Genomic DNA, 55678 nt, shown 5'->3' with positions numbered 1-55678 from the left:
TTGGCACTGCTCTTGAGCAGCTCGCCCCACATGTGGCCGATGGTGCCGTTGCCCGGCGAGGCATAGGCCAGCTGGCCCGGCCGCGCCTTCAGGTGCTGCATGAACTGCGCGAAATCGCGCACCGGCAGGCCGGGGTGCACCACCAGCACGCCCGGGGCCTTGACGATCTCGGTGACGGGGGTGAAGCCGTCCAGCGCGTTGTAGGTCAGGTGTTTGTAGACGGCTGGGTTCACGCCATGGGTGGACAGCGTGGCCACGCCCAGCGTGGCGCCGTCGGGCGCGGCGGCAGCGACCTCGGCCATGCAGGTGGCACCGGCCGCGCCGGGGCGGTTCTCCACGGCCACGGGTGCACCCAGCAACAGCGACAGCGGGCCGGCGAGGGCGCGCGCCGTGATGTCGGTGGCGCCGCCCGCGGCAAAGGGCACCAGCAGCCGCAGGGGCCGTGCGCTGCCCGTGGACACAGGGGCGGATTGCGCCTGGGCAGCACCTCCCAGGCAGGCAGCGGCGGTGGAGATCAGCAGCTTGCGCCGTTTCATCGTCGTCATCGTGGTCCTCTCCTCGCCTCGCGGCATGTGCGGCCCATTCTGGAGAGGCATGGCCGGGCTGGCTAACAACGTTTGGAACTCATCCCATTCCGGCGCGGAATGTGCCGCAGCGCGAAAGGCCGTGCGGCGGGGTGCACCCGGCCTGGCTCAGGACCCCGCCACCACATCCCGCGCCGCGAACCGCACGCTGAAACGCGCGCCGGGCGGGTGGTGGCCAGGGCGCGCGTCTTCCAGCGTGACCTCGGCCCCGTGCTTGCGTGCGATCTCCAGCACGATGGGCAGGCCCAGGCCCGAGCCGTCGGCCTCGCTGCCCAGCGCCCGGTAAAAGGGCTGGAACACCAGCTCGCGCTCGGCCTCGGGCACGCCGGGGCCGGAGTCTTCCACCTGCAGCAGCAGCACGTGGCCGAAGGTATCGGCCAGCACGTGGGCCGTGACCACGCCGGGCTTGGCGGGGGTGGAAGGCGTGTAGTTGATGGCGTTGTCGAGCAGGTTGCGCACCAGTTCCTTGAGCAGCGTGGGGTTGCCGTCCAGCAGCACGCCGGGTGAGCCGGGCTCGGCGCCGTCGTAGCCCAGGTCGATGTGTTTTTCGAGCGCGCGCGGCACCGAGTCGCGCACCACCTCGATCACGAGGCGCGCCAGGTCGCAGGGCTGGCGCGCGATGCCCACGCCGCTGCCTTCCGCGCGCGCCAATGCGAGCAGCTGGTTCACGGTGTGCGTGGCGCGGATGCTGGAGCGGCCGATCTGCTGCAGCGAGCGCTTGAGCTCTTCGGTGCTGGTGCCTTCGCGCTGGGCCAGGTCGGCCTGCATGCGCAGGCCCGCCAGCGGGGTCTTGAGCTGGTGCGCCGCGTCGGCCAGGAAACGCTTTTGCGTGGCCAGCGAGTCGTTCAGGCGCGTGAGCAGGTCGTTCACCGACGAGACCAGCGGCGCGACCTCGAGCGGCACGGTGCGGTCGTCCAGCGGCGAGAGGTCGTCGGGGTTGCGCGCGCGGATGCGCTGCTCCAGCTGGTTCAGCGGCTGGATGCCGCGCGCGAGCGCCAGCCACACCAGCAGCACCGCCAGCGGCAGGATGACGAACTGCGGCAGCATCACGCCCTTGATGATCTCGGTGGCCAGCACGCTGCGCTTTTCGCGCGTCTCGGCCACCTGCACCAGCGCCACGGGCGTGCCCTCCAGCGGCAGGCGCACCCAGATGTAGGCCACGCGGATCTCGATGCCGCGCATCTCGGCGTCGCGCAGGCGCACCTCGCCGGACAGGGGCACTTCGTCGCTGGCGGGCTCGGGCAGTTCCCGTTCGCCGGAGAGGAATTCGCCCCCCGGGCCGATGACTTGGTAGTAGACGATGTCGGAGTCGTCCGCGCGCAGGATTTCGCTGGCCGGCTGGGGCAGGTTGAACTGCACCTTGCCGCCCACCACGGACACGAGCTGGGCCAGCGCATGGGCGTTGTACTCCAGCGCCCGGTCGAACGGCTTGTTGGCCAGACCCTGGGCCACGAGCCAGGTGAGCGCCAGGCTCACGGGCCACAGCAGCAGCAGCGGCGTGAGCATCCAGTCAAGGATCTCGCCGAAGAGGGAGCGCTGCTCTCGCTGGAAGATTTTCAAGGTTTCAAGCCCTTTGAGCCACTGGCGCCCGTCTAGAAAGCGCAAGTAGCTATCATTTCAGGAGCTACCCTGGAATCTTTTCGAGGCAATAGCCCAGGCCGCGCACGGTGGCGATGCGGATGGGCCCGCCCTCGATCTTCTTGCGCAGGCGGTGGATGTAGACCTCGATGGCGTTGTTGCTCACCTCCTCGCCCCATTCGCACAGGCGCTCCACCAGCTGCTCCTTGCTCACCAGGCGGCCCGCGCGCTGCAGCAGCACTTCCAGCAGGCCCAGTTCGCGGGCGGACAGCTCGATCATCTTGCCGTCGATGGTGGCCACGCGGCCGGCCTGGTCGTACACGAGCGGGCCGTGCTTGATGGCGCTGCTGGTGCCGCCCATGCCCCTGCGCGTGAGGGCCCGCACGCGCGCCTCCAGCTCCTGCAGGCTGAAAGGCTTGGCCATGTAGTCGTCGGCACCGAAGTCCAGGCCCTTGACGCGCTCTTCCACGCTGTCGGCCGCGGTGAGGATGAGCACGGGCAGCGCCGAGCCCCGGCTGCGCAGCTTCTTGAGCACCTCCAGCCCGTGCATCCGGGGCAGGCCCAGGTCCAGGATCAGCAGGTCGAACTCGTTGTTGGTCAGCAGGGCCGCGTCGGCCTCGCTGCCGCTGGCCACGTGGTCCACGACGGCGCCCGACGCCCGCAGCGTGCGCAGCAGGCCATCGGCCAGCACCTGGTCGTCTTCGGCAATGAGGATGCGCATGCGGTGTCTCCTTGAGGGTTGGCTACGGTCTGGCGCCGCGCCTGCCCTCGATTCTAGGATGGCCCCGCCCTTGCGCGCCGCGTCAGCGCGGATCGTGTGCGAGCAGCAGGCGCACCAGTTTCTGCAGGTCTGCCTGCAGCCGGGCCATGCCCTCGGGGTGCTGGGCGAGCGTGCCCTCGTCCATGTAGAGCTTGCGGTTGATCTCGACCTGGATGCTGTGGCGGTGCTGCGCGGGGTTGCCGTAGCGGCGCACCAACTCCACGCCCTTGTAGGGGTGGTTGTATTCCACGCTGTAGCCACAGCCGCGCAGGTGCTCGCACACCAGCGCCGACAGCGCCGGGCTGGCGGTGGTGCCGTCGCGGTCGCCCACCACGAAGTCCGCGTGCTCCAGCCCCGGGAACTCGGTGGCGAAGCGCCCTGCCACGGCGGGCATGGAGTGGCAGTTGATGTGGATGCTGTAGCCGTGGCGCGCATGGGCGGCGTCGATGGCCTGGGCCACGGCCGCATGGTAGGGGCGCCAGCAGCGGTCGATGCGCGCGCGCACCTCGGCCACGGTGAGCTGGCGGCTGTAGATGGGCTCGCCCTCGTCGGTGAACTTCCAGATCAGGCCCTTGCCCAGGCGCACCTTGCTGAGCACCTGGGGGTCGGTGGAGATGGGGCCGGTCCACTCGCCGTCGAGCAGGGAGGTGTCGAGCTCGGTCGTGTCGCGGTTGGCGTCGAGGTAGATGCGGGGGAAGTGGGCTTCGACCCAGGCTACGCCCAGCGCGGGGGCAAAGGCGTAGATCTTCTCGACGTGCGTGTCCTCGGCGCGGCGCAGCGTGGGCAGGTCGCAGGCCGAGCCGAAGTCGGCGGGGTATTGTGTGCCGCTGTGCGGCGAATCGAGCACCAGCGCCGTGGTGCCGGGCAGGTAGGTGAAGGCCGCAGGCGCCAGCGGGGTGCCGGGGGAACCGGTGGCACCGGGCTGGGCCTGCTGGAATCGTCGGTTGATCAGTTTCAAAGCGGCATGCATAGGCAGAGTGTGCGCAAAGTGGGGCGGCCGGCCTAGCCGCCCGGGCCGGTTGGAGACCATGGTTATCCCTGAGATGGACTCCTCCAGCTGTGGCCGCCGGGCCCAGGGGCCCGGTATCGAAGAAAATGAGGCTCCCCCTGGCCGCCGGCCCGCCACCGCCCGTGGGGTGGATCGCGCGAGGCGGCTCAGCGGGGGCCCATGTCAATCCAGCGCCACCTTCGCAAAGGCCGCCACCCGTTTCATCTTGTCGATCTCGCGGGCGATCTGCGCCGTGAAGTCCCGGGACGTGGTGCCCGACGGGTACAGCCCCTGTCCCGCGAGGCGCTCGCGCACGGCGGGCTCCTTGAGCGCCTGGGCCACGGCCTGCTGGATGCGGTCCACCGCGGCCGCGGGCGTGCCCGCGGGAGCCACCAGGCCGAACCAGGACGGGTCGTTGTTGTTGGCGAAACCCAGCTGTGCGTAGGTGGGGACGTCGGGCAGCACGTCAAGCCGCTCGGGCCAGGACACCGCCAGCGCCCTGAGCTTGCCGGACTTGATGTGCGGCAGCGAGGAAGCCACCTGGTCGAAATACACCGCCACCTGGCCGGCCAGCACGTCGTTGACGGCCGGGCCCGCACCGCGGTAGGGAATGTGCACCATGGCCGTGCCGGTGCTGCTCTTGAACAGCTCGCCCCACATGTGGCCGATGGTGCCGTTGCCGGGCGTGGCATACGAAACCTTGCCGGGATGGGCCTTCAGGTACTTCACGAGGTCGGCAAAGTCCTTGACGGGCAGCACGGCCGGGTTCACCACCACGACGCCGGGGGCCTTCACCATCTCGGTCACGCCCACGAAGTCCTTGATGGGGTCGTAGGGCAGCTTGCTGTAGACGGCGGGGTTCACGCCGTGCGTGGACAGCGTGGCCACGCCCAGCGTGAGGCCGTCGGCCGGAGCGCGCGCGGCTTCGGCCATGCCGATGGAGCCCCCCGCGCCGCCGCGGTTTTCCAGCACCACAGGCTGCTTGAGGATGCGGGCCAGCGACTCCTGCAGGCTGCGCACGGTCATGTCCGTGGCGCCTCCGGGCGGAAAGGGCACGATGATGCGCAGGGGCTTGCCTTCTTGCGCCAGAGTTATTCCAGGAACGAAAGATACTGTGGCCAGGGCTGAGAGCAGATGACGGCGTTGCATGGGACATTTCTCCTATGGGGTAGGTTGAGATTAATGGAATCCACGAGCCCTACCAAGCAATGGATATGCCTGATAACATTCCCATATGGAATGATTTGATAACTTACGATGTCTTCCCTGCGCCGCCTTTCACCCCCCTTGCACCTGCTGCGGGCGTTTTCCACCGTCACGCGCTTCGGCAGCGTCTCGCGGGCCGCCGAGGCACTGCACCTCACGCAGAGCGCGGTGAGCAAGCAGGTGAAGGAGCTGGAGGCCTGGGTGGGCGTGCCGCTGTTCGAGCGCAGCCGCAAGCGCCTGGCGCTGACCCCCGCGGGCGAGCGCTACGAGAAGGCCGTGCGCGCCGTGCTGGCGCAGCTGGAGGCCGCCACCCTGGAGCTGATCACCAGCGATGACGGCGGCGGCGCGCTGCACCTGTCGAGCCTGCCCACCTTCGCCGCCAAGTGGCTCATTCCGCGCCTGCCGCAGTTCCAGCAGCAACACCCGCAGGTCACGCTGCACTTCGTGCCGTACGTGCACAGCTACAACTTCGAACGGCCCGAGCTCGACTGCGCCATCCTGTTCGGCGATGGCCACTGGCCGGGCGCCCACGCCCACTACATCACGGGCAACGACGTGGCCCTGATCGCCCCGCGCGCCAAGGTGGCGGACTGGCCCATCCACACCCCGCGCGACGTGGCGCGCTACGCGCTGCTGCGCCACGTGACCGTGCCCGAGGCCTGGCTGCGCTGGAGCGAGATGCACGGGGTACAGGGCCAGCTCGACCCGCTGGCCGGCCCGCAGTTCGACCAGTTCCAGACCATGATCCGCGCGGTGATGGCCGGCATGGGCCTGGCCCTGGTGCCGCGCTGCCTGGTGCAGGACGAGATCACCGCCGGCCTGGTGCGCGAGCCGCTGGCCGCCGCCGTCCAGCGCGGGGGCTACCAGAGCGAGGTGGGCTACTGGCTCTGCTACCCCGAAGGCCGCACGCAGCTGCATGCGCTGCAGTGCTTCCGGCAGTGGTTGCTGGCGTGCGCGGAGCCCGCAGGCGCGGCGCCCCCGCCCACGGGCGCCGCGGCTGGCACCGGGCCGGCGCCCTGAGGGCCCGCCCCCCGGGCCAGGCTCCCGGCCCTGTTGTCAACCTTTGTTGACGATACGAGTTCCGCCAACTACAGTTGACGAATGCCGACCCCACCGCCCCTGCAGCTGCCCCCGCACGACGACCCCGAAGCCGCGCTGGCCGCCGTGGTGGCCCTGCGCCTGATGGCCGACCGGCTGGAGGCGGCGGCCGTGGCCACCGCCCTGGAGCGGGGGTGGTCGTGGGCGCAGATTGCCCAGGCCCTGGGCGTCAGCAAGCAGGCGGCGCACAAGCGGCTCTCTCCCCAGGCCACGCGCCCCGCCCCCCCTGGATGATGGAAGGACTCCTCCCCATGCTGCAACACATCCGCCAGCGCCTGAACGACATGCGCACCCTGCACCGGCTGTGCACGCGCGCCGAGCACCACGCCCGCGCCCGGGGCCAGCCGCAACCGGGCGCGGAGCACTTCCTGCTGGCCGCCATCGAGCTGCCCGACGGCTCCGCGCGCCGCGCTTTCGCGCGCGTTGGCGCGAACCCGGACGCCCTGCCCGCCGCGATCGAACAGCAGTACCGCGATGCGCTGGCGCAGATCGGCATTGATGCCGAAATGCCGCCCGCCGCACCCTGTGCGCCGCAGGCCGGGATCTACCGCGCGCAGCCCTCCGGCGAGGGCCTCATCCAGGCACTGGCGGAGGCCCGCAAGGGCCAGCCCGGCCCCTTGCTGGGTGCGCACGTGGTGGCACTGATCGCGGCCACGCCGCAGGGCGTGGCGGCGCGGGCATTGCGCGCGCTGCGGCTGGACCCCCACGCGCTGAGCCACGCCGCGCGGCAGGAGAGCGCCCCGCGCGCCTGAAGGCCAGGCCCACACCCCGGGGCGCCTGGATGACCGTGCAGCGGCCTAGCCGCCCGCATAGGCCTCCAGCCCGATCGCCACCACGGTGGCCACGTCGTTGCCCACCTCCGCCCGGAACTCCGCCTCGGCCTGCGCGACGGCATCGCGAAACGCCTGCAGCCAGGCCAGGCCCGTGGGCGTGAAGCACACGCGGCGCGCACGCGCATCCAGCGGATCGGCCTCGCGCGTGACCAGGCCCCAGGCCTCGCACTGGTCCACCAGGTTGGCCATCGCCTGCTTGGTCATGCCCGCGCGCTGGGCCAGGTCGGTCAGCCGGTCGCCCTGCAGCGCCAGGTGGCGCGTGATGTGCATGTGGGCGGCGCTCACCTGGTCGCGCGCCGCGAGGTTGGACAGCGCCAGCGGCACCTCCACGTTGTGCGCCATGAGCTGCAGCACGCGCGCGTCGAAGCGCCGCATGGCGTGGCCGAACAGGCGGCCCAGGTGGGTCTGGCGCCAGCCGTCATCGGGGGGTGAAGGAAGAGGCATATCAGGCATCCGTACATTGTCAGGCAAACTGACTAAATTGTGCTTGAATGCCACGCGACGGCTCGCATAAACTACTGTTCAAGCATCCAGCCTGTGATTAACCGCAGAGAGGTGCAGGCACCCAACCCATTGTTTCTCAAGGAGTTTTCTCATGGACGTCGCAGTCAAAGGCACCAACCCCGCATTGCCCGTGAACACCGAAAAGGCCAAGGCCCTGGCCGCCGCGCTCGCCCAGATCGAGAAGCAATTCGGCAAGGGCACGATCATGCGCCTGGGCGAAGGCGAGGTGATCGAGGACATCCAGGTGGTCTCCACCGGCTCGCTGGGCCTGGACATCGCCCTGGGCGTGGGCGGCTTGCCGCGCGGCCGCGTGGTCGAGATCTACGGCCCGGAATCCTCGGGCAAGACCACGCTCACGCTGCAGGTGATTGCCGAGATGCAAAAACAGGGCGGCACCTGCGCGTTCGTGGACGCGGAACATGCCCTGGATGTGCAATACGCCCAGAAGCTCGGGGTGCAGCTGTCCGACCTGCTGATCAGCCAGCCCGATACCGGCGAGCAGGCCCTTGAAATCGTGGACAGTCTGGTGCGCTCGGGCGCCGTGGACCTGATCGTCATCGACTCGGTGGCCGCGCTCACGCCCAAGGCCGAAATCGAAGGCGAAATGGGCGACGCCCTGCCCGGCCTGCAGGCCCGTCTCATGAGCCAGGCGCTGCGCAAGCTCACGGCCACGATCAAGAAGACCAATTGCATGGTCATCTTCATCAACCAGATCCGCATGAAGATCGGCGTGATGTTCGGCTCGCCCGAAACCACCACCGGCGGCAACGCGCTCAAGTTCTACGCCTCGGTGCGCCTGGACATCCGCCGCACCGGCACCATCAAGAAGGGCGACGAGGCCATCGGCAACGAAACCAAGGTCAAGGTGGTCAAGAACAAGGTGTCGCCGCCGTTCAAGACGGCCGAGTTCGACATCCTGTTCGGCGAGGGCATCAGCCGCGAGGGCGAGATCATCGACATGGGCGTGACCGCCAAGATCGTGGAGAAGTCGGGCGCCTGGTACGCCTACAACGGCGAGAAGATCGGCCAGGGCCGCGACAACGCGCGCGAGTTCCTGCGCGAGAACCCCGACCTGGCCCGCGAGATCGAGAACAAGGTGCGCGAGGGCCTGGGCATTGCGCTGCTGCCCGACGCGCTGCAGGCCCCTGCCGCCGCGGCCGAATGACCGCCACAATTCAAGCCAGATTGCCTTCCAGCGCTTGATTGACAAGCGCTGGCAGCTATTGAATTGAAAGCAAAGAAGAGGCCATGGGGTTCACCACGCTCTCGCTCAAGGGGCGGGCGCTGCGGCTGCTGAGCCAGCGCGAGCACTCGCTCGCTGAACTGCGGCGCAAGCTCGCGCCGCATGTGCAGGAGGGCGACGACCTGCAGGCCCTGCTGGAAGACCTGCAGGCGCGCGACTTCATCAGCGAGGCCCGGGTGGTGGAATCCGTGCTGCACCAGCGCGCGGGCCGCCTGGGTTCCCAGCGCATACGGCAGGAGCTGCACGCCAAGGGCATCGGCCCCGAGGCGGTTCAGCACGCCCTCGACCAACTCAAAGGCAGCGAATGGGCACGCGCCCATGCACTGTGGCTGCGCAAATTTGGCGCCGTGGCGGACGATGCGCAGCAACGTGCGCGGCAAGTCCGCTTTCTGACCGCACGCGGGTTTTCGGGCGAGATCACCCGGCGCGTCGTGCGTGGCGAAGCGCCGGAAATCCAGGGCGAGATCTAGGGCCGGTCACGCGGGCAGGGGCGGCGCCCCAAGGCCCCGGGACCCAGAAGACAGCACAGGCGGCCACGCTCCGGAGCCGCCTGTTGTCCCCACACCTATCTCCGCCGTCAGAGGCCCAGCATCAGCTGCAGGTTCTGCACGGCCGCGCCGCTGGCGCCTTTGCCCAGGTTGTCCAGGCGCGCGATCAGCACGGCGTGCCGGTACTCTTCGTTGGCGAACACGCGCAGCTCCAGCTTGTTGGTGTCGTTCAGCGCGGTTGCATCCAGCTTGCCGTCGGCCGTGGCGGGCAGCACGCTGACCCACTGCTCGGGCGTATTGCTCCTGGCGTAATGCGCCGCCAGCGCGTCGTGCAAATCGGCCGCCTTGGGTGCGCCGGGCAGCAGGTCCAGATGCAGCGGCAGCTGCACCAGCATGCCCTGGCGGAAGTTGCCTACCGACGGCACGAAGATGGGCCGGCGGGTGATGCCCGTGTAACGCATGATTTCGGGCAGGTGCTTGTGCTGCAGCGTGAGCGCATAGGCCTCGAACAACGGCGCCGTGCCGGCCTCATAGGCCTCGATCATGGTCCGGCCGCCGCCCGAGTAGCCGCTGACCGAGGGCAGGGCGAGCGGGAAGTCCGGGGGCACCAGGCCCGCATCCACCAGCGGGCGCAGCAGCGCAATCGCACCGGTGGCATAGCAGCCGGGATTGGCCACGCGGTCCGCCTGCGCGACCGCTTCGCGCTGGCCGGCGGCCAGCTCGGGAAAGCCGAACACCCAGCCGGGCGCCGTGCGGTGGGCCGTGCTGGCGTCGATCACCTTGACCTTGCGGCCCGTGCTCCGGGCAATCTCGTCCACCATCGCCACGGTGTCACGCGCAGCATCGTCGTGCAGGCACAGGATCACCAGATCCACGCCGGCAATCAGGTCGCGTTTCGCGGCAGGGTCCTTGCGCAACTCGGGCGCGATGCTGACCAGCTCGATCTGCGGCATGGCCTGCAGGCGCTCACGGATCTGCAGGCCCGTGGTGCCGGCTTCGCCATCGATAAAGACTCTGGACATAAGGGTGCTCCTGCAAAAAATGGGCAGCAAAGTCTGCCAAGAAACCACGAGAAAAGCCAAGAAACTGCCACCCGGCAGGCGCGGCGAAGCCGTCAGCCACGCACAAGGATGGTGCATTGCAACATGATACAGTCGCTGGTTGCCATGTCCCCAGCCCGCGGCCAGACATTTTGTTGTTCATGGCAAACGGGTAACCACCATCCTTCCCTGAGAGAGACCTCATGAAGATTCACGAATACCAAGGCAAGGAAATCTTGCGCAATTTTGGTGTGCCCGTTCCGCGCGGCATTCCCGCATTCACGGTGCAAGAAGCCGTGGAAGCAGCCCAGAAACTGGGCGGCCCCGTGTGGGTCGTCAAGGCCCAGATCCACGCCGGTGGCCGTGGCAAGGGCGGCGGCGTGAAGGTTGCCAAGACCATCGACGACGTCAAGCGCATCGCTGGCGAGATCCTGGGCATGCAGCTCAAGACGCACCAGACCGGCCCCGAAGGCCAGAAGGTCCGCCGCCTGTACATCGAAGACGGCGCCGACATCAAGAACGAACTGTACGTCTCGCTGGTCACCGACCGCGCCACGCAGAAGGTGGCCCTGATCGCTTCGAGCGAAGGCGGCATGGACATCGAGGAAGTGGCGCACTCCACGCCCGAGAAGATCATCACCGAGATGATCGATCCGATTGCCGGTATCACCACCGAGCAGAGCAAGAAGGTCGCAGCCGCCATCGGCCTGACCGGCGCTTCCGTCGACCAGGCCGTGGACATCTTCGCCAAGATCTACAAGTGCTACATGGACACCGACGCGTCGCTGGTGGAAATCAACCCGCTGAATTGCGACTCCAAGGGCAATCTGATGGCCCTGGACGCGAAGTTCAACTTCGACGCCAATGCGCTGTTCCGCCACCCTGACATCGTGGCTTTCCGCGATCTGGACGAAGAAGATCCAGCCGAAGTGGAAGCATCCAAGTTCGACCTGGCCTACATCAGCCTGGACGGCAACATCGGCTGCCTGGTGAACGGTGCCGGCCTGGCCATGGCGACCATGGACACCATCAAGCTGTTCGGCGGCGAGCCGGCCAACTTCCTGGACGTGGGCGGCGGCGCCACCCCCGAGAAGGTGACCGAAGCCTTCAAGATCATGCTCAAGAACCCCAAGGTCGAGGGCATCCTGGTCAACATCTTCGGCGGCATCATGAAGTGCGACACCATCGCCACCGGCGTGATCACCGCCTGCAAGGCCGTGAACCTGAACGTGCCGCTGGTCGTGCGCATGAAGGGCACGAACGAAGAGCTGGGCAAGAAGATGCTGGCCGAGTCCGGCCTGCCCATCATCGCCGCAGACACCATGGCCGAAGCTGCGACCAAGATCGTTGCTGCCGTCAAGTAAGCCCGGAGAACACACATGTCGATCTACATCAACAAAGACACCAAGGTCATCACCCAGGGCATCACGGGCAAGACCGGCCAGTTCCACACCGAGAAGTGCCAGGAATACGCGAACGGCAAGAACTGCTTCGTGGCAGGCGTGAACCCCAAGAAGGCCGGCGAGTCGATCTTCAACATCCCGATCTACGCCTCCGTCAAGGAAGCCGCATCGCAGACCGGCGCCACCGTGTCGGTGATCTACGTGCCGCCCGCAGGCGCTGCTGATGCGATCTGGGAAGCTGTGGAAGCCGACCTGGACATGGCCATCTGCATCACCGAGGGCATTCCGGTCAAGGACATGCTGATGGTGCGCAACAAGATGAAGGCCAAGGAAGCCGCCGGGGGCAAGAAGACACTGCTGCTGGGCCCGAACTGCCCCGGCCTCATCACGCCCGACGAAATCAAGATCGGCATCATGCCCGGCCACATCCACCGCAAGGGCCGCATCGGCGTCGTGAGCCGCTCCGGCACGCTGACGTACGAAGCCGTGGCCATGTTGACCGAAGTGGGCCTGGGCCAGTCGAGCGCCGTGGGCATTGGTGGCGACCCCATCAATGGCTTGAAGCACATCGACGTGATGAAGGCGTTCAACGACGATCCGGACACCGACGCCGTGATCATGATCGGCGAAATCGGCGGCCCTGACGAAGCCGAAGCCGCCCAGTGGTGCAAGGCCAACATGAAGAAGCCTATCGTGGGCTTCATCGCTGGCGTGACCGCGCCTCCCGGCAAGCGCATGGGCCATGCCGGCGCGCTGATCTCCGGCGGCGCCGACACGGCCGATGCCAAGCTCGCCATCATGGAAGAGTCGGGCTTCATCATCACCCGCAACCCGTCGGAGCTGGGCAAGCTGCTCAAGGCCCAGCTCAAGTAAGCTGCCGGCCCTACACCGGCACGGGCATTCGTAAGCACAATTACGGACGCCCGCAGCCGCAAGGCCCGATAAACTGGCCGCTCCAATAAAAAGAGAAGCGCTCGGAACCCTGGTTCCCGGCGCTTCTTGCATTCATAACAGTGGAGTTCAGTATGGAGTTTGTGCAAAGTGCCGATTTCTGGATCGGCCTGATGAAGATCGTCTGGATCAACATCATTCTTTCGGGCGACAACGCCGTCGTCATCGCCCTGGCGGCCCGGTCCCTCCCTCCCCATCAGCAGCGCAAGGCCGTTTTCTGGGGGTCTGGCGCGGCAGTGGTGCTGCGCATCCTGCTCACCGTGGTGGCAGCCAAGCTGCTGGAGCTCTCGTTCCTGCAGATCGTCGGCGGCTGCCTGCTGCTGTGGATCGGCTTCCAGCTGCTCAGTGACGATGAGGAAGAGGAAGGCGAGTCGAAGGCCTATGGCAGCCTCATGGCGGCGGTGCGCACCATTCTCATTGCGGACCTCGTGATGAGCCTGGACAACGTGATCGCCGTTGCCGCTGCGGCGCACGGCAACGTGCTGCTGCTGGTGCTCGGCCTGGCCATCAGCATTCCGCTCGTGATCTTTGGCAGCACGCTGATGATCAAGCTCATGGAGCGCTTCCCCGCCATCGTGCTGCTGGGGGCCGCCCTGATCGGATGGGTGGGGGGGGAAACCATTGCCAATGACGCAGCGCTGCATGGCTATGTGGTGGCGCATCCTTCGCTGCACTATGTGGCCGCGGCGCTTGGCGCGCTGCTGGTGGTGGGCGCCGGGAAATTCTGGCCCCACAGGGCCCGGCGGGAATCGGCGGCCTGATTACGCCCATCACATGGTGCAACAAATTGTTGCACCATGTGACAAAAGTGGCACCCCCACAGCGTGGCGGCCGCCTCGCCACGACAAGAAGGGCATCCGTGCCTGCAGGGGCCCAGCGGCGCTGCGGTAACGGCGACGGCCGCGCACCCTGCCCGCCCGGGCGCAGATATTGCTTTTACCCACACAAATACAGTGTGGAACCAATAGCAAGTGGGACGAACAACCTCGGGTCGGTGGCTGGGCATGTGGCGGACCGATGGGTTTCGGGGCGCAGTGGCCTCGGCGGTGGTCATTGCGCTGTGTGCGGCCGCTGGTGTCTTCCAGTCCCTGGAATACCGCGTGTATGACGCAGCGAGCAGTGTCGCCACGCCACCCCCCTTGCCTGAAATTGTCATCGTCGGCATGGACGATGCCAGCCTGGCAGCGCTGGGAAGCGCACCCTGGTCCCGCGATGTCTACGCCCGGCTCGTCGACCAGCTGGCGGCCGCGGGCGCCAAGACCATTGTCTTGACCCCTTCCTTCGCCACCCCTGAATCCGACCGCGGCCTTGCCTACGTCCGCACGGTGCGGGAGACGCTTGCGCGCGCCGGGGAAACATCTCCGCTGGCCGCCGAGTTGGGCCGTGCCACCGCCGAGGCGGAGCAGGCGCTCGACACCGATGGCCGCCTCGCGGCCAGCATCCAGCGCGCCGGCAATGTGTTCCTGGCCTCAAGCTATGCCCTGGCCGGAGGAAAGGCGACGCCGCTGCCCCCCTATGCGCACCGCAGCGTCCTGCCCGACTCTGGGTCCTTCGCCACACCCGCCACGTCGGCCCGGCACCCCATCGCGGAACTCGGCTCCGTGGCGGCAGGCGTCGGCCACCTGTCCATGGAAGCGGATGACGACGGCCGCGTGCGCCGCATCCCACTGCTGCTGCGGTATGACGGAGTCGCGGTGCCCTCGCTGGCATTGCTGGCAACGCGGCACAGCCTGCATCTGGGCCCGAACGAGATCCGCACCCAGGACGAGCCGCGCGGTGTGCGTGTGGGCGGACTGCACATTGCCACGGACGAGGCCGCCGCCATGCACCCGCGCTCTCATGCCGCGCAGGATGGCGCGACACCGTTTCCCACGGTGTCCTTTGCCCAGGCGCTCAGCGGCAAGGTGCCCCTTCACACCTTCAAGGACAAGGTCGTCTTGGTGGGGGACACCAGCGAGGCACTGGCGGCGCCCTGGGTTCAGCCGGGCGCACGGACGATGTACCCGGTCGAGATGCTCGCGCACACCGTCTCCGCCATGCGGCAGGGCCTCGGTGTGCAAAGGCCCTCCTGGGCGCCCGCGGCTGCATGGGGGGCGGTGCTGGGGGCCTGGCTCTTCGTGGCCTTGGTTCTTCCCCGGCTTTCGCGTGCCGCGGGATGGGCGCTGAGCGCAGTGCTGCTGTTGCTCCTGGCAGGCACCGAATGGGGCTTGCTGCGCCATGCCGGGCAGTGGATATCGTTGGCACCCGGCACCCTGGCCTTGCTCGTGGGGGTGGTGGCATTCACCGCGCTGCGCATGGGGGGAGGCAGCACCCAGGAATCGTCCGGGGAAGCCGCCGAAACCGACCGCATGATGGGGCTGGCCCTGCAAGGGCAGGGGCAGCTCGACATGGCATTCGAGCGCCTGCGCAAGGTACCTCCCAGTGATGCCTTGATGGACAACCTGTACCACCTGGCGCAGGACTTCGAGCGCAAGCGCAACTTTGCCAAGGCCAAGTCCGTCTACAAGCACATCCTGCAGCACAACCGCGCCTACAAGGATGCATATGCCCGCTACAAGCGCGTGCGGGCCCAGCTGCAGAAGGACGCGGATGGCCCGCCCTCCAGCACGCCCGCGTCGGTCCCGCCGGCCTCGCCGCGCCTGCCGGGCGATGCCACAGCCGGTATCCCGATGCTCGGTCGCTACCGGATCGACAAGGAGATCGGCAAAGGAGCGATGGGCGTCGTCTACCTGGGACGGGATCCGAAGATCGGACGCGTGGTCGCCATCAAGACGCTGGCCCTGGGAGAAGAATTCGAAGGGGACGCGCTGATCGACGCGAGGGCCCGCTTCTTCCGCGAGGCGGAAACCGCGGGACGCCTGCAGCATCCCTACATCGTGACGATATTCGATGCCGGCGAAGAACACGACCTCGCCTACATCGCCATGGAATTCCTCAAGGGCTCCGACCTGACGCAGGCATGCCGGGCCGGGCAGCTCCTGCCCGTGGACACCGTGCTGTCCATTGCGGCCCGCGTCGCCGAGGCACTGGACTATGCCCATGCGCACAACGTGGTGCACCGCGATATCAAGCCGGCCAACATCATGTTCGACGCCGCCACGGACGCCGTGAAGGTGACGGACTTTGGCATCGCGCGCATCACGGACTCCAGCAAGACGCGCACGGGGATGGTCCTGGGCACCCCCAGCTTCATGTCGCCCGAGCAGCTCGCGGGCAAGAAGGTGGATGGCCGATCGGACCTGTATTCCTTGGGCGTCACGCTGTTCCAGCTGCTGACCGGGTCCTTGCCGCTGCGCGGCGAGTCGATGACCGAGCTCATGCACAAGATCGCCAGCGTGGACGCACCCGACATCCGCCAGCTGCGGCCGGAGCTTTCATCCGCGGTGGCCCGCGTGGTGGCCCTGGCCCTCCAGAAGCGCCCGCAGGCGCGCTACCAGACGGGGCGGCAATTCGCTTCCGACCTTCGCCAGGCAGGCGCAGCATCCTCGGCGCCGGAAGTGTTACCGGGCCCGGAAGCAGTCGTCTATGATGCGGACCGCGATGCAACAGGGCATGAAATGGCGGATTTTCAGGAAACCGTGATGGAGCCACCCGCCGGGCGGGGTGCGGCATCCCCGCCGATTCCAGGCGCCCGATGACGCACGCCTCCACATCCATGACCTACGAATTTTTCGCGCGGACCGACAAAGGCCGCGTGCGCACCAACAATGAAGACGCGGTGGCGGTCGACCGGGATGCGCAGGTCGCCATCCTGGCCGATGGCATGGGCGGATACAACGCCGGCGAAGTGGCAAGCGGCATGGCCACCACCTTCATCCGCACCGAGATGGCCCGCTGGCTGGGGCAGGCAGGCGGCACGCCGCAATCCACCGACGTACGCCGCGCCCTGGAAATCTGCGTGGAGAACGCCAACCACGCGATCCTTGGAGCGTCGCTGTCCAACCCCCAGTACGCAGGGATGGGCACCACGCTGGTGGTGGGGGTCTTCCACGGCAGCCGCCTCATCCTCGGGCACATCGGCGACTCCCGCTGCTACCGCGTGCGGGACGGCGTCCTGCAGCAGATCACGCGCGACCACTCCTGGCTTCAGGAACAGGTGGATGCCGGCTTGCTCACCGCACAGCAAGCGGCCCTGTCGTCCAACCGCAACCTGGTCACCCGCGCGCTGGGCGTGGAGCCCAACGTCATGATGGAAGTCAACGAATTCCAGGTCGCGCCGAATGACTTGTTCCTGATGTGTTCGGACGGGCTCACGGACATGGTCGCGGACGCGGACCTGGCGGAACTGGTGCGGGCACCTGTTCCCCTGGAGGAAAAAGCCACACTGCTCATCGACACCGCCAATGCGAATGGTGGCCGTGATAACGTGAGCGTACTGCTGGTGCAAGCGGCCGCGGGAGGCAAGAAGCGCGGCCTTATGTCCCGATTGCTAGGGGCCGCGTGAGTGGCCACTACTACAACAATTACTCATCACATCAGGAGTGGATCATGCCCAGAATGATCGTTTCAATCGACGGGGTTGTCATCAAGGAAGTGCAACTGACCAAGGAGCGGACCACGCTGGGCCGGCGCCCCTACAACGACATCGTGATCGACAACCTCGCGGTGAGCGGCGAGCATGCCGTCATCCACATGGCGGGCCAGGATGTGGAGATTGAAGACCTGGGCAGCACCAACGGCACCTACGTCAATGCCAAGGCCGTCAAGCGGCAGGAACTGCGCAACGGCGACACGGTCGAGGTGGGCAAGTACAAGATCCGCTTCCTGCACGAGGCCGAGGGGCAGAACTTCGAGAAGACCATGATCTTCAAGCCCGGCATGGTCCCGCCCGTCGGCGCAGCCGCGCGCCCCGCAGTTCCGGCGCCGGCTCCTGTTCCCATTTCCGCGGTCATCCGGGTCATGTCGGGAGCCGCCGCCGGGCGTGAAGTGTCGCTGCAGAAGGTGGTCACCACCATTGGCAAGCCCGGCGTGGCGGTTGCATCCATCACCAAGCGCCATCAAGGATTCGTGCTGGCCCACGTGGAAGGTCCCGACATGCCGTTGCTCAACGGCGCCTCCATCGGAACATCGCCCGTGCCGCTCAAGAACGGTGACCGGCTCGAACTGGCCGGCACGGAAATGCAGTTCGAACAGAGCTGACCGCCACCGCCGGACTGCAGCAGCCCCATAGGCGGCTCATTCCGGCCCACTGCCCCTGGAATTCGTGCGCAATCCCGTCTTGCACCTGTTCTGGCGCCATGGGCGGCGCATGGCGGTCACGTTGATTCCGCTGGTATTTGCGCTGCTGCACATTGCAGGCGTTCTTCATCTCCAGGTCCTGGAGCGGCTGGAAAACATCATCTACGACACCCGGCTGCGCGCCACCATGCCGCGCACGCTGGACGAGCGCATCGTCATCGTCGACATCGACGAGAAAAGCCTGGAGCGGGTGGGGCATTGGCCCTGGGGGCGAGACAAGCTCGCCACCCTAAGCCGTGAATTGTTCGAGCGCCAGCAGGTGGCAGTCGTGGGCTTCGACGTCCTCTTTGCGGAAGCCGACGGAAGCTCGGGACTCTCGAGCCTCGAGCAGCTGGCCCGGGGCCCCTTGCGGGCCCAGGCAGGGTTCAAGGAACAACTCGTGCGCCTGGCCCCGGCGCTCGACTATGACGCGCTCTTCGCCCGGTCGCTCCAGGGGCGGCCGGCGGTTCTGGGCTACTACCTCACCAGCGACCGGGACGGAAGGACAAAAGGCGTGTTGCCCGCGCCAGCGCTCTCCCCGGAGCGGCTGCGCGGGCTGCCGCTGAAAACCACTTCCTGGGGCGGTTATGGCAGCAACATCGAAGAGCTTGCCAGCGCCGTGCCCGCCGCAGGCTTTTTCAACTCCATCACCGATGACGATGGCGTCGTCCGCTCCCTCCCCCTGCTTGCGGAGCACCAGGGGAAGTACTACGAATCCCTCGCGCTGGCGATGTTTCGCACGGTGCTTGGCATGCCGGAAGTGCACCCCGGCTTTGCCAGCCCCCTTCCTGAAGGCGGATATGACACGCTGCAGAGCGTCGTGCTGCGCCAGGATGGCCGCGCGCTGGCATTGCCCGTGGACGCCCAGCTCGCAACCCTCATCCCCTTTCGCGGCCCCGGGGATGTCGGCGGTGGGTCGTTCCGGTACATCTCCGCGTCCGACGTCCTGGAGGGCAAGCTCCCTTCCCATAGCCTTCAGAACCAGCTGGTGCTGGTGGGCTCGACCACGCCCGGCTTGCTGGACCTGCGCGTGACCCCGGTGGGCCGCACCTACCCAGGCGTGGAGACGCACGCCAACATGCTCTCGGCCTTTCTGGACGGGAAAAGCATCGTGCGGCCAGACTACGCCGTGGGCTTTGATGCCGTGCAGCTGCTCATCGCAGGCCTTTTGCTGGCGGTGGCGCTGCCAGCGCTTTCGGCGACCTCCGCGGTCTTGCTCAGCCTTGGGACCGTCTCAGTCCTTGCCGTGCTCAATCTCTGGCTCTACCTCGCCCATGGCCTGGCCATGCCATTGGCTACCGTGGTGGTGATGGCGGTGTTCGCATTCGCCCTGAACATGGTCTACGGCTACTTTGTGGAAAGCCGCTCCAAGCGGGAACTGGCTGCGCTGTTTGGCACGTATGTGCCGCCGGAACTGGTGGACGAGATGGTCAAGCAGCCCGACAAATACAGCATGCAGGCCAGCAACCAGGAACTGACCGTCATGTTCTGCGATATGCGGGGGTTTACGGCCATGTCGGAACAGATGGAACCGCTGCAACTCCAAGCCCTGCTCAACGAGGTGTTCAGCCGGCTCACCCACATCATTCGCAGTCATCGCGGCACCATCGACAAGTACATGGGGGACTGCGTGATGGCGTTCTGGGGAGCGCCGGTGGCTACGCCAGACCATGCGCAACTGGCGGTGCGGGCAGCGCTGGACATGGAGCAGACAGTGGAACAGATCAATCTGTCGCATCGGGAGCGCAAGCTACCGGAGATTGGTATCGGCATAGGACTCAACACCGGCACCATGTGTGTGGGCGACATGGGCTCGGAAATGAGGCGCAGTTACACGGTCATCGGCGACGCGGTCAACTTGGGATCTCGCCTAGAGGGCCTGTCCAAGCACTATGGCGTTCGCACCGTGGCGAGTGAATCCACCCAAGCCCAGGCACCAGGTTTTGTCTGGCAAGAGTTGGATCGGGTGCGCGTCAAGGGCAAGGCTCAGGCAGTGGCTATCTATTCGCCGGTTGCCGCACTGCACGCCACGATGCCTCAGAAAGCGGAAGAATTATCCATATGGAAGCACTTTCTGGACGCCTATCGCGCCCAGGACTGGGCACAATGCGACAAACTGCTGGTGAGCTTGCAGCAAACTACCGTGCCCTCTGCCATCTATGACATGTATGCGTCCCGCGTGCAAACCTTACAAGGGCAGCTCTTCGACCCAGAATGGGACGACGCCACCAATTTCGACACTAAATAGACAGGTTGGCCCATGAAGGTTCGTGTATTGGGCTGCTCCGGGGCCATCGCCAAAGATTGCCGGACTACTTCCTTCCTCATCGACGATAGCATTCTGGTCGATGCGGGTACGGGGGTGGGCGACCTGACACTGGACGAGATGCGCAAGATCGACCATGTGTTTCTGACGCATTCCCATCTGGATCACATCGCGGCGTTGCCGCTGATGCTCGACGCCGTGTCGTCGCTTCGCCAAGCCCCTGTGCAAATTCACGCTTTGCGACCGACAATTGAGGTGCTGCGCAAACACATCTTCAACGATATCATTTGGCCTGACTTCGCACGTATCCCTTCGACAGACAGTCCATTCATGCGGTTTTGTCCGCTCAATGTGGGCGAACAATGTACTTCCGCTGGTGTGGTCGTGGAGGTCCTTCCAGCAGTCCACACCGTGCCCGCGGTGGGCTATGCCATTCAAGGACTGCAAGGATGGTGGGTCTTCAGCGGTGATACCGAACGGAACTCGGCCTTCTGGGACCGGGTGAACCAGTTGCCTGTTGCCATGCTCGTCATGGAGACCGCATTTAGCGAACGCGAGAGAGCCCTGGCCCGCCGTAGCTTGCACCTGTCGCCTCGGTCGTTGTTGGCAGAATTGCGCCTGTGCGAACAGCGTGGCTGTCCGGTGTACATCACCCACACCAAGCCGGCTGAAACGGAAGTCATCATGGGCGAGATACGGGAGCTGCTTGCCGACAAGACTGTCAATCTTTCGGATGAGGGGACCCCATTTAGCATCCAGTGGTTACAGGCAGGACAGGAATTCACCTTGTAGACCAGCGTTGTTCACGCACGCGCCCCCTCGTCGGCTGCGCAGCTTCAATGACAAATCCTGCACAACTGGCAACAAAACATGGAATCGATGACAGTCGTGACGGAACAAAAATGTCACCCCATCCTCCGTAGCCGCATATTAGGCTGCGCCAGCGAGCTGGGATCGTGCAGAGTGGACTCACTGCCTTTGGCAGACACCAAGCTGGCATGAGAAATGCTGCATCATGATCAGACCTGGAGAATTCTTCTGCAGGTTGTTAATTGCAATCGACCTCCAAGGAGTTTCTTATGAAGCGCAATCTGCAAAAGGGTTTCACACTCATCGAACTGATGATCGTAGTGGCCATCATCGGTATTCTGGCTGCTGTGGCACTGCCTGCTTACCAAGACTACACCATCCGCGCCAAGGTATCTGAAGGCCTGAGCTTGGCATCGGCCGCGAAGACGGCAGTTGCAGAAACATTTGCGAATACCACGCAAGGCACGATTGAAGCCTATGCTGGCACCGGTGCGATTGTCGCTCCCGCGCTTGGAAACACCACGTATGGATATGAATATACCGCCGGCACCAATGTAGCTTCTATTGCGATTGCAGCGACTACCATTGCTGTTCCCGTCGCAGCTAATTCTGGTCGAATCACCGTTACCTATGCCGGTTCCCTTGGAACCACTTTGGGCAATCCGTTGTTGCTCACTCCCGGCGCTGGCACGGTAACCAATTCCGCCGTACCAAGTGGTCCTTTGACAGCAGGCGCTCCTGTTGTCTGGGGTTGCGGCATTGCTGCCACCGCCTCTTTCAAGTATGTTCCGGCCAACTGCCGCTTTAACAACGTCTAATAAAGGCGATTGGAGAAAGGCCGCCTTGTGCGGCCTTTTTTTTGGTGAATCACATTTGAATGTTGCTGTGCTTTCATTCGTCACTCATTCAATTCAAGTGCCACTTCAGTTGTATGGAAGAGAGGAAGAAGGCATGAAACAGCACTTTCAATCGGGATTCACTTTGATCGAATTAATGATCGTAGTGGCCATCATCGGAATCTTGGCAGCGGTGGCACTGCCCATGTATCAAGATTACACCATCCGTGCCCGAGTTACAGAGGGCCTTAGCCTAGCTGGCACTGCCAAAACAGCGGTGGTGGATTCATTCTTTGCAACGCAAAGCGGCGGTATCTTGCCCTATGCTGGCACGGGTGCCCCGGTGGCGGGCAGCTATGGATATCAGTACGTCCCAGGAACGCATGTCACCTCGATTGCTATTGGCGCCATTGCAGACGTCTCTGCACCTGTATTGCCAGAAGGCCGCATCACGATCAACTACGGAGGTGGGGTAGGTTCTGTATTGGGGACTCCATTGGTTCTGACCCCCGGCAGCGGCATTGTGACCAACACCGCGGTCCCCGGGTCACCGCTCGCCGCCAGAGCTCCTGTAGTATGGGGCTGTGGAGTGGCCTTGATGACCGCCTTCCGCTATGTACCAGCCAATTGCCGCCATCCACTTTAAGGGGAAATCGTGGTTTATAGGAGTTGGTGTTTTTAACGTTTTTTGACTTACTTTGTCCCATGCGTATTCGCCACCGTGCCGCCCTAAAGGCCTCGACCACTCACTTGCTCGTGACCGTCATGATCGCCACGTTGGCCGCGATTCTGGTTTTTTATGTTTGGTATCCCTGGCCGTTCTATGAACTCGTTTCTGGCCGTGAATTGTTTTGGTTGGTAATTGGGGTTGATGTGGTATGCGGGCCGCTGCTGACCTTGGTGTTGTGGAATCCCGCTAAGTCTGCAAGAGAACTAACCCTCGACATGTCGCTCGTCGGTTTAATCCAAGCTGCAGCGCTGGCCTACGGAATGAGCACCGTGACAGATACTCGTCCTGTACGCTTGGTATTTGAGGTGGACCGTATTCGTCTGGTTTCGGCGGCAGAAGTCAACTCCGCCCATTTAGCGCATGCGGTAAAGGGACTTCAACAGCTCCCATGGATGGGGCCAGTGCTCGTTGGCATCCGGCAACCCAAAGATAATCAAGAGATGCTGGAAAGCATCGACATGTCACTGGAAGGGCTGGAGCCGTCACTGCGGCCGGACTGGTGGCAAACATATGATCTGTCGATTCCTCAGGTGTTGAAGGCGGGGCGGTCAATAGCCGTCTTGAGAGCTAATCGCCCAGCGGATGCAGAACGAATAAACACTGCGGTACGAGCTGCAAAAACTCCTGAATCCGATCTAATCTGGCTACCACTGACAGCTGGACGTAGATTTGATTGGGTAGTTTTTCTTCACAAATCAACTGCCTTGCCTGTGTCTTACGCCCGTATTGATGGTTTTTTCTGACAGCCTAGTCTCACCTCCCAGCTCGGCGAGCCTCTCGGTCACAAAACTCCCTGACTTGCCCCCATGCTTTTCCACTATGCACACATCGTGGATAGACATTCCCCTGTCAACGGCCTTGCACATGTCGTAAATAGTAAGTAGGGTTATCTGAACGGCGGTGAGTGCTTCCATTTCCACACCAGTAGGGCCAACCGTTTCCACTGTTGCAGAGCAAACTATGCCAATCGTTCCCGGCTGCCGCGCACCAGAATCTTCGAATTCAAGGGCAACGCGGGTGAGTGCCAGAGGATGACACAGAGGGATTAAGTCACTGGTTTTCTTCGCTGCCATGATGCCTGCGACACGCGCAATGCCAAGCACATCTCCCTTGTGGGTAGTACCGGATTGGATCAACGCCAGAGTGGCAGGCAGCATTTCAATCCGGCCCCTGGCCACTGCGATTCGGCGAGTAGCGGGTTTGGCACCAACGTCCACCATATGGGCTTTGCCTTGGGCGTCGAAGTGGGTGAGAGGCGAGGTGAAGATGGACATGCGAATGGAGCGAAACATTTAGAAGGCGAAGGCATCATACGGCGTTAGTACAGGGCAAGGCATGTGCATCGCCCTGCGGATGGGAAGGACCTTCGTGCGGAAATTTCAGCGAAAATGGCTTCGAGTGCCTATGCATAAAGCGGTAGCAGCTATATTTCTTGTAGCTCATGAGGCGTTGCATATGCCGTTGGCGGTGGCCCAGACCGATCTCCCCACCCTCGGCGACTCCAGCGACCTCACCACCAGCGCCGAGCGCCGCCTGGGTGACCGCATCATCCGCGAACTCTACCGGGATCCCGACTACATCGACGATCCTGTGATCGCGGACTATGTACAAGGCATATGGCGCCCGCTGATGGCTGCCGCCAAGGCACGCGGGGAACTCTCTTCCGAGCTGGATGAGCGCTTTGCCTGGGAAATCCTTCTGGGCCGGGACCGCACAGTCAATGCCTTCGCGCTGCCTGGGGGCTATCTGGGCCTGCACCTGGGGCTCGTCGGCGTCGTGACCAGCCGCGACGAACTGGCCTCTGTGCTGGCCCACGAACTCAGCCATGTCACCCAGCGCCATATCTCCCGCCTGGTCACCCAGCAAAGCAAACAGACGCCCCTGCTGCTGGGCGCGATGATTCTGGGTGCCCTGGCGGCCAGCAAGAACCCAGGTGCCACACAGGCGCTGGTGGTGGGTGGCCAGGCGCTGGCGATGCAGAACCAGCTCAATTTCTCGCGCGACATGGAGCGGGAGGCAGACCGCATCGGCTACGGCCTGATGGCGCCCGCGGGGTTCGCGCCGCAAGGATTCGTGAGCATGTTCGACAAGCTCCAGCAGGCCAACCGTCTCAACGACAACGGCTCCTGGCCCTATCTGCGCAGCCACCCGCTGACCACCGAGCGCATGGCGGACATGCACTCGCGCATTCCTCCGGGTGCCACCACCACGGCGGCAGCGCCTTCCACGCAGGAACACGCAATGGTCGCGGCGCGTGCCAGGGTGCTGTCCAATCCGGGGGTCGACACCCTGCGCCAGTGGATCGCCGAGCCCCAGGGCACGGGGTTTACCTCCCAGCCCGCCACCCGGCGCGCCGCCGTGCTGTACGCGGCAGCCCTGGGCAGCAGCCAACTGCGGGATGCCACAGGCGCGCGCGCGACCGCAAAAAAACTGGAAGATCTGGTTCGCAACGACGCCCCGGCCCACCGGTTGGCAAGGCTGCTGGAGGCCGAAATTGAACTGGCGGCTGGCGAGGCAGGCGCCGCTGTGAACATGCTTTCCAGCGATGTGGGCGGCGGCGACAGCCATGGCGGCAACCGCCGCCCTGAACTGGTTCTGCGTTCACAGGCCCTCCTGCGTGCCGGGCGTGCGGCCGAGGGCAGCGGGCCACTGCAAAGCTGGGTTGCCACAAACCCCAGGGACGCCACGGCGTGGCAGCTCCTGGCATCGACCTGGCAGGCCCAAGGCCAGCCGCTGCGGGCCGTGCGTGCGGAAGCGGAGGCGCACGCCGCGCGCTATGACTACGCGGCGGCGGTGGACCGTTTCAAGGCAGGCCAGGATCTCGCACGGCGTGGCGGACCGCAGGTGGACCACATCGAGGCATCCATCATCGACACGCGGCTGCGGGCCGTGGAGTCACTTCTTCGTGAACAGGCCGCCGAGCGCTGATTCGATCACCACGCCGAGCAGGGAGTAGATCAGCGATCCCAGCAACGCGGCGCCGAAGCCATTGACGTGAAAACCGTCCAGCACGCTGGCCGCCGCCCAGAACATCAGCGCATTGATGACGAAGAGAAAGAGGCCCACGGTGACGATCGTGACCGGCAGTGTCAGCACCACCAGCACCGGCCGCAACACCACGTTGAACAGGCCAATCACAAAGGCCGCGATCAACGCGGACGTGAAGCTTTGCACTTCCACGCCGCTGTAGACATAGGCCACGAACAGCAGCGACGCGGCGCTGAGCAGCCATTTCAGAAGGAGTTTCATGGCCGGAGAATAGCACCGGCCCGGCGCGAAGAGGAAATGCGCGAAGCAGGCCCCTCGCCCCCCGACGCCGGGAAGAAGGCGCCCATGCAGGCCCGCCGCCGGTCTACTCGAGTGCAAGCACCCACAACGCCCCGACGCCCGTGAGCAGGCTGCCCAGCGTTCCGGGCAGCGGCGACCAGCGCTTGTTGTTGTCGGGACGGGCGGGCTCCTGGGGCATGTCGGTCTTCGGCCGGCGGGCATCCACCACCTGGGCGACAGACGCCCCCGCAGCCTGGAGCTGGTCCGTGAGTTCGGCCAGCGGCCCCTTGGCCAGCACCGTGGTCACCCTGCCCGCAGGCACCCGCAGCACGGGAAGAATCTGGGCGAACAGCTTGTCTGCCCACTTGAGCCGCCAGTTCTCCCGCGCACTGTGGCTCACCCATTTGCTGATGCGGTGGGTCATTCGCGGCGCGCATGCCACCAGCACCCACTGCGTCTGGGCAGCCGCGTCACGGGCGAACAAGGGTGCCAGCACCTGCTGCGCATATGCCGCGTCGTCCACATACACGATGACTCTGTCCATACCGCCTCTCCTGTTGGTGCCAAGAACAAAGGGGGGCTGAACGCCCCCCTTTTTCTCCTGGCCGGTTCAGATTGTTGCCTCTATTCCTCAGCCCTGCTGCTCGGCAGGTGCCGCGGCCGCACGGCGTGCAAGGATGATCTTGCCCGCCAGCAAGACGAGCAGGGCACCGGCCACGCTGGCGCCGTACTTGATCACATCCGTCTGCGGCAGCTTCAGCATCCATTGCCATTTGTCGGGGTTGGAGAAGGCGGGGTCCGTCACCAGCATGCCGCCAGCGATCCAGCCCAGCAGCATGCCGCCGAGCGTGATGATCATGGGGAAGCGCTCCATGAGCTTGATGACCAGCTGGCTGCCCCAGACGATGATCGGGATGGAGATCAGCAGGCCCAGCACCACCAGCAGGAACGAGTGGTCGCCCGCATTCTGTGCCGCGCCCGCGATGGCGATCACGTTGTCCACGCTCATCACGAGGTCGGCGACGATGATGGTCTTGATGGCGGCCAGCAGCTTGTCGCTGCCCTGCACGTCGCCGTGGCCTTCTTCATCGGGGGCCAGCAGCTTGACGCCGATCCACACCAGCAGCAGCGCGCCCACGAACTTGAGGAACGGCAGCGCCAGCAAGGTCATCGCGAAGGCGATCAGGATCACGCGCAGCACGATGGCGCCAGCTGTGCCCCAGATGATGCCCTTGGTCCGCTGTGCGGGAGGCAGCTTGCGGCAGGCCAGCGCGATGACCACCGCGTTGTCGCCGCCCAGCAGGATGTCGATGATGATGATCTGGCCGAGTGCGAGCCAGAATTCGGGCGAAGCCAAAAAGTCCATAAAGTCCTCAGTATCAATGTGCGCGAAGGAGGGTCTCGCCGCCACTGTAGCGCCGAGTCCGCCCAAGGGATAGAGGGCCTGCGGCAGGAGGATCAGGACGGCCCCGGGGCTGGGGCGTGAATGCGAAGGGCGGCCTTGATCAGCCCTGGCGGGCCCATCAAAGGTCTTGCTCAGTCCGGCGCCCTGGTGGTGCGCGCTGAACCCGGACCGCCGGAAGCGATGTTTCGCTTCGTATTGACGACGGTTCCGATGCCTCGCTTCCCAATCGCCAGCGCCTGGCCGTGCCGGAATGCAAGTCGGGAGCTACTCCCCTTCGAAGCGTCGATTGGAACATCGCCAGCACGGACGCGCAAGTGCGGCGCGATTGTGGTTATTGCGTATGCGACGCGATGGCGGTCCGCCGGGGCATAACACCTTTGCCAGGATTGCCTTGCCCGCGCGGCTATGATCCAGCCCCCTTCGCGCAATCGCCCATGGCCGCCATTCACATCACCGACATCGAAGCCGCCATCAACCACTGGCGCGGCCGCGCGCCGTCGCCCGATGGAGTCACCCTGGCGCCGCAGATCCGCGCCCTGGGGGAGGTGTATGCGCTGATGGTGTACCGGCGCGAGGATGCCGTGGACGAGGACAGCTTCCCCCTCGACGCGCTGGCCGCCTGGCAGGCCTGGTATGACACGACCCCCGACACGCCCTGTATCGCCATCTGCTCCACCAGCCAGGGCGATGACCTGTGCAAGGGCTGCGGACGGACTTTTGACGAGGTGCAGTTCTGGCCGGCGATGACACCTGTCGAGAAACGCACGGTGTGGCGGCGCATCACGCTGGAGCATTCCGCGTGGCGGTTCAACCGCTATGCGGAGCGTGCCGCCGAAGGCGCATCCCGGACACCGGCCGAGGCACCTTAGCGGCTGGGGCCCGCGCCCCGCGGGGACTGTACGCCAGGCGTTCAAACCGCTATGGTGGTCCCATGCTGCGCCTCACCCAAGCCCCGAACATCGCCATCGCCACGCTGTGGGCGGACTTGTTGTGCGAGGCGGGCATGGCGGCGTCCGTGCAGCGCCAGTATCTGGGCGCTGCGGCGGGGCACCTGCCGCCCGACCAGTGCCTGCCCGAAATCTGGCTGGACTACGACGAACACGCCGCCCGCGCTCGTACTCTGCTGCAGGAACTGCAAGATTTGCCGCAGCGCCGCTGGGCATGCCAGTGTGGGGAGACGGTCGAAGGCGGGTTCGAGCAGTGCTGGCGATGTGGCACGCTCATGCCACGGGATTGAATCAGCGACTACTAAATTAATAGCTGCTAGCGCTTATTTATTAAGCGCCAGAGGCCATTTTCACCAGTATTTCCGTCACTTCCAGCGCACGGGCTCCACATGTACGCTGCCCTGGGTGCTGCTCAGGGTGATCGCGCCCTCCTGCACCGTGGCCTGCAGCTGCATGCTGCGCTCGGCCAGCTGGGCGAGCGCCTGGGAGGCCTCGGTGGGAATGCGCCACACCTGCAGCTTTTCCAGCCGCGACAGCTTGGTCTCGATGCCCTTCCACCAGATTTCCGCGGCGTGGTTGAAGCAGTAGACGATCACGGAATCGGCCTTGCTGCAGGCCTTGGTGAGCGGCTTGTCTTCCGGCTGGCCCACCTCGATCCAGACGCGCTTGCGGCCCGTGAAGTCGGTCAGCGACGCATCCGGGTCATCGGGGTCCGACAGGCCCGCGCCAAACGCCAGCGTGGCGTCGCCATTGCACAGGTCGTTGAGCTGGTGCGCGGCAATGGCCAGGGCGGCCAAGCGGACCATCATGCGCTCGTCCGTCTCGCTGGGATGGCGGGCGAGCGTGAGCGCATGGTCGGCGTAGTAGCCGTGGTCGATGTCGGCGATCTGGAGATTCGCCTTGAAGATGGTGGATTTGATGGCCATGCAGCCTCACTACTAAATAGATAGCTGCCAGCGCTTGACAGGCAAGCGCCAGAGGCCAAAAAGGCTGAAAAACCTGAGGTCAGACCCGGCGAGCCAGCTCGGCCGCCTTGCCGACGTAGCTGCCCGGCGTCATCGCCAGCAGCCGGTCCTTTTCGGCCTGGGGGATTTCCAGCGAATGGATCAGCCCGTGCAGCGCCTCGGCCGTCACGGTCTTGCCGCGCGTGACTTCCTTCAGTTTTTCGTAAGCGCCCTGCACACCAAAGCGGCGCATCACCGTCTGGATGGGCTCGGCCAGCACTTCCCACGAGGCGTCCAGGTCTTCGGCCAGGGCCTCTTCGTTCAGCTCCAGCTTGTTCAGGCCGGTCAGCAGCGAGGCATAGGCCAGCGCCGCGTAGCCCAGGGCCACGCCCATGTTGCGCAGCACGGTGCTGTCGGTCAGGTCGCGCTGCCAGCGGCTGATCGGCAGTTTTTCGGACAGGTGCTTGAGCAACGCATTGGCCAGGCCCAGGTTGCCCTCGGCGTTTTCAAAGTCGATGGGGTTGACCTTGTGCGGCATGGTGCTGGAACCGATCTCGCCAGCCTTCAGGCGCTGCTTGAAGTAGCCCAGGCTCACATAGCCCCAGATGTCGCGCGACAGGTCGATGAGGATGGTGTTGGCGCGGGCCACCGCGTCGAACAGCTCGGCCATGTAGTCGTGCGGCTCGATCTGGATGCTGTAAGGCTGGAAGGTCAGGCCCAGGCCCAGCGGCTCGGGGGTTTCGATGACCTTCTTGCTGAAGGCTTCCCAGTCGAAATCGGGCCAGGCGGACAGGTGGGCGTTGTAGTTGCCCACGGCGCCGTTCATCTTACCCATGATCTTGACGGCGGCCACGCGCTCGCAGGCCGTCTGCAGGCGCATGACCACGTTGGCCATCTCCTTGCCCACGGTGGTCGGGCTGGCGGTCTGGCCGTGGGTGCGGCTGAGCATGGGCACGTCGGCGTAGGCGTGCGCCATTTCGCGCAGCTTGAGCACGATGCGGTCCAGGCCCGGCAGCACGACCTGGTCGCGGCCCGAGCGCAGCTGCAGGGCGTGGCTGGTGTTGTTGATGTCTTCGCTGGTGCAGGCAAAGTGGACGAACTCCGAGGCTTTTTCCAGCTCGGGGCGCGCTTCGAACTTGCTCTTGATCCAGTACTCCACGGCCTTCACGTCGTGGTTTGTTGTTTTTTCGATCTCCTTGATGGCCGCGGCGTCAGCCTCGGAGAAGTTCTTGATGAGGCCCAGCAGGTAGGCGCGGGCGCCGGTCGTGAGAGGCTTGAATTCGGCAAAACCAGCGTCCGAGAGGGCGATGAACCAAGCCACTTCCACCTGCACGCGGCGGTGCATGTAGCCATGTTCGCTCATGATCGGGCGCAGGGCGGCAAGTTTGCTGGCGTAACGGCCGTCAAGCGGCGACAGGGCGGTGATGGTGGACAGGCTCATGGCGCGCAATTGTAGGCGCCGCGCGTCAGTCAGCCCCGCGCAGGCCGCTGCCGATAGAATCAAACTCGAATTGTTCTGCTTACCCGCGCACTGGAAGACAAACCATGAAATTGATCGGAGCCTCTGCCAGTCCCTACGTCCGCAAGGTGCGGATCGTGATGGCTGAAAAAAAGCTCGACTACCAGTTCGTACAGGAAAACGTCTGGGCGGACGACACCCATATCTCCAACTCCAACCCGCTGGGCAAGGTGCCCTGCCTGGTGATGGAGGGCGGCGAAGCCGTGTTTGATTCGCGCGTGATCGTGGAATACCTGGACACCCTGTCCCCGGTGGGCAAGCTCATCCCCACCCAGGGCCGCGAACGCGCCGAGGTCAAGACCTGGGAAGCCCTGGCCGATGGCGTGGTGGACGCCGCCATCCTCGCGCGGCTGGAAGCCACCTGGGCCCACCGCAAGGACAGCGAACGCAGCCAGGCCTGGATCGACCGCCAGCTGCGCAAGGTGCACGACAGCCTCAAATCCATGAGCCAGGGCCTGGGCGACAAGCCGTTTTGCAGCGGCATCCACCTGAGCCTGTCCGACATCGCCGTGGGCTGTGCGCTGGGCTGGCTGGAATTCCGCTTTCCGGAGATCGCCTGGCGCAATGAATACCCCAACCTGGGCAAGCTGCTGGACAAGCTGATGCTGCGCCCGAGCTTCGCGGACACCAGGCCCAGCTGAGCCGCCCGCCAGCGGCGCGGGGCCGCACGGCCGGACGCCGCGCGTGGGCTTGCGGCACGGCGTGGCGGGCATGCCGTATGCTACGCAGCTTATGAACGAAATGGTTCAAAACATCCCCAAGGCCCTTGGCGCGCGCGCCAGCCGGCAACGCGCGGCGCGCGACGCCGCCGCCACGCCGGGCGCGGACCGGGTGCGCGTCAACGACCCCGACCGCACCATGGCCAACATCCTGCAGGTGGCCACGGCGGAGTTTGCCGACAAGGGCCTGGCGGGGGCGCGCATCGATGAGATCGCGGCGCTGACCAGCACCAGCAAGCGCATGATCTACTACTACTTCGGTAGCAAGGAAGGCTTGTATGTCGCTGTGCTGGAGGATGCCTACCGGCGCATCCGCCGCATCGAATCGGAACTGCACCTGGAAGACCTGGCGCCCGAGCAGGCGCTGCGCACGCTGGTCGGGTTCACGGTGGACTACCAGCTCGCCAACCCCGATTTCATCCGCCTGGTGATGAATGAAAACATGCACCGGGGCGAGTTCATCAGCCGCTCCACGACCATCCAGGAACTCAACATTCCCGTCATCCACGCGGTGCACAACGTGTACCAGCGCGGCGTGGCTGCCGGCGTCTTCCGCCCCGACGTGGACCCGGTGGACCTGCACATGTCGATCTCGGCGCTGTGCTTCTTCAACGTGGCCAACCGCCATACGTTCGGCGCGATCTTCAAGCGCTCGCTCGACACCCCGGCCGCCACGGCGCAACGCCGGGAATCGATCATCGAGATGATCGTGCGCTTCCTGCGCCCCTGAACCACCGGCGCCGGCGCGCGCCACCACGCCCTCTCCCTCTGAACACGCCGCAGCGCGATGCAGCACCGCGCCGGGGAGCATTGCGTCCCCACGCGGCTGCGGCCGCTACGGCAAAACGGCGTTCAGGGTTTGCACCTAGATCAAATACTAACCAGTTCGTACAAAATTCTTCCAGCCTTTCAACCACAACGACTGGAGACACCATGTTCGCACTGGCCGACCGCGTGCTGCGGGGATACACCCGCGTGCTGGATGCATTGGCGGGCCTGTGCCTGGCCATCATGGTGGTGCTCGTTTTTGGCAATGTGGTGCTGCGCTACACCTTCAACTCCGGCATCACCATCTCCGAAGAGCTGTCGCGCTGGCTGTTCGTGTGGCTGACCTTCATGGGCGCCGTGGTGGCGCTGCGCGAACATGGCCACCTGGGCGTGGACGCCCTGGTCTCGCGCCTGCCCACGCTGGGCAAGAAGATCTGCCTCCTGGTGGCGCAGGTGGCCATGCTCTATGTGTCGTGGCTGCTGCTCACGGGCAGCTGGTCGCAGACGGTCATCAACTGGGAAACCGAAGCCCCCGTGACCGGCGCCTCCGTGGGCATCTTCTACGCCAGCGGCGTGCTCATGGGCGCCTCGGCCATCGCCATCCTGCTGCGCGACCTGCTGCGCACCCTGTTCGTCCCCCTGGCCGACCATGAGCTGATCATGGTGCAGGAGAGCGAGGAGGCCGCCGCGCTGGAGCAGATCCAGCGGGACGCGCAAGCGGCCGCCGACACCCCGGGCGCGAACAGGCCCTGACGACAGACAACCAGCCCGGAACACCTCCCATGACCGTCGCGATCTTCCTCGGCTCCCTGCTGCTGGCCATGGCCATCGGCATTCCCATCGCCTACGCGCTGCTGCTCAGCGGCGTGGCGCTGATGTGGCACCTCGATCTGTTCGATGCGCAGATCCTGGCGCAGAACGTCATCAACGGCGCGGACAGCTTTCCGCTGCTGGCCGTGCCCTTCTTCATGCTCGCGGGCGAGATCATGAACGTGGGCGGCCTGTCCAGGCGCATCGTCAAGCTGGCGCTGGCCCTGGTCGGCCACATCCCTGGCGGGCTGGGCTATGTGGTCATCATGGCGGCGGTGATCCTGTCGGCGGTGTCGGGTTCTGCGGTGGCGGACGCGGCCGCGCTGACCTCGCTGCTGCTGCCCATGATGGTGGTCGCGGGCCACAGCAAGGAGCGCTCGGCCGGACTCATCGCCTCGGCGGGCGTCATCGGCCCCATCATTCCGCCGTCCATCGGCTTCGTGATCTTTGGCGTGGCGGCCAATGTGTCCATCAGCAAGCTGTTCCTCGCGGGCATCTTCCCCGGTCTGCTGCTGGCCGTCTCGCTCGCGGTCACGTGGTGGTGGCTCGGCCGCCGTGAAAACGTCATGCCTCCACCGCGCGCCACCCGCGCCGAACTGAAGGTGGCGCTGCGCGAGGCCGCCTGGGCGCTGGGCCTGCCCATCATCATCCTGGTGGGCCTGCGCATGGGTGTCTTCACGCCCACCGAGGCCGCCGTGGTGGCCGCGATGTATGCGCTCGTCGTCTCCATGGCGGTGTACCGCGAGCTCTCGTGGCGCCAGCTGGTGGGCATCTTCCAGGCGGCCGCGCGAACCAGCGCCGTGATCATGTTCCTGGTGGCCGCCGCCATGGTGTCGGCCTGGCTCATCACCGTGGCCGACCTGCCGTCCAAGGTCATCGGCATGCTCGAACCCTTCATGGGCAACCCCACCCTGCTGCTGGTGGCGATCATGGTGCTGGTCATGGTGGTCGGCACGGCCATGGACATGACGCCGACCATCCTCATCATGACGCCCGTGCTCATGCCGGTGGTGAAGGCCGCAGGCATCGACCCCGTCTACTTCGGCGTGCTGTTCATCATCAACAACTCCATCGGCCTCATCACGCCGCCCGTGGGCACCGTGCTCAACGTGGTGGCGGGCGTCGGGCGCATTTCCATGGGCCAGGTCACGCGCGGCGTGATGCCCTTCATGCTGGCGCAGTTCGTGGTGATGTTCCTGCTGGTCGCGTTCCCCTCGCTCGTCACCGTGCCCCTGCGCTGGCTCGGCGGCTGATTCCCGTGCCCCTCCCGCCTTCCGTTCCTTCCTGTTTCTGCCCCGCCCAAAACCCAAGGAGACATCCATGAAACTCTTGAAGACCCTGCTCGCCACCGCCCTCGTCGCGGCTTCGCTGCTGCCCGGTGCGCATGCCCAGGAACGCACCATCAAGTTCGCGTTCCAGAACCAGAAGGAGCACCCGCAGGCCCAGGGCGCGCAGAAATTCGCCGACCTCGTCGCGGCCAAGACCAGCGGCCGCATCGCGGTCAAGCTTTTTCCCGGCGGCACGCTGGGCGGCGACCTGCAGACCGTCTCGGCGCTGCAAGGCGGCACCGTGGAGATGACGGTGCTCAACGCCGGCATCCTGTCCGCGCAGGCCAAGGAATTCGGCATCTACGACTTCCCGTTCCTGTTCGCCTCGCCCCAGGAGGCCGATGCCGTGACCGACGGCCCCTTCGGCAAGAAGCTGCTCGACAAGCTCGCGGCCAAGAACCTGGTGGGCCTGGGCTACTGGGAACTAGGCTTTCGCAACCTGACCAACAGCAAGCGCCCCATCACCAAGGCCGAGGACATCGCGGGCCTCAAGATCCGCGTGATCCAGTCGCCCATCTACATCGACATGTTCAACGCGCTGGGCGCCAACGCCGTGCCCATGCCGTTCCCCGAGCTGTACACGGCCATGGAGCAAAAGGCCGTGGACGGCCAGGAGAACCCGTTCTCCACCATCCTGTCGTCCAAGTTCGCCGAGGTGCAAAAGCACCTGACCATCACGCGCCACATGTACAACCCGCAGGCGGTCATCGTGAGCAAGAAGTTCTGGGACAGCCTGAACCCCGCCGACCAGAAGGCCGTGACCGAAGCCATGGCCGAGGCCACCGCGTTCCAGCGCAGCGTCTCTCGCTCGCAGGCCGACGTGGCGCTCGAAGAGCTCAAGAAGGCCGGCATGCAGGTCACCGAGTTCTCGCCGGCGGAAGTCGACAAGCTGCGCGCCAAGGTCAAGCCCGTGGTGGAAAAGCACAGCGACAAGGTGGGCGCCGAGACCGTGCAAGAGGTCTATGCCACGCTGGCCAAGCTGCGCGGCGGCAAGTAGGCCATCGCAACGCAGCAGCCACCCCCGCGCTGCGGTGCGGGCACCAACGCCCACACGCCAGCGCGTCCTCCACGCAACCCGCCCATGAGCACCCAGCTCCTTGATCCCCCGGTGTCATCCACCGCATCCGCCATGTCTTCCACAAGCCCCCGCAAGGTGCTGATCGGGCTGATCGGTGCCGGCATCCAGAAGTCGCTGTCTCCCGCCCTGCACGAAGAGGAGGCGCGGCACCACGGCATGCGCCTGCACTACCAGCTGATCGACCTGGACCGCTCGGCGTCTTCTCCCGCCCAGCTGCCCACGCTGCTGTCGGCTGCACGCATCATGGGCTATGCCGGCTGCAACGTGACCTACCCGTGCAAGCAGGCCGTGATCCCCTACCTCGACAGCCTGTCGGAAGAAGCGCAAGCCATGGGGGCCGTGAACACGGTCGTGGTCCACGATGGCAAGCTCGTGGGGCACAACACGGACGGGTCAGGCTGGGCCCGGGGCTTCACCCGTGCGCTGCCGGGCGCCGACCTCGGCCGCGTCGTGCTGCTGGGCGCGGGCGGTGCGGGCGCCGCCATCGCGCATGCCGTGCTGCGCCTGGGTGCACGGCACCTGACCATCGTCGATGCGCAGCCCGAACGGGCCGCGCAACTGGCCGCCGACGTGAATGCGCTCTATGGCCCCCGGGCCGAGGCCGGTGAGATCCACGCGGCCATGGCGCGGGCCACCGGGCTGATCCACGCCACGCCCACGGGCATGGACAAGCTGCCCGGCCTGCCCCTCGATACGGGCCTGCTGCGCCCCGCGCTGTGGGTGTCCGAGGTCGTGTACTTCCCGCTCGACACCGCCCTGGTCCAGGCCGCGCGCGCACTGGGCTGCCGCGTCTCGGACGGGGGCGGCATGGCCGTGGGCCAGGCGGTGGGTGCCTTTGAACTGTTCACCGGCGTGGCGCCCGACGCGGACCGGATGGACGCCCACTTTCGCCGGCTCGTCAGCCCGCGCTGACACCACCGCAACCACACGCAAGGAGTCCAACGCATGAGCACCCCGATGATGGCCGCCCGCGAGGCGCTCGGAGACCTGCCCAACCCCCTGGGACTGCAGGGGGTGGAGTTCATCGAATACGCCACCAGCCGCCCGCAGGCCCTGGGGCAGGCGCTGGAGCGCATGGGCTTCCAGCCGGTGGCGCGCCACCGCTCGCGCGAGGTCCTGCTGTACCGGCAGGGCGACATGAACATCATCGTGAACGCGCACCAGGACGAAGAGCGCACCGGGCCGCACGCGCCGTCGGCCCTGGCGGAAACCCCCGTGCTCGCCGCCATCGCCTTCCGTGTGGGCAACGCAGCCGCCGCCTACCGCCGCGTGCTGGAGCTGGGCGCCTGGGCCGTGCACACCGAGGTCCAGGTGATGGAGCTGAACATTCCCGCCATCCACGGCGTGGGCGCGAGCCGCATCTACTTCGTGGACCGCTGGAAGGAATTCTCGATCTACGAGGTGGATTTCATCCCCATCCCCACCGTGAATCCGCGCCCGCCCGCGCTGCAGGGCCTGCATCTGTTCGGCGTGGTGCAGTACATCGGCCTGGGCAGAGCGCCTGACTGGATCCATTTCTACGGCGAACTGTTCGGCTTCGCCGAGCTGGCGCCCGACCAGTCGTTCGGCGTGCTCACGCATGGCCGCATCCTGGCCAGCCCCTGCGGCACGCTGCACTGGCAACTGATCGAGCCGCTCGTGGATGCGCTCGATGCCGACCCCGAGGAGCTGCTGCAGCGCGTGGCCTTCGGCACACCGGACGTGCTGGCCACGGTGAACGCGCTGCGCGCCCGGGGCGTGGACTTCGTGGAATCCCCCACGGGGGTGCACACGGGCACGCGCGGCGCGCTCACGCGGGCCGATGCCGGCTCGCCCAGCTTCGAGCTGGTTCTCGACGCCCGCTGACCACCGCCCGGAGACTTCGATGCGCACTTCGACCATGCAACGCAACGTCGCCGACTTCGGCATGGACACCATCAGCCTGGCCGGCCCGCTGGAGGCCAAGCTGGCCGCCGTCAAGGCGGCGGGTTTCGGCCAGATCATGCTGGCGGCCCGCGACATCGTGGGCCATCCGCAGGGCATCGAGGCGGCCGCGCATGCCGTGCGCAGCAGCGGCCTGCGCGTGACGGGCTTCCAGGTGCTGCGCGACTTCGAGGGCCTGTCGGGCCACCTGCACAGCTACAAGGTGGACATCGCCAAGCAGATGATCCTGATGGCGCGCGACCTGGGCGCGCCGGTGCTGCTGGCCTGCAGCTCCACGTCATCGCACGCCACCGCCGATGCCGATGCCATCGCGCGCGACCTGCGCAAGCTGGCCCTGCTGGCGCTGCCGCACGGCATCCGCGTGGCGTTTGAAGGGCTCTCGTGGGGACGGCACATCAACGAGGTGCACCAGGCGTGGGCGGCGGTCGAGCAGGCCGATTGCCCCAACCTCGGCCTGGCCATCGACTCGTACCACCAGTTCGCCACCAGCACGCCGCTCACGGCGCTGGCCGACGTGGACCCCGCCAAGATCTATCTGGTGCAGCTCTCGGACTTCATGTGGCAGGAGACCCGCACGGTGCAGGAGCGCATCGACACGGCACGGCACTTCCGCGTGTTCCCCGGCGAGGGCGTGCACAGCCAGGCGCTGGCCGAACTGGTGCGCACGCTCGACGGCATGGGCTACCAGGGCGACTACAGCTTCGAGGTCTTCAACGACGATTACCAGCAGCTGCCGCTGCCCTACGTGGCGCAGCGGGCATGGAACAGCGCCCTGTGGCTGGCCGAAGGCGTGCTGCAGCGCGCGGTGCCGCTGCCGGGGCACCCGCGCATCAAAACGCTGGCGTGATCAATGCGTCAACGGCCAACAATCAACTGTTGGCGCGTTTCTTGAGCCAGCGCATCAGCGCGCCCAGCACCGGCAGCTTTTCATACAGCTCTTCGGCCGCGTCCCAGTAGTCGCGGTGTAGCGCCACCAGGTCCTGGTCATCGAACACCAGGTGCGAGGCGCCGCGCACGGTCTGCGTCACGCCCTTGTCAAAGCCCTTGAAGGCGAACAGGAACTCCCAGGTCAGGAAACACTGCGGGCCCTGCACCACGCGGCCGGTGACCACGAAACGCGGCTGCTCCAGCGCATCGAACATGTGGTCGAAGATGGCCTGGATGGCGGGCAGGCCCCGCACTTCGTTGAACGGGTCCTTGAAGCGCGCATCGGCCGCGTACAGGCGGCCCAGTGCCGCCACGTCGGCCGGGGCCAGGGTCTCGAAGAAGGCCACCACGCGGGTGACGGCTTCTTCGGTGGAGGTTGTGGTGCGAGGTGGCTGCAGCATGGCGCTCAGAGTCCCGTGAACCTGCGGACCGCAGGAAAGTACCACCGATACGGCAACACGCGCAGCAGTTTCATCACCCGCGTGAAGCGCTTGGGGAAGTGGATGTCGAAATGCCCCCGCTCCCAGCCCTGCAAGATGGCCGCCGCCGCCGCCTCGGGCGAGATCAGCGCGGGCATCGTGAAGTCGTTGCCCGCCGTGAGCGGCGTGGCCACGAACCCGGGGTTGATCACGCTCACGCCAAGCCCCAAGCCGTGCAGATCCAGGTACAGCGACTCGGCCAGGTTGATGAGCGCAGCCTTGGTCGGCCCGTAGGCCAGGCTCCTGGGCAGCCCCCGGAACCCCGCCACGCTGCTGACCACGCTCACATGCCCGGGGCGCCCCGCGTGCGCCGCGGCCAGCATGGCGGGCAGCACGGCCGCCAGCACGTGCAGCACGCCGCTGTAGTTGATCTGCCCGTGGCGCAGCATGTCGGCCAGATCCAGGTCGGTGGCGCGCATGTCGCGGTAGGTGCCGGCGCAGTAGCACACCAGTTCGGGCACGCCCCCGGACAGCACCCGTGCGGCGGCGGCCTGCACCTGCGCGGGCTGCGCTATGTCCAGGGGCAGGGCCAGGCTGCCGGGGTGCTGGGCGGCAAAGGCATCGAGCGCATCGCCGCTGCGGGCCGAAACCGTGACCTGCGCACCGCGCGCATGCAGGGCCGACGCCGTGGCGCGCCCGATGCCGCTGGACGCGCCGATCACCCAGGCCCTGCGGCCCTGCCAGTCGCGCAGCGGTGGGTTCAGGCTCATGGCGCGCGCCTGGTGAACGACAGCGTGATCTCGCCCAGGCGCACGCCAAACTTGCTCATGGTGGCGCGGTTGAGCATCACGCGGTCGTCGATGAGAACCATCCAGTCGTCCAGGTCGACGTGGTAGACCGTGCCATCCACCGGCAGGGCCAGCGTGTAGTTCCAGCGGAAGACGTTGCCCCGCGCCTGCCCGTGGGCCGTGCCCACCACGTCGTCGGCGGTGCCGGTGGTACGGCCGTCGGCGTGCTGGGTCAGGCGCCAGATGCGGCGCTGGGTGGTGCCGTCCGAATAGGTGAAGGCCTCGTCGAGCACGCCCTCGTTGCCCTGCCACTGGCAATCCATGACCACGGTGAAGCGTTTGACGATCTGGCCGCTGCGGTCCTGGAAGATGCCCCAGGCGTCGATCTTGCCGTTGAAATACCGGGCCAGGTCCAGCACGGGCTTCTCGCTGGCATAGCCTTCGATGCCCGGGCTGGCGCAGCCGGACAGGGCCACGGGCGCAGCCGCCACGGCGGAAAGGAGGAGGCGTCGTTGCATCATGGGGTGGGCCCTGGGGTCGGTTCGGACAGGTTCATTCAAACAATCGCTGCGCTGCGGGGACGCCGCAGGAGCAGGGCGTAGAGCGCCGCCGCCGCCATCAGCTTGAGCACGCAGGGCAGCACCGCATAGGCGATGCCCAGGGTCTGCAAGCCGCCGTCGCCGCGCGTGCCGGGGGTGTAGCCCAGCCAGCCCAGCAGGGGCAGCGCCAGGCCCGCGGCCAGCGCCAGGTTGAGCTTGGTGGCGAAGTTCCACCAGCCGAAGTACGCGCCTTCGTGCTGGCCGCTGTCGCCCTCGGCCGCGATCACGCCGGCCAGCAGGGCGCCGGGCAGCGCCAGGTCGGTGCCCAGCGCCACGCCCGACAGCGCGCAGACCGCGAGGAAGGGCAGCACATCGCCCACCCCCACGAACGCGGCCCACACAAACACTGCGACCGCCAGCAGCATGCCCGCCAGCCAGGTGCGCGCCAGGCCCCAGCGCGCCACGGCGCGCAGCCACAACGGGATCGACAGCGCGGCGCAGACGAAGTAGGCCGCGAGGAACAGGGGCTCCTGGGCGGGTGGAGCCTGCAGGCGGTCCTGGATGAAGAACAGCACCAGCGTGGCCGGGATGGCGCTGGCAATGCCGTTGATCATGAACACCGCCAGCAGGCGGCGGAATGCGGGGCGCCCCCACGGCTGCCACAGGCTGGCGCGCCGCGACGGGCGATACCCGCCCGCCGCGGCGCCACCCGCATGCGCCGGGGGGCGCGGCGCGCGCGTCCAGGCCCACCAGCCCAGCAGCAAGGCCATGGCAAACACGCCGAGCATGACCGGCAGCCCCAGCAGCGCGGGCAGCACCGAGGCCAGCACCACGCCCGCCAGCGCGGCGCCTTCGCGCCATGCCACGATGCGGCCGCGCTGCAGTTCGTCGCCGCCCAGGCGCGCGCCCCACGCCTGGTGCGCAATGCCCAGCTGGCTGTAGGCCGTGTAGGTGATGAGCAGCGCCACCAGGGCCCAGGCGGTCAGCCCATCGGCCCCGCGCACCAGCGGAAAGAACAGGCCGGTCAGCCCCAGTGCGAGCACCATGGCCGACACCGCGCCCGCCGCCAGCACGGCACGCACCGAGCGGCCGAACAGGTGGTCGCAGAGGCGGCCCAGCAGCGGGTCCGACACCGCATCGAACAACCGCGCCGCCAGCAGCACCGAGCCCAGCGTGGCCAGCGGCATGCCGAACTCGCGGGCATAGTGGTTGGGCAGCAGCACGTACAGCGGCAGCGCCACAAACGCCAGGGGCAGGCCCAGCAGCCCATAGGCCAGGCCGTGGCGGGCGCGCAGGGGCTGGGTGGTGCGGGTCATGGCTGCCCCATGGCGCGGGTCGCGGCCAGCAGTTCCTGGCGCAGCCTGGGTTCGGAAGTCTGGGGCGAGAGCCAGATGCCGAAGAACAGGCGCGAGAACTCGGCATCGGGCACCTCGCCCACCACGCGCCCGGCCATCCTGAACACCGCCCCCACGCCCGGCTGGTGAATGCCCAGAAGGCGGTCGCCCGCCTTCACGTCCGGCAGCGCCGCCTGCAGCGCCTGCTGCCAGCGCGCGGCCTGCTGGGGCGTGAAGCTGCCCACGCGGCGCATTTCCTCGATGGAGCGCCTGGCGATGGCCTCCGCCGTGAAGTCGCGGTGGTAGGTCAGCTCCAGCGCCAGCGGCTGGGCGCCGTAGTTCTCGGCGTCAAAGCCCGGCTGCACCCACAGGCGTGCGCGGTAGACCTCGAAACCCAGGAACCGGAGCACGCCCTGGCCCGCCAGGCGCACGCCGGACAGCGGCGCCGCCGTGGCCTGGGCCGCCCCTGCCCCTTGCGCCACAGCCATGCTGGAATGAAAAACGGCTGCAGCGCAGATAAAACACGCGGTGGCAGCTATATTTTTCATAGCAATCTCAATCCTTGGCCAGCGTGTACTGCACCAGGTCGATGTTGCTCATCGCAAACGCCGCCTCGCAGTACGCCAGGTAGAACTCCCAGATGTGCAGGAAGCGCTGGTCGAACCCCAGCTGCAGGATCTGCGTGCGCTGGGCCACGAAGCGGTCACGCCAGCGCCTGAGCGTTTCGGCATAGTCCTGGCCAAAGGCGAACTCGTCCACCACGCGCAGGCCCGCGGCCTCGGCCTCGCGGCGGAACTCGCGCGGGCACGGCAGGCAGCCGCCCGGGAAGATGTACTGCTGGATGAAGTCTGTGGAGCTGATGTAGCGCTCGAACAGGCTGTCGTCGATGACGATGCTCTGGATGCAGGCCTTGCCACCGGGCTTGAGCAGGCGGTTCACCGACTGGAAGTAGGTGGGCCAGTACTCGCGGCCCACGGCCTCGACCATCTCGATGGAGCAGATGGCGTCGTAGGGGCCATCGTGGATGTCGCGGTAGTCCTGCAGCCGCAAATCGGCCCGGTGCTCCACCCCCTGCCCCGCCATGCGCCCTTGCGCGAAGGCCAGTTGCTCGGTGGACAGGGTCACACCGGTCAGCGATGCGCCGAACTCGGTGGCCGCCATCTCGGCGAGCGCCCCCCAGCCGCAGCCGATCTCGAGCACGCGGTGCCCCGGCCGCACCCCCGCCTGGCTCAGGGCGCGGCGCACCTTGGCATGCTGGGCCTTGCGCATGTCGCCGCCCGCATCGCCTTCGAACCAGGCGGACGAGTAATTCATCGTGTCGTCCAGCCACAGCGCGTAGAACGCATTGCCCAGGTCGTAGTGCGCGTGGATGTTCTTCTGGCTGTTGGCGCGCGTGTTGCGGTTGAGCAGGTGCTTGATGCGGTACAGCAGGCGTCCGGCCCAGCTTCCATAGATCACGCCTTCCACCTGCTGGCGGTTGGCGATGAAGAGCTTGATCAGGTCGGTGAGGTGCGGCGTGGTCCAGTCCCCCGCGATGTAGCTCTCGGCGAAGCCGATGTCCCCCGACCTGAGCGCCGCGCTGCACACGTTCCAGTTCCTGAGCGTGATGGCCGCCGAGAGGCCGCCCCCCTGGCCGAAGTGCTGCAGCGTGCCGTCCGGCAGTTGCACCGTGAGGTTGCCATGCTGCAGCCCCTGCAGGAGCCGAAGGGCCGTGCGCGCGGCGGCCGGCGTGCCGGCGGGCAGGGTGGCGTGCAGGGCGGCGCCGGTGGTCGTGGTCGTGTTCATGGCGGTCTCGTCGGGCTGTGGGGTCAACGGGTCACGATGGAGGCAGGGGCCTCGGGCTTGCGGTGAAAGCGCACGCGCTTGAGCCACAGCCGCAAGGCCTGCCAGTGGATGCGGGCGATGACGGCCAGCGTCATGGCCGGATAGCCCCACAGGGCCCGGCGCAGCGTCTGCCCCGTGATGGGGTGCAGGGTGCCGCTCACGCTGGTCTCGATCAGCGGTCCGGCGTCGTCGTCGTCGTAGTCGATGCGCGCCACGGTGCGGCCCGCATCGGCGGGCCCGCCCGCCGTGCGCAGGAAGCGAAAGCGGTAGCCCCCGCCCACCTCGCAGAAGGGCGAGACATGGAACACCTTGCGCGCCCGCAGTTCCACGCCGTAGCGGGGCGCGTCCAGCAGGTAGCAGTGCCGCTCGCCAAAGGTGTTGTTCACTTCCACCACGATGGCGCGCAGGCTGGCGTCGGCGCGGTGGCAGTACCAGAAGCTCACGGGTTTGAAGGTGTAGCCCAGCACGCGCGGGTAGCAGTGCAGCCAGACTTCGCCGGTGGCGTCGGCAATGCCTTCGGCGCGCAGCAGCTCGTCCAGCCAGGCCAGCGCCCCCCCCTGCGCGGCGCTGCGGCCGTCGCCATGGTCCGTGTCGTGAAAGCTGATGGCGCCGCGCCGGTTCACGGCCAGCGGGCCCGGCGCTGCGGCGCCCATGCTGCGCAGGGGCAGCAGGAGAAAGAACGTGGGGTAGGCAAACGCATGCCGCCGGGGCCGCAGCCGCGCATGGCGCACCTGGCCAAAGCCGATCAGCGGCTGCGGGGCCTCGGGAGCGGTGCCCATGCCGATGTTCATGCGGCCTCCGCCAGGGGAGCGGGCTGGCGGGCCAGCACCTGTTCGGCCACGGCGAGCCCGGACTTCAGTCCGTCTTCGTGGAACCCGTAGCCCGTCCACGCCCCGCAGAACCAGGTGTGCCCATGGCCCTGGATCTCGGCCACCTGCCGCTGCGCGCGAATGGCGGCCAGGTCGAACACCGGGTGGGCGTAGTCGTAGCTGCCGATCACCTGGTCGGGCGCGATCTCGCGCACGGGGTTGAGCGAGACGACCACGGGCTGCGCGAAGGGCACGGGCTGCAGCTGGTTGATGAGGTAGTGCAGGCACACGCGCGCCGATTCGCGGCCGGGCTGCGCGGCGCGCTCATAGTTCCACGCGGCCCAGGCGGCGCGGCGCGCGGGCAGCACCGCGGTGTCGGTATGCAGCACCGCGCGGTTGGCCTGGTAGCGGATGGCGCCCAGCACGGCGCGTTCCTGCGGCGTGGGCCGCGCGAGCAGCGCCAGCGCCTGGTCCGAATGCGTGGCCACGACGACCTGGTCGAAATGCCCGGTGCCGCCATCGGTCACCACCCGCACGCCGGCCGCATCGCGCTCGATGCGGCGCACGGGGGTCGACAGGCGCGTGTCCGCGATACCGGCCACGATCTTGTCCACATAGTGGCGCGCGCCCCCCGCGACCGTCCACCACTGCGGACGGTCGCTCACCTGGAGGAGGCCATGGTTGTGGCAGAACCGGATCAGGGTGGCCACCGGAAACTGCAGCATCTGGTCGGTCGGGCAGCTCCAGATGCAGCCCAGCATGGGCAGGAAGTACCAGTCGCGGAAGGCATCGCCAAAGCGGTGCTCGCGCAGGAAGTCGCCCAGGGGCTGCATGAGCGCCGCATAGGCCCCGGCCTCGGCGATGCGGGTGCACAGGCGGTTGAACCGCAACAGGTCCGCCAGCATGCCCAGAAAGCGCGGGCTGACCAGGTTGGCGCGCTGCGCGAAGACGGTGCCCAGGTTCGTGCCGCTCCACTCCAGCGGCCGGCCGCCCCGGGCCCCGGGCACCTGCACCGAGAACGACATGTCGGACCGGCACGTCTGCACGCCCAGTTCGGCCAGCAGGCGGATCAGCTGCGGATAGGTGCGTTCGTTGAAGACGAGAAAACCGGTGTCCACGCCCTGCGTGACCAGCCGGCCGCTGGCATCCCGCAGCGTGACATCCACGGTGTGGGTGTGGCCGCCAAAGTGGTCGCCGGCCTCATACAGGGTGATGTGCGCCTGGCCACGCAGCCGGTGCGCGGCCGCCAGTCCGGAGATGCCGGAGCCGATGATGGCGATTTTCATGGCCGGCCCCCTCTGGCCGGTGCCTGAAATAAAAAGGTTGCGAAGCGTCCCGAAACGAATAAGAGAGGGAGGGAGGAGAAGCGCTCCAGGAGGTCAGTCGGAACCCGGGGGCCCGAAAGGCTTCGCAACACTAAAACTGTACGCCACGCAATCGCAGCGTGCAGGGAATAGAGTGGGGCCCTCGCGCGGAAGTTCCAGGCCCCGCGCCGGTTTTTTTTAAAGAAACGTAAAGAAAACATTGCAATCACCGTGGAGCGGCAACAGCGAGTTGCTGTTCGATGGCGCGCACCAGGCCCTTGCTGTCAGGGGCGGTGAGGCTGGAGTACTGGTCGACCAGCTTGCCGTCGCGGCCCAGCAGGTATTTGTGGAAGTTCCAGCGCGGCGCGGTGCCCGACAGCTGTGCCAGCTGGCGAAACAGCGGCGAGGCGTCCGAGCCCTTCACGCTGCTCTTGGCGAACATCGGGAATTTCACGCCGAAGGTGTTCTCGCAGAAGTCCGCGATCTGCTGGTTGCTGCCGCTCTCCTGCGAAAAGTCGTTGGACGGAAAGCCCAGCACGACGAGGCCCTTGTCCCTGTACCGGGCATACAGCTCCTCGAGCCCCTTGTACTGGCCGGTGAAGCCGCAGAAGCTGGCGGTATTGACCACCAGCACGACCTTTCCGCTGTACTGGCACAGCGACTGCGGCTTTTCATCCTGCAGCCGTGCAAAGGTGTGCTGCAAGGTGGCCGGGCAGCTTTCCGCGTCCGCCGCCCACGCGCGAGGGGCAAGCCCGGCGGCCATCGCGAGGACAAGAAGGCCCGTGGCCGGAAAAAGGCGTCTGGAAGAGGTTTTCATAGGACTCATAGCGCAGTGGTGTGGGCAATTTAACCATTCCATCATTTTTTGTCCACATGAGTTTTTATTTGTACTCATTGGTATACGTCGATGGATGGCCACTGGATTCAGATTCCCGGCAGCGGGAAGGGGTATTGCGTGGCGCACGGCCAGACGGGCATCGGATGCAAGCCGGATGCCGGGCATCAGCCCCCGTGGGAGCGTTGAAAAACGGGCCAGGGAGTGCCCATGGCGGCCACACCGGGCGAGGGGGCGTTCACCCGCATCGGGTGCGGCCCCGCTGCGGGGCCGAAAAGATCAGCCCAGGTTGAGCAGGCGGTCGAGCGGGAGCTTGACCCGCACGTCCTTGAAGGCGACCACGCCCGTGACTTTCCAGGGCGGCATGCCGGTGTCGCGGGGAATCGGCTCGCCCGTGGGCATGCCGTCCCGGTTGGTCACCACCGCTACCTTGGGCGTGGTGGCCGTCGTACCCCGGCGGATGACGACACCCACCTCCTGGCTGGCCAACCGCACAAAGGCCCCTGGCGGATACACGCCCAGCGTCTTGACGAGCGCTGCACCGGCCTCGTCCACCTGGTGCTCCTCATCGTAGTAGCTCGCCTGCATGGCGGCCGTGACCGGCATGGGCCAGCGGGCCGCGCGGGGCGCCATGCGGGCGCCAAAGATATCGGCGCGCTGGATCAGCCGGGCCATCTGCTGGGCTTCCGTCTTCTTGGCCAGCGGGCCAGGCGTGCGGTGGTGGTGGCAGCGCACGGCCTCCAGCCATGCGGTGTCGGCCACGCCCAGCGAGCGCAGCAGCGCCTCGGACCGTGATGCGTGGTCTTCCACGGCCGCGATCTGCTGGGCAGTCAGGGGGTGGGTCTGCTGGGCCAGCTGGTCCTGCAGTTCGGTCATGGCGATGTTCATGGACAAGGCCGCATGCCCGAGCTGCTGCACCCGGCCCTCGGGCCAGCGCAGCATCTCGCGCGCGACCACCATGCACACGCAGGCCACCAGCATGGAGTGGGTGGCGCTGTACATGCGGGTTTCCTGGGCCGACAGGTAGATCAGGGCCAGCAGGGTGACATCGGGCGTCTGCTCACAGTGGCGCGAGAGTTCGTCGTGCAGCGCCTGGAAGCGCCCGCCAAAGTCCGACGGGGACGGCGCGCGCAGCAGTTGCGTGGCGCGCAGCTGCAGCTCGGGCCAGTCGGGCAGGGCCCGGCCTCCGCGCCCGCGCCCCGCCGGGTCGTCGGCCGCCGTCATCTGCATGGCGGCGATCTCGCCCAGGTTGGTGTCCGCGATCAGCATGCGCTGCAGCTGCGCCAGGTAGGCGCGGTGGCTGTCGCCGGATTCATCGGTGTCCACGCACAGCTGGCGGCCCCGCGCCACCATCTTGGCCAGCTCGTCCCGGGTGCGGATGACATAGCCCTTTTGCGCCAGCAGCACGCCATCAGCCCCCCGCAGCACGAAGGGCAGCGGGTGGCCAAGCTGAATGGATTCGATGTTCAGGCTGACGAGGTTCATGGTGCTCGTTACATTATCTAACGACTGGCGCGCCACCAAACCCTGGTCAACCCGGGTGATTGCCCGGTTGTTCGGGCAACCACCACCGGGCCATCACGGTGCGGGCGGCGAGGCGGGCACCGGGGGCAGCGCCGGGGCGGCGGGCGCGTGGTGCGCCCCCCGCAGCCGGCGCACCAGGCGCCCGAACCGCTGGCCCAGATCATCCACCCCGGTGAAGACGGCGGGGATGACCAGCAGGCTCAGCAGCGTGGACGTGATGAGCCCCCCGATCACCGCCACCGCCATCGGCGAGCGGAAGCTCGCGTCGGCCGCGCCGATGCCGATGGCAATGGGCAGCATGCCCGCGCCCATGGCCAGCGTGGTCATGATGATGGGGCGCGCGCGCTTGTGGCACGCGTCGATCAGCGCCTCGAAGCGCGTCATGCCGTGCTCGCGCCGCGCCAGGATGGCGTACTCGACCAGCAGGATGGAATTCTTGGTGGCGATGCCCATGAGCATGATGAGCCCGATGAGCGAGGGCATCGAGAAGCTCTTTTGCGCGATCAAGAGGCCCACGAACGCGCCGCCCAGCGACAGCGGCAGCGCCGCCAGGATGGTCACCGGGTGCAGGAAGTCCTTGAACAGCAGCACCAGCACGATGTAGATGCACAGCACGCCCGTGAGCATGGCCAGGCCGAAGCTGGCGAACAGCTCGCCCATCATCTCCGCGTCGCCGATGGTAATCTGGCGCACGCCCGGCGGCAGGTTCTTGATGGAGGGCAGCGCCTCCACGGCCTTGGTCACGTCACCCAGCGGCTGGCCCGACAGCTCGATCTCGAAGTTCACATTGCGTGCGCGGTCGTAGCGGTCCACCACGGCCGGGCCGCCGCTGAATTCGAGCGTGGCCACCTGGCCCAGCATCACCGGGCCCTTGGCGCCCGGCACCGCCAGGCGCTCCAGCAGCGACAGGTCCTTGCGGGCGTCATCCTGCAGCTTCACGACGATGGGCACCTGCCGCGACGCGAGGTTGAGCTTGGGCAGCGACACGTCGTAGTCGCCCATGGTGGCGATGCGCAGGGTCTCGGCGATGGCGCTGCTGGTCACCCCCAGGTCGGCGGCCCGGGCGAAGTCCGGGCGCACCGCGATCTCGGAGCGCACCAGGCTGGCGGTGGACGAGATGCTGCCCAGGCCCGGGATGGTGCGCAGGTCCTTCTCGACCGCCAGCGCGGCCGTGGTCAGCGCCTGCGGATCGTCGCCCGAGAGCACCAGCACGTACTTCTCGCCCGATCCGCCCAGGCCCACCTTGCTGCGCACGCCGGGCAGGGTTTCGAGGGCCGTGCGGATCTTGTTCTCGATGCCCTGCTTGCGCGGCCGCTCGCCGCGCTCGGCCAGCAGGATGGTCAGCGTGGCCTTGCGGGTCTCGGCATTGGCCCCGCCCATGAAGGGGTCCGCCCCCGCGGAGCCACCGCCGATGGTGGTGTACACGCTCTGCACGTGCTCCACCTTGGCGATGCGCTCGCGCGCATCCTCGGCCACGGCGCGGGTCTGCGCGAGCGTGGCGCCGGGCGGCAGCTCCAGGTACACCTGGGTCTGCGAGTTGTCGTCCGGCGGGATGAAGCCGGTGGGCAGCAGCGGGATCAGCGCGAGCGAGCCGATGAAGAACGCCGCCGTGGCGATGAAGGTGATCCAGCGGTGCCTGATGCACCAGGCCGCCCAGCGCAGGTACACGGTCATCCAGCGCGGGTCCTGGTGCTTGTCCACGATGGGTTTGAGGATGTAGGCCGCCATCATGGGCGTGAGCACGCGGGCCACCACCAGGCTGGCGAACACGGCCAGCGACGCGGTCCAGCCAAACTGCTTGAAGAACTTGCCCGCGATGCCGCTCATGAAGGCCGTGGGCAGGAACACCGCGATCAGCGTGAAGGTGGTGGCCACCACCGCCAAACCGATCTCGTCGGCCGCCTCCATGGCCGCCTGGTAGGGCGTCTTGCCCATGCGCAGGTGGCGCACGATGTTCTCCACCTCCACGATGGCATCGTCCACCAGGATGCCCACCACCAGCGACATCGCCAGCAGCGTGATCACGTTGATGGAAAAGCCCAGCAGGTGCATGCCGATGAACGCCGGGATCACCGACAGCGGCAGCGCCACGGCTGAGACGAACGTGGCGCGCCAGTCGCGCAGGAACAGCCACACCACCAGCACGGCCAGCAGCGCGCCTTCGTACAGCAGGTGCATGGAGCCGTCGTATTCCTCCTGCACGGGCTGCACGAAGTTGAAGGCCTCGGTGATCTCCAGGTCGGGGTGCTGCGCGCGCATCTCTTTGAGCGCGGCCTGCACGGCCCCGCCCACCTCGATCTCGCTCGCACCCTTGCTGCGCGCCACCTCGAAGCCCACCACGGGCTTGCCGTTGAGCAGGGCCAGCGCGCGCGGCTCGGCAATCGTGTCCGACACCGTGGCGACCTGATCGAGCCGCACGTGGCGGCCGTCCGACAGCGACAGCGTGAGGCTGGAAAGCTCCTGGGCCGACTGCACCGTGGCCAGCGTGCGCACGGGCTGCTCGCTGCCGCCCAGGTCGGTGCGGCCGCCGGCGCTCTCGGTCTGCACCAGGCGCAGCTGGCGCGACACGTCGGCCGCCGAGGCGTTGAGCGCCTGCAGCTTCACCGGGTCCAGCGCCACATGCACCTCGCGCTGAACACCGCCCACGCGGTTGACCGCGCCCACGCCGCGCACGGTGAGCAGCTTCTTGGCCACGGCATCGTCCACGAACCACGACAGCGCCTCGCTGTCCATGCGGCTCGAGGCGATGGTGAAGGCCAGCACGGGCTGCGCGGCCAGGTCCATCTTGGTCACGATGGGGTCGCGCACGTCGCCGGGCAGGTCGCCGCGCACCCGCGCCACGGCCGAGCGCACATCGTCGAGCGCCTCCTGCGTGGGCTTTTCCAGCCGGAACTCGGCCGTGATGGTGGCGCCGCCGTCCTGCACCTTGGTGTAGATGTGCTTCAAGTCCTGCAGCGTGGCGATGCTGTTCTCGATCTTGCGCGCCACGTCGTTTTCCAGCTGCGCGGGCGATGCGCCCGGCAGCGCCACGGTCACGGAGATCGTGGGCAGGTCGATGTCCGGAAAGTTCTGCACCTTCATCGCGTTGAACGACAGCAGGCCGCCGAAGGTCAGCAGCACGAACAGCATCAGCGCCGGTATCGGGTTCTTGATGGACCAGGTGGATACATTCATGGAGAACGCTCCTTATTTGATAGCTACCAGCGCTTGATCAACCTGCGCCACAGGCACTTTTTGTTTGAATTCCTGCAGGGAGGAGGTGCTGCCGCTCGCCGGCGGCGCGCCGACCACACGCACCAGGTCCCCGTCATTCAGGAAGCCCGCGCCGCGCACGGCGACGGAGGCATTCGCGTCCAGGCCCGAGAGCACTTCCACCCGGTCGGCCACGCGGCGCCCCGTCTGCACCTTGCGCTGCTGCACGCGCTGCTCGGCGCCCACCACGAACACGTACGAGAACCCGTCGCGCACCACCAGCGCCTCTTGCGGCACCGTGAGCGCATCGCTCTGCCCCAGCGCGAACTCGCCGCGCGCGAACATCCCGGCGCGGAAATCGCTGTTCGCCGGCAAATCGACATACACCAGCGCATTGCGGGTTTGCGGGTCCACCGTGGGTGCCACCATGCGCACGGTGCCTTCGGCCGCCGCGCCGCTGGCCGCGGTCACGCTGACCTTGGCGCCCGGCGCGATGCGGCGCAGCTCGGTGGACGTGACTTCGGCGCGCCATTCGAGGCGCCCCTTGCGCACCATGCGGAACAGCTCCGTGCCCGCGCCCACCACCGCGCCCACCGTGGCCGTGCGGGCCGAGATCACGCCGCTGTCGGGTGCCACCACCTGCGTGTACTTCAGGCGCAGCTGCTGCGCGTTCAGCGTGGCCTTGGCGGCCTCCACCCGGGCCTGCGCCGTCTTCTCGGCGGTGGTGTACTGCTGGATCTGCTGCTGGCTCAGGGCACCCGTGGCCTGCAGCGAGCGGGCGCGGTCGGCATTGGCGGCGGCCTCGGCCGCGTTGGCCTGGGCTTCGAGCAGGCTGGCGCGCATCTGCGCCACGTCGGCCTGCACCGTTTCGGCCGAGAAGGTGGCGAGCACCTGGCCGGCCTTGACCACGTCACCCACATTCACCCGCACATCGGTCAGGCGCAGTCCATTGCTTTCGGCGCCGATGCTGGCTTCCTGCCAGGCAGCGACGTTGCCGTTGGCCGCCAGGCGCAAGGGCACCGACGTCCGCTGGGGCTGCGCCGTGCTCACCGTGAGCGCGGGGCGGGGCTGGCCCGCCTTGGGCTCGTCGGCGGCGCGCGATGCGCTGGAGAAAACCAGGGCGCCGCCGGTGGCCAGCACGCAGGCAGCAATCACGGCGAAGGCCGTCGGAGAGAACTTGAAGGAAGAGAAATTTTGCATTTGCTTTCGTCCTGAAGAATTCATATCAACTTTCCACGGCGCTACGCGCCACTCGCACGGGATGAAACTGGCGCGGCGCAGGCCAGTGCCCCCGCGCAAGGGCCGCCGCGCCGCGCCGGGGGCGTCCCCCTCCCGACTCGCGCAGCGAGTCGGGAGAGGGGGAAGGCGCGAAGCGACTCAGGGGGTGTTTCACTCTTTCCAGCCACCGCCCGCGGCGCGGTACAGCGAAACCCAGGCGGCCTGGCGTTCATGCTGCAGCGCGATCAGCGCGTTCTCGGCCGCCAGGGAGGTGCGGCGCGCGTCTTCCAGCTCCACCAGGCTCGCCAGCCCGCCGCGCCAGCGCGCCTCCGTGGCATCGAACGAGGTGCGGTAGCCCGCCGCCGCCACCCGCGCACTGGCATTGCGCTCGGCCGTGCTCTGCAGCCGCACCAGCGCCTGCTCGACCTCGCTCACGGCCTGGCGCACCTTGGCGCGGTAGAGCGCGGCGGCCTCGTCGTAGCGTGCCTGCGCCGCCTCCACCTGGGCGCCACGGCGGCCGCCGTCGAACAGGGGCACGCTGAGCGCCAGCGGACCGATGGTCCAGGTGTTCAGGTCGGTCGTCACGCCGCCGCTGCGCACCCAGGCCGTTCCCACCGAGCCGCTGAGCGACAGGCGCGGGTAGCGCTGGGCCTGCGCGCTGCCCACCTCGGCGCTGGCGGCGGCGACTTCGCGCTCGGCGTTGTACACGTCGGGGCGCTGGGCCAGCACCTGGGCGGGCAGGGCGGCGATGGCGAACAGGGTGTCGGGCGCGGCGGATGCCGGCGTGGACAGGCGCGCGCGCAGCGCGGGCTCTTCCCACCCGGTCAGCGCCACCATGGTCTTGACGTCGACATCGCATTGCATGCGCTGCTGCGATGCGCGCGCCTGGGCTTCGGCGGCGCTGGCACGCGCCAGGGCGGCGGTGGCGGGCGCCGTGAAACCGGCGCGTTCGCTGAGGTCGGACAGCCGCGAGGTCTCGCCGCGCGACTGCGCATCGCGCTCGGCCACGCGCAGCTGCTCCAGGCAGGTGCGCAGGCTGCTCGTCTGCTGCGCCACCTCGGCGGCCACGCTCACGCGCGCCTCGTGCCACAGCGCCTGCGCGCCCGCCAGCCGCTCGTCGGCCGCCGTCTTGGTGGCCCGGTTGGCGCCGAAGAGGTCGATCTCCCAGCTCGCCTGCAGCCCGGCCTGCGCCGTGGTGGCGATGCCCGCGAGCTGCTCGTTGAAACCCCGGCTGGCGCTGGCCTGCGCATCGAGCGACGGCAGCAGCGCGGCGCGGCTGCTCACCTGCGTGGCACGCGCCTGCGCGATGCGGGCCTGGGCCTGCGCCACGCCAGGGCTGATGGCTTGCGCGGCATCGACGAGCTCGACGAGCAGCGGGTCGCCCAGCTGCGTCCACCACCGCGCCAGATCCCCCAGCGAGCCCTGGTGCGGCAAGGGCGCCTGCCACGCCACCGGCGGCGGCGCGGGCACCTGCGCGGGGGGCGCCGTGACGGCACAGGCGCCCAGGGCCAGCGGCAGGCAGGCGGCCCAGAAGAATCGGGTCTTGCTCAAAGTCATGCGTTGGATTCCTTGTGCGAATTCCGTGAAGTACTGCGGCGCGCGGGCCGTTGTGCGGCCTGCCGCCGGGCGATCTCGCCCTGCACCATGCTCAGGGCGTAGCCGGTCAGCCGGTCCACCCACTCATCCACAGCCCCCGACCCTGCCAGCTGCGGCGCAATGACCTGCAGCGGGTCGCGCTGGGTCCACATCTGCATGATCAGCCCGGCCAGGGAAAAGGCGAGGCGGTGCATGTCGTCGTCCACATCCTGCACGCCCATGTGGCGGCACAGCACCTGGACCAGGGCCAGGTGGGGGGCCCGGCACTCGCGCTCGATGAGCTCGGGCCACACGTGGGTCGGGTCCAGCAGCTCGCGCACATGCAGGCGCAGCGACTGGGTCACGAGGTCATCGTGCTTGAGCGGCTCCAGAAACCCCCCGAAATAGGAGGCGAGCGCCTGCGGCAGGGTCAGTGCGGGATCGGCGAACACGGCGATGAGGTCGCTGCCGCTGCCAAAGGGTTCATAGAACGTGGCCGTGTACAGCCGGGCCTTGTCGCCAAAGTGGTAGGCGATCGCGGCGACATTGGTGCCAGCGGCCTCGGCGATGGCGCGCACCGAGGTCTGTGCGAAGCCCCGCTCGGAGAACAGCTGCAGCGCCGCGTGCAGCAGGCGCGCGCGCGTGTCCTCGCCATCACTGCGGGCGGTGCGCTGGGCTGCGGGAATGAAATGGGCGCCAAAACTCATGGCACCGGATTAAACACCAGAATTCAAACAGTTGTTTGAATTGGCGAAGGCCAGCGGAAAATTCGCCCGCCAAAAATGCAACGAAACGTCACGCCGGGGCCGGCCTCAGCCGAACACCGCCCTCCACAGGGCCAGCACCGCATTCCGCTCGGCCTGCAGCGCGGGCGGCGCAACCTGGGTGGGCGCCTCGTCCAGGCGCGCCACGTGCTGCACGCGCCGCAGTTCGCGGTAGGCGTCGGCCGCCGCCATGCCCACGCCGGGCGGCAGCAGGCCCACCTGCTCGGCGCGCTGCAGCAGCGCGATGTTGCCCACGTTGCCCACCAGCTCCGGGTGGTTCGCGGATTGCGAGAGCACGAGGTACTGCACCGCGAACTCCGCATCCACCATGCCGCCCGGGCTGTGTTTCACATCGAACTGCCCGGCGCGCGTGGGGTGTGCCGAGCGCACGCGCTCGCGCATGAGCACGATCTCCTCGCGCAGGGCGGCGGGGTCGCGCTCGGAGGTGATCACGGCCTCGCGCACGGCATCGAAGCGCGCCTGCAGGGCGTCGCTGCCCATCACGAAGCGCGCGCGCGTCATGGCCTGGTGCTCCCAGGTCCAGGCGGTGTTGCTGCCCCGGCGCTGCTGGTAGTTGGCGTAGGCCTCGAAGCTCGTGACCAGCAGGCCCGAGCTGCCATTGGGCCGCAGTGCGGTGTCGATCTCGTACAGGTCGCCCTCGCCCGTCTTCACGGTGAGCCAGTTGATGAGCTTGCGCACGAAAGCGGCGTAGACCTCGGGCGCGCGCTCATCGTCGTCGTCGAACACGAAGACGATGTCCAGGTCGCTGCCGTAGCCCAGCTCCTTGCCGCCCAGCTTGCCGTAGCCAATGATGGCGAACTGCGGGCTGTCGCGGTGGCGCGTCTTGAGGCGGCTCCAGCACCACTGGGCGGTGATGCGCAGCACGCTGTCGGCCAGGGCGGACAGGTCATCCGCCACCTGCTCGACGGTGATGCGCCGCTCCACGTCGCGCGCGAGGGTGCGGAAGGTTTCCGCGTGCTGGGCGCGGCGCAGCAGGTTCAGCAGGGTTTCGTCATCGTCCTCGCCCGTGGACTGCAGGGACGCGAGCCGCACGGCCAGTTCGCGCTCGAAGTCCGCCACCACGAAGCGCTCGGCCAGCAGCGAATCCCCCACCAGTTCATCGATCACGCCCGGGTGCTGCAGCAGGTAGCGGGCGGGCCATTTGGCCGCGCCCAGCAGGTGCAGCAGTTGTTCGTGCACGGAGGGGCGCTCCAGCAGCAGCGCCAGATAGCTCTCGCGGCGCAGCAGCGGCTCCAGCCAGTTGGCCAGGCGCAGCGCGGCCTCTTCGGTGACGCGGCCCTCCTTGAGCCACTGCGCGGTGCGCTGCACCAGCCGGAACAGGCGGGCGCGGGCTTCGTCGCGCAGGCCCGCCACGCGCGGGTG

55 protein-coding genes (2 of these 55 only partly in view) are annotated in these 55678 nt (G+C 66.9%); 27 read left to right on the top strand and 28 right to left on the bottom strand.

The window, feature by feature from the left end; genetic code table 11:
- The 5 genes from KW843_RS21515 to KW843_RS21495 form a co-directional block, all read right to left on the bottom strand.
- Window positions 1–536: the 5' portion of a tripartite tricarboxylate transporter substrate-binding protein gene (locus tag KW843_RS21515; RefSeq protein WP_218297227.1), read on the bottom strand. The gene continues 457 nt to the left of window position 1, outside the view; the window shows 536 of its 993 coding nt (coding positions 1–536); its start codon is at window positions 534–536; its stop codon lies off the left edge, out of view.
- A 156-nt stretch (window positions 537–692) separates the two neighbouring features.
- Entirely contained in the window at window positions 693–2144 is a 1452-nt protein-coding gene (locus KW843_RS21510; RefSeq protein WP_218297181.1) for a sensor histidine kinase, read from the bottom strand.
- A 64-nt stretch (window positions 2145–2208) separates the two neighbouring features.
- Window positions 2209–2883: a response regulator transcription factor gene (locus tag KW843_RS21505; RefSeq protein WP_218297180.1), complete on the bottom strand. Its 675-nt coding sequence runs from the start codon at window positions 2881–2883 to the stop codon at window positions 2209–2211.
- A gap of 82 nt (window positions 2884–2965) precedes the next feature.
- Complete coding sequence (locus KW843_RS21500; protein WP_218297179.1) at window positions 2966–3892, bottom strand: N-formylglutamate amidohydrolase; 927 nt, start codon at window positions 3890–3892, stop codon at window positions 2966–2968.
- A 201-nt stretch (window positions 3893–4093) separates the two neighbouring features.
- Window positions 4094–5059: a tripartite tricarboxylate transporter substrate binding protein BugE gene (locus KW843_RS21495; RefSeq protein WP_218297178.1), complete on the bottom strand. Its 966-nt coding sequence runs from the start codon at window positions 5057–5059 to the stop codon at window positions 4094–4096.
- A gap of 108 nt (window positions 5060–5167) precedes the next feature.
- On the opposite strand from KW843_RS21495, the gene KW843_RS21490 reads away from it, so the two are divergent.
- The 3 genes from KW843_RS21490 (at window position 5168) to KW843_RS21480 (ending at window position 6966) form a co-directional block, all read left to right on the top strand.
- Window positions 5168–6136 (top strand): LysR substrate-binding domain-containing protein, encoded by a 969-nt coding sequence (locus tag KW843_RS21490; protein ID WP_218297177.1) that lies wholly within the window; start codon window positions 5168–5170, stop codon window positions 6134–6136.
- Window positions 6137–6217: 81 nt separating this feature from the next.
- A complete protein-coding gene (locus tag KW843_RS21485) occupies window positions 6218–6448 on the top strand; it encodes a helix-turn-helix domain-containing protein (protein ID WP_218297176.1) in 231 nt (76 codons plus the stop codon).
- Window positions 6449–6465: 17 nt separating this feature from the next.
- Complete coding sequence (locus KW843_RS21480) at window positions 6466–6966, top strand: Clp protease N-terminal domain-containing protein (RefSeq protein WP_218297175.1); 501 nt, start codon at window positions 6466–6468, stop codon at window positions 6964–6966.
- Window positions 6967–7011: 45 nt separating this feature from the next.
- On the opposite strand, the gene KW843_RS21475 is transcribed toward KW843_RS21480, so the two are convergent.
- Window positions 7012–7491 (bottom strand): MarR family winged helix-turn-helix transcriptional regulator, encoded by a 480-nt coding sequence (locus tag KW843_RS21475; RefSeq protein ID WP_370628524.1) that lies wholly within the window; start codon window positions 7489–7491, stop codon window positions 7012–7014.
- Window positions 7492–7642: 151 nt separating this feature from the next.
- On the opposite strand from KW843_RS21475, the gene recA reads away from it, so the two are divergent.
- Window positions 7643–8716, top strand: a complete 1074-nt coding sequence (gene recA / locus KW843_RS21470; protein WP_218297173.1) for a recombinase RecA — start codon at window positions 7643–7645, stop codon at window positions 8714–8716.
- 83 nt (window positions 8717–8799) lie between these two features.
- Entirely contained in the window at window positions 8800–9264 is a 465-nt protein-coding gene (gene recX, locus KW843_RS21465; protein ID WP_218297172.1) for a recombination regulator RecX, read from the top strand.
- A gap of 107 nt (window positions 9265–9371) precedes the next feature.
- On the opposite strand, the gene argC is transcribed toward recX, so the two are convergent.
- A complete protein-coding gene (gene argC, locus KW843_RS21460) occupies window positions 9372–10304 on the bottom strand; it encodes an N-acetyl-gamma-glutamyl-phosphate reductase (RefSeq protein ID WP_218297171.1) in 933 nt (310 codons plus the stop codon).
- 221 nt (window positions 10305–10525) lie between these two features.
- On the opposite strand from argC, the gene sucC reads away from it, so the two are divergent.
- From sucC to KW843_RS21405, 11 genes are all read left to right on the top strand, one after another.
- Entirely contained in the window at window positions 10526–11686 is a 1161-nt protein-coding gene (gene sucC / locus KW843_RS21455) for an ADP-forming succinate--CoA ligase subunit beta (protein WP_218297170.1), read from the top strand.
- A 15-nt stretch (window positions 11687–11701) separates the two neighbouring features.
- The gene (gene sucD, locus KW843_RS21450) at window positions 11702–12598 is read left to right on the top strand and encodes a succinate--CoA ligase subunit alpha (protein ID WP_218297169.1); all 897 of its coding nucleotides are present in this window, start codon (window positions 11702–11704) and stop codon (window positions 12596–12598) included.
- 152 nt (window positions 12599–12750) lie between these two features.
- Window positions 12751–13437, top strand: coding sequence for a TerC family protein (locus KW843_RS21445; RefSeq protein ID WP_218297168.1), 687 nt, complete (start codon window positions 12751–12753; stop codon window positions 13435–13437).
- Window positions 13438–13680: 243 nt separating this feature from the next.
- Complete coding sequence (locus tag KW843_RS21440) at window positions 13681–16314, top strand: CHASE2 domain-containing serine/threonine-protein kinase (RefSeq protein ID WP_218297167.1); 2634 nt, start codon at window positions 13681–13683, stop codon at window positions 16312–16314.
- Between the two features lie 17 nt (window positions 16315–16331).
- Window positions 16332–17120 (top strand): Stp1/IreP family PP2C-type Ser/Thr phosphatase, encoded by a 789-nt coding sequence (locus KW843_RS21435; RefSeq protein ID WP_218297166.1) that lies wholly within the window; start codon window positions 16332–16334, stop codon window positions 17118–17120.
- A gap of 44 nt (window positions 17121–17164) precedes the next feature.
- Window positions 17165–17815, top strand: coding sequence for an FHA domain-containing protein (locus KW843_RS21430; protein ID WP_218297165.1), 651 nt, complete (start codon window positions 17165–17167; stop codon window positions 17813–17815).
- Window positions 17816–17924: 109 nt separating this feature from the next.
- Entirely contained in the window at window positions 17925–20141 is a 2217-nt protein-coding gene (locus tag KW843_RS21425; RefSeq protein WP_218297226.1) for a CHASE2 domain-containing protein, read from the top strand.
- Between the two features lie 12 nt (window positions 20142–20153).
- Window positions 20154–20951, top strand: coding sequence for a 3',5'-cyclic-nucleotide phosphodiesterase (locus KW843_RS21420; protein ID WP_218297164.1), 798 nt, complete (start codon window positions 20154–20156; stop codon window positions 20949–20951).
- A gap of 287 nt (window positions 20952–21238) precedes the next feature.
- Window positions 21239–21787, top strand: coding sequence for a pilin (locus KW843_RS21415; RefSeq protein WP_218297163.1), 549 nt, complete (start codon window positions 21239–21241; stop codon window positions 21785–21787).
- Between the two features lie 133 nt (window positions 21788–21920).
- The gene (locus KW843_RS21410; RefSeq protein ID WP_218297162.1) at window positions 21921–22451 is read left to right on the top strand and encodes a pilin; all 531 of its coding nucleotides are present in this window, start codon (window positions 21921–21923) and stop codon (window positions 22449–22451) included.
- Between the two features lie 119 nt (window positions 22452–22570).
- Window positions 22571–23278 (top strand): hypothetical protein, encoded by a 708-nt coding sequence (locus KW843_RS21405; protein ID WP_255594860.1) that lies wholly within the window; start codon window positions 22571–22573, stop codon window positions 23276–23278.
- Here the strand turns inward: KW843_RS21405 and moaC are convergent.
- Complete coding sequence (gene moaC / locus KW843_RS21400; RefSeq protein WP_218297160.1) at window positions 23231–23809, bottom strand: cyclic pyranopterin monophosphate synthase MoaC; 579 nt, start codon at window positions 23807–23809, stop codon at window positions 23231–23233. The genes KW843_RS21405 and moaC overlap by 48 nt on opposite strands.
- Window positions 23810–23939: 130 nt before the next feature.
- Between moaC and KW843_RS21395 the strand changes: the two genes are divergently transcribed.
- Window positions 23940–25463 carry a M48 family metalloprotease gene (locus KW843_RS21395; RefSeq protein ID WP_218297159.1) on the top strand — a complete coding sequence of 508 codons (1524 nt, stop codon included), beginning with the start codon at window positions 23940–23942 and terminating at the stop codon, window positions 25461–25463.
- Here KW843_RS21395 and KW843_RS21390 read toward each other — a convergent pair.
- From KW843_RS21390 to KW843_RS21380, 3 genes are all read right to left on the bottom strand, one after another.
- A complete protein-coding gene (locus KW843_RS21390; protein WP_218297158.1) occupies window positions 25431–25784 on the bottom strand; it encodes a phage holin family protein in 354 nt (117 codons plus the stop codon). The genes KW843_RS21395 and KW843_RS21390 overlap by 33 nt on opposite strands.
- Before the next feature lie 103 nt (window positions 25785–25887).
- Entirely contained in the window at window positions 25888–26346 is a 459-nt protein-coding gene (locus KW843_RS21385) for a hypothetical protein (protein WP_218297157.1), read from the bottom strand.
- Between the two features lie 87 nt (window positions 26347–26433).
- On the bottom strand, window positions 26434–27168 hold the full coding sequence (locus KW843_RS21380) for a TerC family protein (RefSeq protein WP_218297156.1): 735 nt from the start codon (window positions 27166–27168) through the stop codon (window positions 26434–26436).
- Window positions 27169–27641: 473 nt separating this feature from the next.
- Between KW843_RS21380 and KW843_RS21375 the strand changes: the two genes are divergently transcribed.
- Both KW843_RS21375 and KW843_RS21370 read left to right on the top strand, forming a co-directional pair.
- The gene (locus KW843_RS21375) at window positions 27642–28076 is read left to right on the top strand and encodes a DUF3717 domain-containing protein (RefSeq protein ID WP_218297155.1); all 435 of its coding nucleotides are present in this window, start codon (window positions 27642–27644) and stop codon (window positions 28074–28076) included.
- 62 nt (window positions 28077–28138) lie between these two features.
- A complete protein-coding gene (locus KW843_RS21370) occupies window positions 28139–28444 on the top strand; it encodes a DUF2007 domain-containing protein (protein ID WP_218297154.1) in 306 nt (101 codons plus the stop codon).
- 75 nt (window positions 28445–28519) lie between these two features.
- On the opposite strand, the gene KW843_RS21365 is transcribed toward KW843_RS21370, so the two are convergent.
- Together KW843_RS21365 and purB are read right to left on the bottom strand one after the other, a co-directional pair.
- Window positions 28520–29080 (bottom strand): YaeQ family protein, encoded by a 561-nt coding sequence (locus KW843_RS21365; RefSeq protein ID WP_010464548.1) that lies wholly within the window; start codon window positions 29078–29080, stop codon window positions 28520–28522.
- A gap of 79 nt (window positions 29081–29159) precedes the next feature.
- The gene (gene purB, locus KW843_RS21360) at window positions 29160–30539 is read right to left on the bottom strand and encodes an adenylosuccinate lyase (RefSeq protein ID WP_057271328.1); all 1380 of its coding nucleotides are present in this window, start codon (window positions 30537–30539) and stop codon (window positions 29160–29162) included.
- A 104-nt stretch (window positions 30540–30643) separates the two neighbouring features.
- Between purB and KW843_RS21355 the strand changes: the two genes are divergently transcribed.
- The 8 genes from KW843_RS21355 to KW843_RS21320 all read left to right on the top strand — a co-directional run bounded on the left by KW843_RS21355 (window position 30644) and on the right by KW843_RS21320 (window position 38090).
- A complete protein-coding gene (locus KW843_RS21355) occupies window positions 30644–31258 on the top strand; it encodes a glutathione S-transferase N-terminal domain-containing protein (RefSeq protein WP_218297153.1) in 615 nt (204 codons plus the stop codon).
- Window positions 31259–31349: 91 nt separating this feature from the next.
- Window positions 31350–32066: a TetR/AcrR family transcriptional regulator gene (locus KW843_RS21350; protein WP_218297152.1), complete on the top strand. Its 717-nt coding sequence runs from the start codon at window positions 31350–31352 to the stop codon at window positions 32064–32066.
- A 203-nt stretch (window positions 32067–32269) separates the two neighbouring features.
- Window positions 32270–32857 (top strand): TRAP transporter small permease, encoded by a 588-nt coding sequence (locus KW843_RS21345; RefSeq protein WP_218297151.1) that lies wholly within the window; start codon window positions 32270–32272, stop codon window positions 32855–32857.
- A 29-nt stretch (window positions 32858–32886) separates the two neighbouring features.
- Window positions 32887–34167, top strand: coding sequence for a TRAP transporter large permease (locus KW843_RS21340; RefSeq protein WP_218297150.1), 1281 nt, complete (start codon window positions 32887–32889; stop codon window positions 34165–34167).
- Between the two features lie 67 nt (window positions 34168–34234).
- Window positions 34235–35239 carry a TRAP transporter substrate-binding protein gene (locus KW843_RS21335; protein WP_218297149.1) on the top strand — a complete coding sequence of 335 codons (1005 nt, stop codon included), beginning with the start codon at window positions 34235–34237 and terminating at the stop codon, window positions 35237–35239.
- 132 nt (window positions 35240–35371) lie between these two features.
- Window positions 35372–36232 (top strand): shikimate dehydrogenase, encoded by an 861-nt coding sequence (locus KW843_RS21330; protein ID WP_218297148.1) that lies wholly within the window; start codon window positions 35372–35374, stop codon window positions 36230–36232.
- Between the two features lie 33 nt (window positions 36233–36265).
- Entirely contained in the window at window positions 36266–37165 is a 900-nt protein-coding gene (locus KW843_RS21325) for a VOC family protein (protein ID WP_218297147.1), read from the top strand.
- Window positions 37166–37184: 19 nt separating this feature from the next.
- Window positions 37185–38090 carry a sugar phosphate isomerase/epimerase gene (locus tag KW843_RS21320; protein ID WP_218297146.1) on the top strand — a complete coding sequence of 302 codons (906 nt, stop codon included), beginning with the start codon at window positions 37185–37187 and terminating at the stop codon, window positions 38088–38090.
- Between the two features lie 22 nt (window positions 38091–38112).
- On the opposite strand, the gene KW843_RS21315 is transcribed toward KW843_RS21320, so the two are convergent.
- From KW843_RS21315 to glnE, 15 genes are all read right to left on the bottom strand, one after another.
- Window positions 38113–38571: a nuclear transport factor 2 family protein gene (locus tag KW843_RS21315; protein WP_218297145.1), complete on the bottom strand. Its 459-nt coding sequence runs from the start codon at window positions 38569–38571 to the stop codon at window positions 38113–38115.
- A gap of 5 nt (window positions 38572–38576) precedes the next feature.
- Window positions 38577–39359 carry an SDR family oxidoreductase gene (locus tag KW843_RS21310; protein ID WP_218297144.1) on the bottom strand — a complete coding sequence of 261 codons (783 nt, stop codon included), beginning with the start codon at window positions 39357–39359 and terminating at the stop codon, window positions 38577–38579.
- A complete protein-coding gene (locus KW843_RS21305) occupies window positions 39356–39898 on the bottom strand; it encodes a DUF3833 domain-containing protein (RefSeq protein ID WP_218297143.1) in 543 nt (180 codons plus the stop codon). Before KW843_RS21305 ends, KW843_RS21310 begins: the two co-directional genes overlap by 4 nt.
- Window positions 39899–39933: 35 nt before the next feature.
- On the bottom strand, window positions 39934–41232 hold the full coding sequence (locus KW843_RS21300) for an MFS transporter (protein WP_218297142.1): 1299 nt from the start codon (window positions 41230–41232) through the stop codon (window positions 39934–39936).
- Entirely contained in the window at window positions 41229–41738 is a 510-nt protein-coding gene (locus KW843_RS21295) for a chalcone isomerase family protein (RefSeq protein ID WP_218297225.1), read from the bottom strand. Before KW843_RS21295 ends, KW843_RS21300 begins: the two co-directional genes overlap by 4 nt.
- Before the next feature lie 67 nt (window positions 41739–41805).
- The gene (locus tag KW843_RS21290; protein WP_218297141.1) at window positions 41806–43035 is read right to left on the bottom strand and encodes a cyclopropane-fatty-acyl-phospholipid synthase family protein; all 1230 of its coding nucleotides are present in this window, start codon (window positions 43033–43035) and stop codon (window positions 41806–41808) included.
- A 23-nt stretch (window positions 43036–43058) separates the two neighbouring features.
- Entirely contained in the window at window positions 43059–43853 is a 795-nt protein-coding gene (locus KW843_RS21285; protein WP_218297224.1) for a DUF1365 domain-containing protein, read from the bottom strand.
- Window positions 43854–43861: 8 nt separating this feature from the next.
- A complete protein-coding gene (locus KW843_RS21280) occupies window positions 43862–45169 on the bottom strand; it encodes an NAD(P)/FAD-dependent oxidoreductase (RefSeq protein WP_218297140.1) in 1308 nt (435 codons plus the stop codon).
- Between the two features lie 244 nt (window positions 45170–45413).
- Complete coding sequence (locus tag KW843_RS21275; protein WP_370628523.1) at window positions 45414–46004, bottom strand: glutathione peroxidase; 591 nt, start codon at window positions 46002–46004, stop codon at window positions 45414–45416.
- Between the two features lie 297 nt (window positions 46005–46301).
- Window positions 46302–47507 (bottom strand): HD-GYP domain-containing protein, encoded by a 1206-nt coding sequence (locus KW843_RS21270; RefSeq protein WP_218297139.1) that lies wholly within the window; start codon window positions 47505–47507, stop codon window positions 46302–46304.
- A gap of 93 nt (window positions 47508–47600) precedes the next feature.
- The gene (locus KW843_RS21265; RefSeq protein ID WP_218297138.1) at window positions 47601–50720 is read right to left on the bottom strand and encodes an efflux RND transporter permease subunit; all 3120 of its coding nucleotides are present in this window, start codon (window positions 50718–50720) and stop codon (window positions 47601–47603) included.
- A 12-nt stretch (window positions 50721–50732) separates the two neighbouring features.
- On the bottom strand, window positions 50733–51938 hold the full coding sequence (locus KW843_RS21260) for an efflux RND transporter periplasmic adaptor subunit (RefSeq protein ID WP_218297137.1): 1206 nt from the start codon (window positions 51936–51938) through the stop codon (window positions 50733–50735).
- A 189-nt stretch (window positions 51939–52127) separates the two neighbouring features.
- The gene (locus KW843_RS21255; protein WP_218297136.1) at window positions 52128–53513 is read right to left on the bottom strand and encodes an efflux transporter outer membrane subunit; all 1386 of its coding nucleotides are present in this window, start codon (window positions 53511–53513) and stop codon (window positions 52128–52130) included.
- Window positions 53510–54238 (bottom strand): TetR/AcrR family transcriptional regulator, encoded by a 729-nt coding sequence (locus tag KW843_RS21250; RefSeq protein ID WP_218297135.1) that lies wholly within the window; start codon window positions 54236–54238, stop codon window positions 53510–53512. Before KW843_RS21250 ends, KW843_RS21255 begins: the two co-directional genes overlap by 4 nt.
- Before the next feature lie 105 nt (window positions 54239–54343).
- On the bottom strand, window positions 54344–55678 hold the 3' end of the coding sequence (gene glnE, locus KW843_RS21245) for a bifunctional [glutamate--ammonia ligase]-adenylyl-L-tyrosine phosphorylase/[glutamate--ammonia-ligase] adenylyltransferase (RefSeq protein WP_218297222.1). Its footprint extends 1413 nt past the window's final position; only the last 1335 of its 2748 coding nucleotides appear in the window; its start codon lies off the right edge, out of view; it ends in the stop codon at window positions 54344–54346.

It is taken from the genome of Acidovorax sp. sif1233, from assembly GCF_019218755.1.
Taxonomy (GTDB): domain Bacteria; phylum Pseudomonadota; class Gammaproteobacteria; order Burkholderiales; family Burkholderiaceae_C; genus Acidovorax.
Note: the sequence above shows the minus strand (reverse complement) of the source record. Positions and strands in the feature narration are given on the sequence as shown.

What these genes read in the sequence shown, in the direction of transcription:
- KW843_RS21255 (WP_218297136.1), bottom strand. Translation starts at nt 53,513, where the DNA reads ATGACTTTGAGCAAGACCCGATTCTTCTGGGCCGCCTGCCTGCCGCTG.
- KW843_RS21280 (WP_218297140.1), bottom strand. Translation starts at nt 45,169, where the DNA reads ATGAAAATCGCCATCATCGGCTCCGGCATCTCCGGACTGGCGGCCGCG.
- KW843_RS21320 (WP_218297146.1), top strand. Translation starts at nt 37,185, where the DNA reads ATGCGCACTTCGACCATGCAACGCAACGTCGCCGACTTCGGCATGGAC.
- KW843_RS21380 (WP_218297156.1), bottom strand. Translation starts at nt 27,168, where the DNA reads ATGGACTTTTTGGCTTCGCCCGAATTCTGGCTCGCACTCGGCCAGATC.
- KW843_RS21480 (WP_218297175.1), top strand. Translation starts at nt 6,466, where the DNA reads ATGCTGCAACACATCCGCCAGCGCCTGAACGACATGCGCACCCTGCAC.
- purB (WP_057271328.1), bottom strand. Translation starts at nt 30,539, where the DNA reads ATGAGCCTGTCCACCATCACCGCCCTGTCGCCGCTTGACGGCCGTTAC.
- KW843_RS21390 (WP_218297158.1), bottom strand. Translation starts at nt 25,784, where the DNA reads ATGAAACTCCTTCTGAAATGGCTGCTCAGCGCCGCGTCGCTGCTGTTC.
- KW843_RS21365 (WP_010464548.1), bottom strand. Translation starts at nt 29,080, where the DNA reads ATGGCCATCAAATCCACCATCTTCAAGGCGAATCTCCAGATCGCCGAC.
- KW843_RS21260 (WP_218297137.1), bottom strand. Translation starts at nt 51,938, where the DNA reads ATGCAAAATTTCTCTTCCTTCAAGTTCTCTCCGACGGCCTTCGCCGTG.
- KW843_RS21500 (WP_218297179.1), bottom strand. Translation starts at nt 3,892, where the DNA reads ATGCATGCCGCTTTGAAACTGATCAACCGACGATTCCAGCAGGCCCAG.
- KW843_RS21325 (WP_218297147.1), top strand. Translation starts at nt 36,266, where the DNA reads ATGAGCACCCCGATGATGGCCGCCCGCGAGGCGCTCGGAGACCTGCCC.
- KW843_RS21355 (WP_218297153.1), top strand. Translation starts at nt 30,644, where the DNA reads ATGAAATTGATCGGAGCCTCTGCCAGTCCCTACGTCCGCAAGGTGCGG.
- KW843_RS21425 (WP_218297226.1), top strand. Translation starts at nt 17,925, where the DNA reads ATGGCGGTCACGTTGATTCCGCTGGTATTTGCGCTGCTGCACATTGCA.
- KW843_RS21300 (WP_218297142.1), bottom strand. Translation starts at nt 41,232, where the DNA reads ATGACCCGCACCACCCAGCCCCTGCGCGCCCGCCACGGCCTGGCCTAT.
- KW843_RS21345 (WP_218297151.1), top strand. Translation starts at nt 32,270, where the DNA reads ATGTTCGCACTGGCCGACCGCGTGCTGCGGGGATACACCCGCGTGCTG.
- KW843_RS21430 (WP_218297165.1), top strand. Translation starts at nt 17,165, where the DNA reads ATGCCCAGAATGATCGTTTCAATCGACGGGGTTGTCATCAAGGAAGTG.
- recX (WP_218297172.1), top strand. Translation starts at nt 8,800, where the DNA reads ATGGGGTTCACCACGCTCTCGCTCAAGGGGCGGGCGCTGCGGCTGCTG.
- KW843_RS21370 (WP_218297154.1), top strand. Translation starts at nt 28,139, where the DNA reads ATGCTGCGCCTCACCCAAGCCCCGAACATCGCCATCGCCACGCTGTGG.
- KW843_RS21315 (WP_218297145.1), bottom strand. Translation starts at nt 38,571, where the DNA reads ATGCTGCAGCCACCTCGCACCACAACCTCCACCGAAGAAGCCGTCACC.
- KW843_RS21445 (WP_218297168.1), top strand. Translation starts at nt 12,751, where the DNA reads ATGGAGTTTGTGCAAAGTGCCGATTTCTGGATCGGCCTGATGAAGATC.
- KW843_RS21435 (WP_218297166.1), top strand. Translation starts at nt 16,332, where the DNA reads ATGACCTACGAATTTTTCGCGCGGACCGACAAAGGCCGCGTGCGCACC.
- argC (WP_218297171.1), bottom strand. Translation starts at nt 10,304, where the DNA reads ATGTCCAGAGTCTTTATCGATGGCGAAGCCGGCACCACGGGCCTGCAG.
- moaC (WP_218297160.1), bottom strand. Translation starts at nt 23,809, where the DNA reads ATGTCCATCTTCACCTCGCCTCTCACCCACTTCGACGCCCAAGGCAAA.
- KW843_RS21265 (WP_218297138.1), bottom strand. Translation starts at nt 50,720, where the DNA reads ATGAATGTATCCACCTGGTCCATCAAGAACCCGATACCGGCGCTGATG.
- KW843_RS21290 (WP_218297141.1), bottom strand. Translation starts at nt 43,035, where the DNA reads ATGAACACGACCACGACCACCGGCGCCGCCCTGCACGCCACCCTGCCC.
- KW843_RS21335 (WP_218297149.1), top strand. Translation starts at nt 34,235, where the DNA reads ATGAAACTCTTGAAGACCCTGCTCGCCACCGCCCTCGTCGCGGCTTCG.
- sucD (WP_218297169.1), top strand. Translation starts at nt 11,702, where the DNA reads ATGTCGATCTACATCAACAAAGACACCAAGGTCATCACCCAGGGCATC.
- KW843_RS21415 (WP_218297163.1), top strand. Translation starts at nt 21,239, where the DNA reads ATGAAGCGCAATCTGCAAAAGGGTTTCACACTCATCGAACTGATGATC.
- KW843_RS21475 (WP_370628524.1), bottom strand. Translation starts at nt 7,491, where the DNA reads ATGCCTCTTCCTTCACCCCCCGATGACGGCTGGCGCCAGACCCACCTG.
- KW843_RS21275 (WP_370628523.1), bottom strand. Translation starts at nt 46,004, where the DNA reads ATGAAAACCTCTTCCAGACGCCTTTTTCCGGCCACGGGCCTTCTTGTC.
- KW843_RS21495 (WP_218297178.1), bottom strand. Translation starts at nt 5,059, where the DNA reads ATGCAACGCCGTCATCTGCTCTCAGCCCTGGCCACAGTATCTTTCGTT.
- KW843_RS21340 (WP_218297150.1), top strand. Translation starts at nt 32,887, where the DNA reads ATGACCGTCGCGATCTTCCTCGGCTCCCTGCTGCTGGCCATGGCCATC.
- KW843_RS21485 (WP_218297176.1), top strand. Translation starts at nt 6,218, where the DNA reads ATGCCGACCCCACCGCCCCTGCAGCTGCCCCCGCACGACGACCCCGAA.
- KW843_RS21270 (WP_218297139.1), bottom strand. Translation starts at nt 47,507, where the DNA reads ATGAACCTCGTCAGCCTGAACATCGAATCCATTCAGCTTGGCCACCCG.
- KW843_RS21440 (WP_218297167.1), top strand. Translation starts at nt 13,681, where the DNA reads ATGTGGCGGACCGATGGGTTTCGGGGCGCAGTGGCCTCGGCGGTGGTC.
- KW843_RS21385 (WP_218297157.1), bottom strand. Translation starts at nt 26,346, where the DNA reads ATGGACAGAGTCATCGTGTATGTGGACGACGCGGCATATGCGCAGCAG.
- KW843_RS21310 (WP_218297144.1), bottom strand. Translation starts at nt 39,359, where the DNA reads ATGAGCCTGAACCCACCGCTGCGCGACTGGCAGGGCCGCAGGGCCTGG.
- KW843_RS21420 (WP_218297164.1), top strand. Translation starts at nt 20,154, where the DNA reads ATGAAGGTTCGTGTATTGGGCTGCTCCGGGGCCATCGCCAAAGATTGC.
- KW843_RS21250 (WP_218297135.1), bottom strand. Translation starts at nt 54,238, where the DNA reads ATGAGTTTTGGCGCCCATTTCATTCCCGCAGCCCAGCGCACCGCCCGC.
- KW843_RS21285 (WP_218297224.1), bottom strand. Translation starts at nt 43,853, where the DNA reads ATGGGCACCGCTCCCGAGGCCCCGCAGCCGCTGATCGGCTTTGGCCAG.
- recA (WP_218297173.1), top strand. Translation starts at nt 7,643, where the DNA reads ATGGACGTCGCAGTCAAAGGCACCAACCCCGCATTGCCCGTGAACACC.
- KW843_RS21490 (WP_218297177.1), top strand. Translation starts at nt 5,168, where the DNA reads ATGTCTTCCCTGCGCCGCCTTTCACCCCCCTTGCACCTGCTGCGGGCG.
- KW843_RS21305 (WP_218297143.1), bottom strand. Translation starts at nt 39,898, where the DNA reads ATGATGCAACGACGCCTCCTCCTTTCCGCCGTGGCGGCTGCGCCCGTG.
- sucC (WP_218297170.1), top strand. Translation starts at nt 10,526, where the DNA reads ATGAAGATTCACGAATACCAAGGCAAGGAAATCTTGCGCAATTTTGGT.
- KW843_RS21505 (WP_218297180.1), bottom strand. Translation starts at nt 2,883, where the DNA reads ATGCGCATCCTCATTGCCGAAGACGACCAGGTGCTGGCCGATGGCCTG.
- KW843_RS21295 (WP_218297225.1), bottom strand. Translation starts at nt 41,738, where the DNA reads ATGGCTGTGGCGCAAGGGGCAGGGGCGGCCCAGGCCACGGCGGCGCCG.
- KW843_RS21330 (WP_218297148.1), top strand. Translation starts at nt 35,372, where the DNA reads ATGTCTTCCACAAGCCCCCGCAAGGTGCTGATCGGGCTGATCGGTGCC.
- KW843_RS21350 (WP_218297152.1), top strand. Translation starts at nt 31,350, where the DNA reads ATGAACGAAATGGTTCAAAACATCCCCAAGGCCCTTGGCGCGCGCGCC.
- KW843_RS21405 (WP_255594860.1), top strand. Translation starts at nt 22,571, where the DNA reads ATGATCGCCACGTTGGCCGCGATTCTGGTTTTTTATGTTTGGTATCCC.
- KW843_RS21395 (WP_218297159.1), top strand. Translation starts at nt 23,940, where the DNA reads ATGCATAAAGCGGTAGCAGCTATATTTCTTGTAGCTCATGAGGCGTTG.
- KW843_RS21410 (WP_218297162.1), top strand. Translation starts at nt 21,921, where the DNA reads ATGAAACAGCACTTTCAATCGGGATTCACTTTGATCGAATTAATGATC.
- KW843_RS21375 (WP_218297155.1), top strand. Translation starts at nt 27,642, where the DNA reads ATGGCCGCCATTCACATCACCGACATCGAAGCCGCCATCAACCACTGG.